Genomic DNA, 57,671 nt, shown 5'->3' with positions numbered 1-57,671 from the left:
CAACGATTCGATCTACTCGCTCATGCGCGACCACAACGTTGCGCTTTGCGTCGCGGAAAGCGACGATCTCGCCGTGCCCGAAGTCTTCACGGCAAACTTCACCTACTATCGCCTGCGCAAGTCGGACTACACCGACGCGGAAATCGACGAAGTGGAGAAGCGTCTTCGCGCAGCCGCACAGGAGCGCGATGTATACGCATTTCTGAAGCACGAAGACACTCCTGAGGGCGCAATTAACGCGAGGAAGTTGCTGCAGAAATTAAAGGCCTGATTCACCACGGAGACACTGAGTCACGGAGAAACACCCTCTGACATCTTTCTTGATCCGCGTGAATCCGTTAAATCTGCGTTCATCCGCGTGAGATTTTGCTCTTGCCGTTTACTCACGCGGCACCTCCACTCCACTATCTTGACGCGCGAACGACAATATTCCTGATGTCCACTCCGCAGGCCCTTACGGCGTTTCTGTCCTACTTGAAAGTTGAGAAGGGACTTTCCCCACTCACAGTCGAGGCCTACCGCGGAGATCTGCTGCAGTTCGCCGAATCCCTGGAGAAAAGGAATCGCACATTGCTGAACGCCACCCGGCCAGATCTGCTTTCCTTTTTGGAACAGCTCACAGCGAACATGGTCGAAGGCCGCAGCCGGGCGCGCAAGCTCTCCGCGCTGCGACACTTCTACAGGTTTCTTTTGCTCGACAAGAAGATCAAGCACGATCCCACGTTGAACATCGAGAGCCCCCGGCAGTGGAAGATTCTGCCCAAGTCATTGGCGGTGGCGGAGATTGATGCGATGCTGGCACAGGAAAAATCGAAGCCGCAGGATCCGGCGCTCGCGATGCGCAATGAGGCGCTGCTCGAATTGCTTTATGCCACCGGAATGCGCGTCTCGGAGATGGTGAACCTGCGCCTTGAAGATTTGAACCTGCAAGCCTCTTCGGCGATCGTTCGCGGCAAGGGAGACAAGGAGCGCATCGTTCCCTTCGGCGTTGCAGCACGCGATGCCCTGCAAGTTTATTTGCGCGACGCGCGCCCGCAACTTTGTCGTGTGCGCCGATCGACGCTCGTATTCGTGGACCGAAGTGGAACTGGGCTTACGCGCGAGCGTGTGTGGCGAATTGTCCGCGAATCAAAGACTGACGGCAAAGCGAGTCCGCACATGTTGCGCCATAGTTGCGCGACGCACATGGTCGGAAACGGAGCCGATCTGCGGACCGTCCAGACCATTTTGGGACATGCGGATATCGCAACGACGCAGGTGTACACGCATGTCGCCATGGACCGGCTTAAGAACGTTTATCGCGCCCATCATCCGCGCTCCAAGCGGCGCATTCTCGCGGAAAAGGAGCGCGCTTGAGGTCGTTAACGTCCCTCAAGGCGGAGTTACCGGCCGTGGAAGACGCACGCTCAAGCCTGCAGAAACGCTCCCGAGTGTTGCAATCGAGGCCGGAAAAGGCGCTTAGCGGTCCCACAATGAGCGCAAAAGTGCCCCAAAAGGCAGCAAAAAGTGCCGCGGAAAGGCGCCTGGAGGAGTTCTTAGCAGCCCTAAGAACGCAACGGAACGCGTCAGAACACACGGTTAACGCATACAAAAAAGACCTTCGGAAGTTCATTATCTATGCTGGTAAGGGCCTTGATTGGCGTCGCGTAGACCACTTAACCATCCGCGGATTCCTCTCCGAAGTGCTTGGAAATGGGCTTAGCAAGGCGTCAACGGCGCGCGCATTGGCGTCATTGCGCTCTTTTTATAGGTGGATGGGGCGCGAAGGACTCGTCGGACAGAATCCAGCGGCCCTGGTTTCGACTCCCAAGCTCCCCAAAAAGCTGCCGCGAGTGCCCACAATGGAAGAAGTAAACGGCTTATTGGACACAAATTTGCCGGAGAATGCAGCGTTTCCGGCGCGCGACCGCGTCATCTTCGAGCTGCTATACGGCTGCGGATTGCGCAATTCTGAGCTCGTAGGGATCCAATTGGACGATATTGGGTGGTCCAACGAAGTGATTCGCGTCCGCGGTAAGGGAAAAAAAGAACGTCTAGTGCCTCTGGGAGACGCTGCGGCGGCGGCAATCCGCGAGTATCTGCCTGAAAGACAGCGCTTGATGGACGCTAAACGGCGTTCAAGCGCCGCACTCTTGATCAATTTGCGCGCCGGATCGCTCACAACACGCAGCGTCGGACGCATCGTAAAGGCTATAGCGGTCGCGCGAGGGCTGTCGCCAGACGTGCATCCGCACACGTTAAGGCACGCTTTTGGCACTCACATGCTCGAAGAAGGCGCCGATCTGCGCGCTATTCAGGAGCTGCTAGGCCACGAAAGACTCTCAACGACGCAGCGCTACACGCAGCTAACGTCAAACCACATCACCCGCGTGTACGACGCGACGCATCCGCGCGCGAAGTAATTGCAACTCACGCTAAATCGAATCGAACTCGCCCGCTGGTCAGGATCCTTCGACAAGCTCAGGATGAAAATGGCTGCTGGGGACCTCCTCCTTTAGTTATTACTGCCCACGCCCTCCGCCAATTAAGTCTAGATCGGCGATCACTTTCGGAGGAATCTGCAGCGTTGCAGCTTTGAGATTCTCGCGAAGATGTTCGACTGAAGATGTGCCCGGAATCAGCAGGATGTTGGGTGAGCGCTGAAGAAGCCAGGCGAGCGCAACCTGCATCGGCGTGGCCTCGAGTGACGCTGCGGCTGCGTTCAGCTTCGACGACTGTAGCGGAGTGAAACCTCCCAGCGGGAAGAACGGTACGTACGCAATGCCTTGCTGCGCGAGGTCGTCGATGAAACTGTCATCGTTGCGGTGAGCCAAGTTGTAAGAATTCTGTATGCAGACGATCTCTGTAATTCTCTGAGCTTCGGCCAACTGCTTACGACTGACATTACTCAGGCCTAGTTGACGAATCAGTCCCTGCCGCTTGAGTTCGGCCAAGACGGTGAGCGGTCCTTCGATGGATCCTTCTATTGGTTCCATGAATCCGCCAACCCGAAGATTGACGACATCGAGCGTCTCGAGTCCAAGATTTTTGAGATTGTCATGAACGGCTGCGATCAGTTCTTGACGCGAAAGAGCGTGAGGCCAGGACTTGTCTTCAGCGCGGCGAGCGCCTACTTTGGTGACGATCACGAGATCATCCGGATAAGGATGAAGCGCCTGCTTAATAATCTGATTGGTCACATGCGGACCGTAGTAGTCACTGGTATCGATGTGGTTCACTCCCGAGGCAACAGCCTCGCGCAACACAGCGATGGCGGCGTCAACATCGCGCGGCGGTCCCCACACCTGCGGACCGGCAAGTTGCATCGCGCCATATCCCATGCGGTTCAAATTCATCGAAGTGCCGGGGAGCTTGAAGCTGCCTACAAGGTCAATTTGGTTCGTCATTCTGTTTCTCCTACTCCGTCGTAAATTGTAGTAAGTTTGTCTACCTGTCATCAGATGAAGGAAGCTTCAGGTTGGGAGTTCGTATTTGCCGCGCCGTTCAGCAGCACTCTTGGAGCCGCGTAAATCGCCAGTCCAGGCCCGTTCGGCCGCAAGCATGGACGCGATTCTCGAGGCCACTATTCAGGTTTTGCTCCAGGTGGGAAAGGAGCGGTTGACCACGACCAAGGTGGCGTTGCGTGCCGGCGTGTCGGTCGGGACCCTATATCAATATTTCCCTAATAAGAGCGCACTGTTACAGGCTACCTTGAAACGTCACCTCGGCGAGGTCACTGAGGCCGTCGAACTTGTCTGCACGGAGCAAAAAGGTGGAACACTCCGGCAAATGGCGACGGCTCTCGTCACCGCATTTCTCAACACCAAGATGAAAGATGGGAAGACGAGTGTGGCCCTCTACTCCGTAAGCTCCGATGTGGACGGAGCGAAGATCCTGAAAGAAATGCAGCTCCGCTGCGACAAGGCGATTGTCAGAATGTTGGCGACCGCTTCCGACACGCTCACAACCGATCGACAACTGGTTGCTACAATGATCCAGGGCGCGATGGCTGGGGTCAGCCGGAGGCTGCTGGAATCGGGCACTCCCGAAAAGCAACTCGAACCCATGCGTCAGGAGTTGATCGTTGCGATGTGCGCTTACCTGGACGCTTGTTCGGCGCGGGCTTCGGGGCGAGCACGCACAGGCAGTCGCTGATGCCGATGAAGAATTAGAGTTTTCTTCGACCTTGGCTTGAAACCGTGGCTAGCCAGGAGAAGTACGAACAAATTGCGGGAACCTAGACACAAACGGGAAACAGATGAGCCTGGCAGTCAAATCAACGAAAAGCCCAGGCGCACCCATGATAATTTGTATGCGCCGTGAGCGCCCCTAGGTTCGTCTGCCTAACCAATATTCCGACTCCTTACCGGCTCTTTCTATTTCGACGAATGAACCAGCGGTTGGAGGAGATGGGATGGAAGTTTGAAGTCTGGTTCATGGCGAGTTCCGAATCGGGGCGGCATTGGAATTTCGGGAGCTCAGAGTTTCAGTTTCCTTACCGATTCCTAAGTGGGAGGCCGTGGCGCATCGGCTCCGATTCCTTGTATTGGAATCGTGAAGTCAGCAACGCCTTGCACGACGCTGATCCGGACATCTTGCTCATCGCCGGAGGTTGGGTCCACCCCACAGTGCTACTGGCGGCGCTTTCGTCGGCACCGGAACGAACCATCTTCTGGTCTGAATCGCATCTCGAATCAATCCGCCGCACTGGGTTCGTCGCGGGCTTGGCTCGACGATGGATGTTGTCCCGCTTCTCGGAATTCGCCGTGCCGGGTGCATTGGCAAGGAAGTACGTCGAACATCACGCACACGCAGCGCGAATTCACTTTCTCCCGAATCTTGTAGATTCCAGCGTGTTCTACAACCAGGTAAGAATGTGTCGAGGCGCAGCTGATAACGATTCTCCCCGGACCCGGTACCAAGATCGCAGAGTGATGTTGATCGTTGCGCGTCTGTCAGAGGAAAAAGGGCTCCTACCCTTTCTCGAAGGAATGAAGAAGCTTGGCCCATCGGGTCAAGATAAATTAACAGTGCTGATCGCCGGCTCCGGGCAGCTCAGAAGACCGATTGAGCAATGGATTAACCACCACAGGTTCGATGTCCAGCTCCTAGGCCACCAAACCGAATCGCAACTCACAAAGCTGTACGCTCAAGCCGATGGATTTTGCCTGCCCTCCCTGTCCGATCCAAATCCCATTTCGGTAATTGAGGCATTATGGGCGGGGTTGCCCTTGCTGCTCTCATCGAGAGTTGGGAATCATCCTGAATGTTTGCAGATCGGAAGGAATGGCTTTCTCTTCGATTCGGGCGATCCCGAATCCGTCGCTCAGGCGATCTCGCAATGGCTGGCTCTTTCCCCAGCAGAATTGACAAGCTTTGGCGAAAACTCCCTGCAAATTGCACGTGCCTCGTTTGATCCCGACACCGTGATACCAAACTTTCTTGAAGAATTACTTGATCGGTCAGCAAGGCAATCGAACCGCCGATTGGAACGCGTGGCGGCCGCCGGATGATTTGCTTTCAGGAGGATGACACAATTGACTCCGGGGAGACTGAAACATGACTGGAGCCATTGTCGTGTATGGCGCTGGTGGACACGGAAAGGTTGTAGCCGAGATTCTTGTTGCCTGCGGACATAGCCTGCACGGCTTCATCGACGACAATGCTTCTCTGCGAGGCTCCAGCGTTCTCGGACTTCCGGTTTTCTCCGCAGATGAGTGGCTACGCTCTCATACCCAAGGCGGGGTCGCCCTGGGCGTCGGAACTAATGTAGCGCGCGAGCAAATCGCGATGCGCGTCAGGCCCAGCCGTTGCACACTTCTGACCGTTGTTCATCCTGGCGCTTTCGTGGCCCGAAGCGCCAGAATCGGCGAGGGAGCAGCAATCATGCCCGGAGCGGTTCTGAACCCCGATTGCCAGATCGGCGAGGGAGCCATCATCAATAGTGGAGCGATCGTCGAACACGACACGCAGATTGGGCGCTATGTTCATCTTTCACCCAACTCCGCCGCTGGCGGGGGTGCCCAGATCGCAGCGTATGCCCATATCGGCATGGGAGCATCCGTGCTTCCCTACAAGAGAGTCGGAATGAATTGCGTCGTAGGCGCCGGAGCCGTCGTGACCTCGGACATTCCCGAGGGGCAACTTGCTTATGGAATTCCAGCCAGGGTTCACTCCAAGGTCTAACCCTCCCCTCTGAAGATTACATTTGCCATACTCGCGCTCCCCCATTAGTATCTGTGCCTTCCTGAAATGGATTTTGCCTGAGCCATGCATATCTGCTACGTCGCCGACGCACGCAGTCCCATCGCTAAGAATTGGATTTCCTACTTTGTTGCTCGCAATCATCAGGTAACGGTCCTAAGCTCTTATCCGTGTGCGCCCGATGAAATACCCGGGGCTCGCCTCATTGAATTCCCTTTCGCCTTCGGTTCCCTCTCTCGCATGACGCGCAGCGACAGTAACCATGGGACCGTTGCTCGTTTTCGAAAGAAACTGCTGTCAGAGCTTCGAAGTAGAACGCTCCTGAGTGCCTTTCACAGCACTCGAACATGGATAGCTCCCTTGGACGTTTTGCGAAGAACGCCAGCAATGTCTGCATTGATCGACGACTTGAAGCCAGACATTGTGCACGCCATGCGCTTGCCATTCGAAGGATTTATTGCCGCTGCGGCTGTGAAGCGTGTGCCCCTCTTGCTTTCCGTCTGGGGAAATGACTTCACCTTGTTTGCGGACCACAGTCGCAAACTCGCCGCATTGACCAACTCGGCATTGCAACGCGCCGACGGCCTGCATTGCGACTGCAATCGTGACCTGAACCTTGCCCTTGCGCGAGGGTTTCGGCGAGGCAAGCCTTGGCGCGTCCTTCCCGGCAACGGAGGCGTTCAGGAGTTCTTCTTCAATTCCCTGCCTGATCGCAAGTTGTTACAGGAATTTTGCATTCCCGAAAACGTACCACTCATCATCAACCCTCGGGGATTTCGAACGTATGTCCACAGCGAGTCATTCTTCAAAGCGATTCGGCTGGTTTTGCAAAGAATTCCGAACGTGTTTTTTGCCGCTACTGGAATGCTTGGAAATCCCGTTGCTGAGCGCTGGGTTCGCCAATTGAACATCGCAGGCTCGGTTCGTTTACTTCCCACAATGAGCCGTGAGGAACTCGCGTCTTTATTCGCTGCGGCGCGAGTGTCGGTTTCGCCAAGTTCCCATGATGGAACTCCCAACACTCTGTTAGAAGCCTTGGCTGGAGGCTGTTTTCCGATAGCAGGTGATATCGAGTCTGTGCGGGAATGGATTGTTGATGGTGAAAACGGATTGTTGTGCCGGCCCGAAGATCCAAGCGCTCTAGCTGCCTGCATTGTTCGTGCTTTGCTTGACTCTGATCTACGCACTCAGGCGACGGCTGCCAATCGGAAATTAGTCAGACAGCGTGCAGAGTATCAAAGAGTCATGGAAAGTGCGGAATACTTCTACGATGAAGTCCTGGTGGGAGCGCACAAAACAAGAATATTCCCAGCAATATCTTGCAGCGACTGCTCCAACTCGGCACCAGCGATTAGGAAGGCTCTGTGAAGCAGCTTCTGCAAAACTTGCGGACCGGCGAGGCTCAGGTGGTGGAGGTTCCTGCGCCGCTACCTGGACCCAATGACATCATCGTGCGCAGCGACTGCACTCATTGGAACGAGCGTCGACCCAAGGGAGGAAATGAGGGTTCAACGGCATCACCGCGTGACGGCTTCGGTCGCTTCAGATGGTCGCCAAGGCTGCGAACAAGGCACGATTGCATCAACTGTCTCCGATACGAATTGCCGGCCTGCCAGGGCTTCGCGAATTGCGTGAACCAGATCAGTAGCCATGCGCGATTTCAGCACGAATCCCGATGCTTCGCTCGAAATCGCAAGTCCTGCGATTTCAGTGTCGGACGATGCGGAGATGAACACGATCTTTACCGCACAATTTATGCGCCGCAAATGACGCGCTGCATGGATACCATCCATCATCGGCATCTCGATGTCGGTAACCAGGACGTCCGGCTGGAACTGAGCAATTGCTCCGATGGCTTCGAGCCCGTTTTTGGCGCATCCAACAAGCTCAAAGTCGGCGTTTAGGATTTTAGTAAGGGTCTTAGTAACTTCTGGATGATCATCCGCGACAACTATCCGCGGCTTCTTCTCGTTTTGGGAATGCATTTACATCCGTTCTGCAGTTATCTAGTGCAGTGAGCGCACGTAACGCTCGCATTGCACCTCCTAATTCTGGCAATAATGAACAGGCTTGTCGCTGCTCTGGAGCAACGATCATCGTCATCCTGCCTTCTCAAGAGGACCGATAATCGCTTGACCGAGTAGCCGCGAGCATCCAGACAGGCAGACATCGCGCGGCGAAAGCCATCCAGTTGCTGACTTTGCTGGGATTGTGCAGATTTTGAGGCACTCGAGACGCGCTTCCCAGGACGTTAAAGCACGACTCGAGACCACTGCGCCCCTGTATGCTTTCGCAATCACAACCGCGCAGGAACTGGAAGCAGGAAGCAGGAATATGAAATACGCACTTTTCGGAGCCACGGGGACGGTGGGGAAAGCCCTGGCGGCCAAGCTGGCAAAGAAGGGCACACCGTTCCGCGTTGTCGGACGTTTCGAGGAACGATTGCGCAGAGACTTCGGTGTCTATGAACCGCTGGTCGAATACTGCGCGGCTGACCTCAGTGATCCAGCCGCTGCCGCACGCGCCGCTGCGGGCGTCGAAACCATTTTCTACACCGTGGGGGTTCCCTACACTCAGTTCGAGCAGCATCCGAAACTGACCCGGATCGCACTGGGTGCCGCGGTGACCGCTGGGGTGCGGCACTTCGTTCACGTAGGCACCGTTTATCCGTATGGAGTGCCTCAGCAGGAGTTTGTCAACGAATCTCATCCGCGCAATCCCACGGCATTCAAAGGCCGCATGCGCAAGGAACAGGAAGATCTCGTCTTCGCCGCCGATAATCCCAAAGGGATGCGAACGACCATCCTGCGCCCGCCGGATTTCTACGGCCCCGACTCGGAATTGAGTTACGCTCGCGCGATCTTTGACGCCGCGCTGAAGGGCGGCACAGCCAACGTCATTGGCCCCATCGACACGCCACACGAGTTCATCTTCATTCCTGACCTGGCCGAAACCCTGATTGCCCTCTCGGAAAAGGAAGAAGCCTATGGCAAGGCGTGGAACGTCGCTGGTCCCGGACAGATCACCACGCGGCAATTCGCCGAGTTGGTATTCGCTGCCGTGGATCAGAAGCCGCGTCTCCGCGTCGCTGGCAAGTTCATGTTGCGCGTCTTGGGACTCTTCAATCCGCTTCTCCGGGAGGTCGTCGAGATGCACTACCTGTGGACCACGCCCGTCAAACTCGACGACACACGTTTGCGCCAACTGCTCCCGAGTTTGCACAAAACTCCTTACCCGGAAGGAATCCGCGCAACCATCAACGCGATGCGGACCAGCGCCGCTCGCGATGGAAATAGTCCGCCCTGATTCAAGCCGGAATCGATTGCTTTTGCTCGCGCAGGATGCGGCCGATCTGCGCTGTGACTGCCGCGAGCGAGGCCTCGGCCTCTGGTAGCGCCTGCTTCTCCGTGTCGATAAATGTCACGCCCCGAATGGCGACAAGATTGAAGATGAGCCGCAGGCGGGGTTCCTGAAAACCCAGGGGTTCGTCCGGTTCAGAAGGCTGAATTGTCGAAAACGAACAGTCACCAAATCCGGCGGAAGTTCACGGCCTTTGTTTCTAAAAACATAGCGCGGCAAGATAATTGCTAAAAGCCTAATAAGGAGAACTCGCCATGATCGAGAACATCCTGAGGTTTCCCCGCGACCTGAAATTCGCGGCGCGTTCCCTGATCCGCGCAAAGGCCCTTTCGGTAGCGGTGATTCTGACGCTGGCGCTGGGAATCGGCGCCAATGCCGCCATGTTCAGCCTGCTGCGCGGCGTACTGCTTCGCCCCCTTGTAAATCGTGACGAAAGCAGGCTCATTTACATCCGGCAGATCGCGAATGGCGACAACACCTGGTTCTCGATTCCGGAAATCGTGGATCTGAGCTCGCGTTTGAAAACACTGAATTCTTTCGGCGATTTCTCCACCATCGGATTCACTCTGGTGGGGTTAGGAGAGCCTCGCACAGTTCGCGCCGGCGTCGTCGGCGGATCGTACTTTCAAACGATGGGATTGCGTCCAGTGCTCGGCCGGCTGCTGGATGAGCACGATGACGGCCCCAACGCAACCGGCGCAATGGTTTTGACTTATCGTTTTTGGTCGGAAGCCTTAAACCGCGATCCTTCCGTAATCGGGAAACACGTCCGGCTTGGTTCCTTTATTGATTCGCGCAGCGCCACCGTGGTGGGCGTTTTGGAGCCATGTGTTCCTTATCCGCAGGATACGGACATCATCTCCAACATCGTGACCAGTTCCCATCATCTGTCGGCAACCATGGTTACGGCGCGGTTACACCGGATGACGGAGTTGTTCGCAAGGCTCCCGGCCGGTGCGGATTTGAAAACAGCGCGCGCGGAGCTTGAGTCCGTATATCAGACCATGAAGCGGGAGCATCCTGAGGCGTATCCGGCACATGCTGATTTCCACGTAAGCGCGGTGCCGCTGCGCGACGAGCTTACCTCGGGAGCGCGGACCATACTGGTGGTGCTGATGGCGGCATCTGTGCTGCTTTTTGTCATCGCCTGTTCCAACGTTGCCAACCTGATTCTGGCGCGCAGCGTGCGCCGGGAAGACGAACTCCGGATCCGTGCAGCCCTGGGCGCCAGCAGCAGGGATCTGCGACGTGCTCTGCTGGCCGAGAGCCTGCTTCTGTGCGTTGCGGGAGCAATCATCGGCTTGTACATCGCCAAGCCAATGACAGCCGTTCTCGCCCGCTACATCTCCAGGTTTTCGATTCGCGCGCTTGATCTCACCATCGATCCGAGCATGACCTGGGTGGGGGCCGGACTGGCTGTGGCCTCGGCAGTGCTGCTGGCATTCGTTCCGCGACTGCCGTCCTCGGGGAGCACGCAGGCGTTCGGGCTGGCCGGCAGCGGTTTGCGGCTGACCGGCACAACCAACCGCAAATTGAAGGTTTTTGCCCTGGTTCAGATTGCCGCCTCCTTCGTGTTGGTGGCTGCCGCCGCGGCCACCGTCAATACGCTCCTTTCACTTGCATCGGCTCGGAGTCGTTTCGATACGCGCCAGATTTTGGCGATCAACGTTCCGGTGATGCGCGAGGGGAGGACGACCGCCCAGGTCGTGGATTACTACCGCGAGGCGATGCGTCAAATCCGCGAATTGCCCGGCGTTGTGAACATTGCGGTCGGCCCGGTTCCGTGGCGCGACGCCGTCGGCGACTTCGCGCTTGAATTCTCGGCCGATGGGCGGGTTCCCGCCGCGGACGAGAAACCACCCCGCGCGCTGTATGAGGTCGTCTCACCTGGTTTTTTTGCCACACTCAGCATGCCTGTCATCGAGGGACGTGATTTTACTGACGCTGACCGCAATGGCGCCGTGCCAGTCGCTCTCGTAAGCGAGAGTCTGGCGCGACAGATGTTCCCGAAAGGGGACGCGCTGAATCATTATGTGGCGTGGACCGACCCGGGATTGCAGTTCGCTCCCGGCGGACGGCCTAAGCCGCGCCGCATCATCGGTATCGTGCCGGATGTCAATAACCAGAACCTTGCGCCCACGCCACAGATGACTGTCTATCATTCTTTCGATCAGGAGCAGACCTTCCTCCCGGGGCGGCTTCTGGTGCAGACGCACTCTGATCCTTATGCTCTGGTTCAACCCATCAGGCGTATCTTGCGTACGCTCTCCGCGGACCAACCGGTAGAACGCGCCAACACGCTTGAAGAGATTCGTGCCGAGGTGCTCTCACCGGAAAAACTTAACGTCATGGTGTCCGGCGTTTTCGCCGGTGTGGCCCTGTTGGTTGCACTAGTGGGCGTTGCCGGCGTGCTCACATTCTCAGTCAGCGCGCGAACGCGGGAGTTCGGAATCCGGCTCGCGCTCGGCTCCAATCCGCGGCATCTGCTGCTGCGTGTGATGTCGGAAGGCGCAGCCATGGCAGTCGGCGGCCTTGCCGTGGGACTTGTCTGCGGTTTTGCGTTGGCTCGAGTCGCCGCCGCGTTTGTGGGAGGGCTAAAGATGCCAGGCCTGCTGCCATTAGTCGGTTCGGCTGTCGTGCTGCTAGTTGCTGCGGTCACCGCAGCGGCCATCCCCGCAGCCCGGGCAGCTCGCGTCGACGTGATCCAGGCGCTGCGATCCGAGTAGGTCGAGGTAGCAATAGTGTCAAACACCAGCCGGGTGCCGCACCCTTTGCGATCTTCAACGTTCGCGATCTGGACTATCAGAGTTCCTCGGTTCCGCACACATTCCCGTTTGCGTACCCTGCCAGCCGTGCAGAGTGCGGCGCCACTTTTTCTTATTGCAAGAAGTGAAGAATGCTGCGCCACCCGTCGCCCCCATCCTGTAGCCAGATTTCTCAAGCAATAAATCGATTATCCACTGAACAAAATCGATTTAGTAAATGGTAAAATTCCATGTACACTGCTGACGATCATTCAAATCGAAACAGCCTTATAAAGGTATTGCAGCCAGAGTTCCTGTTGCCGGACTGCTGGCCCTGACTGGGAGATAAATGCACAACAGCAATCCGGGTTACTACCGTCTTTTCTCGCTCATTCCTGCCATAGTCATCACCGCAGCGAGTTTTGTGGTTGCCCAAGAAGCGGAGCGGCCGTGGATGAATCCCACGCTCAGCCCCGAACAACGTGCTGACCTCGTATTAAAGCAGATGACGCTAGATGAGAAACTGGCGCTTTTGCATGGGAATGGAATGGCGCACGCTGCACAATGGCAGATGCCTCTCACGCATCTCAGCAATGGCGGCGCAGGATACGTCGAGGGTGTCAAGCGCCTGGGCATACCGCCGCTTCTCATTTCTGACGCAGCATACGGTGTGAGAGATAGTGGTGCGAACGGAAGATATTCGACGGCGATGCCCTCGAACCTGGGCGCCGCATCGAGCTGGGATGCGCAATCGGCTTGCGAATACGGCGAGGTGATCGGTCGTGAGCTTAGAGCGCAAGGCTTCAACATGACGCTCGGGGGCGGTGTGAACCTCGCACGTGAGCCGAGGAACGGTCGCACTTTCGAATACGCGGGTGAGGATCCACTTCTTGCCGGCACCCTCGTTGGGAACATGATGAAGTGCGAACAGGCGCAACATGTCATCGGCGACATCAAGCACTACGCGATGAACGATCAGGAGACGGGGCGCAACTTTGTCAATGCTGTCATTTCCAAGCGAGCCATGCAGGAGTCGGATCTGCTGGCGTTTCACATTGCCATCTCCATCGCGAATCCTGGCGCGGTGATGTGTTCCTACAACCGCATCGATGGCGACCATGGGTGCGAAAACTCATACACCTTGCGCGATGTGCTCAAGAAGGATTGGGGCTTCAAGGGGTTCGTAATCTCCGACTGGGGAGGAACCCACAGCACGGAGAAAGCCTCTGCCGCAGGTCTTGACCAGGAACAGCCCATGGCTGACTACTTCGGTCCGAAGCTAAAAGAAGCGGTCCAAAGTGGGAAGGTTCCGATGTCGGAAATTGACGACCATGCGCGGCGAATTCTGTATGCGGCATTTCTGTCGGGAATCGTCGATGATCCACCGCAGAAGGGCGTCGTTGATGTCGAAAAAGGATTGGAAGTTGCGCAGCGGATCGAAGAGAAGAGCATCGTTCTCTTGAAGAACAGCCAGTCGGTGCTCCCGATTGACGTCTCCAAAGTCCACAGCATTGCGATCATCGGGGGGCACGCTGATGTCGGCATGATCTCCGGTGGAGGATCGGCGCAGGTGGACCCGCCAGGCGGCAACGCGATCATGCCCCCAGGCAAGGGTGCAACACACTGGCAAGACCACATCTGGTTTCCAACCTCTCCCCTGAAAGCTCTTCGCGCGAAACTGCCGAACACGAAGATCGATTTCGATTCCGGAACAGATGTGAGCTCCGCCGCGAGTCTCGCCAAGAATTCTGATATCGCAATTGTCTTCGCCCACCAGTGGATGGCTGAAGATCTGGACCTGCCCAGCCTGTCACTTCCCGACAATCAGGATGCTTTAATCGAGCAGGTAGCAGCCGCGAATCCTCGCACGATCGTTGTCCTAGAAACCGGCACCGCTGTCACCATGCCCTGGATCGACAAGGTTGCAGGCATAGTCGAAGCCTGGTACGCAGGCAGTGCAGGACATAAAGCGCTTGCGAACGTACTGGTTGGGGACGTCAATCCAACAGGCAAATTAGCCATCTCATTCCCGAAGAGCGAGAAAGATCTTCCACATCCGGTGATCCCGGCACGGCCGCCCAAGGATCAAGCCTCGAACTATGCAGTCCCCTACGATGAAGGCTCGAAGGTTGGATACAAATGGTATGAGGCGGAGCACAAACAGCCACTGTTTGCATTCGGCTTTGGCTTGTCCTACACGACCTATGCATACTCGGATCTGAGCGTTGATCCAAACGCGAAGTCTGTGCGCTTTACTGTCAAGAACACCGGCACACGCGCAGGAACGGAAATCGCCGAAGTGTACGCAAGACTTCCTAAAGACGCAGGCGAATCCTTCAAACGCCTCGTCGGGTGGAAGCGTGTCACGCTAGCCCCCGGCGAATCGCAAACCATCACAGTTGCGATCGATCCGCGAGTCCTGCAGACATTCGACGAAGCGAATATCCGCTGGAACTTCCCATCGGGCGACTACGAAGTTTTTGTGGGTTCATCCTCGGACAGCACTCCCCTCACTGGAACTCTTTCGTCCGTTCCGAAATAGGACTGGTTTATTGATGGCGGGTTTTGACGATCTGTTGTGTTCTGCTCATTTATCCAGTTTTATGGTTTTTTTGGAGATGTCCCATTACGGGACTATGGGTCAATAAGCGGGAGCGGTTTCACCTAGTCGTAGATGCAGAAGAATTTGTACTCTTCCGGAACTTGCTCCAGACGCAACGGAGGAAGAGCCTGGCTCGCATATTCAGCGAGTTTCGTATTGGGAGCGATCTGGAGCAGCGATTCGAAGTAATGAATCGCCTTCAATCGCGCCTCGTTCGCTCCTGTTTGATACCGTCTTGGGTCGACGTAGTCGGACATTTCTCCGGACGTTTGATTGCTTAGTGCCCACCAGGAGGTATATGCCTGCGCCAAAAGCAGAGTAACCACGGCGCGATTGGAACTCGTGGACCGATCCGTGAGGAAGGATTCTCCCTGGCGAATTACTTCTTGGAATTGATCAGTCCCCTTGGCGCAGACTCCGCTAGTATCCCAGCCAAGATCCAGAAGAAGAATAAACGCGCGCGCTCCTGCATCGCTGGCTGGATAATCACGCCAGACGCGCCAGAGAAGATCGCGGGAATAGTAGAAACCGCCGCCAAGTTCCTGGTGGGCGAAGGTCAGGTTACGCTGAGTGAACTCGCGGCGAACCTGCTCGCATCCTTCTTTATTCTCATCGCCACACCAGATCTTGCTGGCCAACAGATCGGCTGCCAATAGCATTGCCGGTTGATCGCTCTCTGGAACCTTCGCGGCCCCGTCGAGAAGCTGAAAGGTGAACTTGCGAAGTTCGGGATCGGCGCCCTTATCTCCCTCTACACCAAGGTACTTCGAGAGATCCGGGAAATTCGGACTCAATTGGCGAACAAGGTCATTCTTCAGGTTCTCATTAAATTCCTGCATAGGATCAACCGAGACTTGAAAGTGAGGTCTTGCGGGAATCTGGGCTGCCGGCAAGATCGACGCTGGCGTAGCGGTGGGGGAGGTATTAGCGGGCGCGGCAACCGCAATTGCGGTGACTGGCCGAACCGCCGGCGTAGGTTTGGCGGGAGCCTGTGCAGCTTGCTGGTTTCGAGAATTTCGGTAGAACCACGCACCCGCTGATAGCACGGCCATCGCCATCATGAAGCCGAGCAGGATGGGCATCTTCCAGGAATTGTTGCGGGGAGCCATCGAAACAGGGCCTCATCACGGTGAATTACCGATGCTGGTCTGCCGCATTATCGTATTAGTCTGCACGATTCCCGCACCTGGAGCCAGATAGCTAAGTTACGAAAGGGCAATAACTCAATCGCAACTCCGGGTGCCCCGGATTCCCAGTTGATTGGAAGCCTGCACCGCCTCCTGGTATTCCAAACCGGTAAAAGCGATGTTCCAAAAGGCCGGGCCACCCGGCTACTCCCCTCCCGGACTACAATGAATTGACAATTAGGGGGACACAGATGAAGGCGAAGACACTCCTGGCACTTGTATTTCTTCTCACACTTGGAGCCGCCGCTCAGGACGCATCAGGACGTCTCACGCAGGCAGAGTGCAAATTCTCTGATGGGAACAAGATCACGGTGACGTACTCCACCGAGCGCAAGAATTATCTTTTTTCCACCGATGAGAACCTTGTAACAGTCAAAGGCATACGCGTCCCCGCCGGTGGTTACACCATTGTCCGCGCTTGGGATCGTGATGACCAGTACTTTCTGATAATGCGGGCAAAGACCGAAACGGGCCAGACTACGGATTTGCCGCGAATGCCCCTGTCTGCTAGCAGATCGGCTTCGCCGCTTGGGAATTTTCCGGTTTCATTCGACCATACCGGCGGAAGCTGCACGATGCATTTGGCCTCGGAGAAATCCAACACTCTCCTCTCGTTGGAGTTTACCGAGAAGAACACAGACTTGCCGGCTTTGCCATAGGCTCCCCCAAAACAGAAAAGAAAGAAACTAAATGAGCAAAGGGTGCGCCATCTGTCCATCCAGAGGCTTCTTTCCAGCACACTCTCCCACAGCTGGCTGGTGAAACTCCGTAGAGCAACGGATTGCTCAAATATTTTTTCCTTGGCTTGTAAGTTGTTGATGTGTCTGCGCGAAGAAATTTGGCGAGCACCGGACGAAGCTTGTCTGGAGCGCGCTGCGCATGCCATCATGGGAATGCCATGAATTGCAGGGCTGTACCATTGTGGGATTCTCGAAACGGAACATGCGAACTGTCGCGCCCGCCAGCCGAGGAGTCCCGTGGCTTTTTGTGGGCGGCGGAGCATGCCGCGAACGTTCTCGGCAGGAGTTCAGAAGTGAGATCCCCGGGGAATTGAGGGGATATCCCCTCCCATCCCCGGGGGATTCAGAAGGGGATCTCCCCGGGGATCTGCCGGGGACATGGATGCTAAGTCCTTTAGATTTGGAGACCAGCAAAAAACAGGCGTGAGCTCTACGCAGGCAGCATTCAGCTAAACCGAATTGCCGAAACCAACCCGGCTACCTCGAAGACGTGCTCGCGATGGTTCGCGTATTATCTCGTGCCATGACGAAGACGAAATGGATTGCAGTAATCTTCCTTATCACGGCTGCGGCGGTCGCGCAGCAAACCCACAATCAATATGAGCCGGCGAACGCGCCGGGTGCTGGCCAGAAGTTGCTCGCGCAAATGGCCGGGGATTGGGATGTGGTGAAGACGTTCTTCCCGGCAAACGGGAAGCCGATCGTAACGAAAGCAACGTGCAAGCAGTACATGATCCAGGACGGCAAGTTTTTGCAGTCCGATTTTACCTTCGTCAATGCTGACGGGACGACGAGCACGGGCACGGGAATCTCCGGCTTCGATCCGAAAGCCAATCGCTTCACAACCGTGTGGTATGACTCGCGGCAGACGACGATGTCGATCCGCCAGAGCGACGGCACATTCGACGGCAAAAACATCGTGCTGTGGGCCACGGCCCTCGACACCGAGCGTCCTGGACGCAAGACCGTCGCGCGAGCGCACCTGGAGGAAGACGGCCGCCTTCTTCTGCATCGTCATTTCCTGATCGACGACAAAGCAAGCGAGCGGATGATGATCGAGTTGCGGATGACGCGGAAGTAGGTGTCTGCAGGCTGACTCCGGGTGGAAGCCTCGCATTTATGCGGGGGCTCGGCTTTTGAGCCGAGTGATGCGCACAGTACATCCATTCGTCGGCTTTAGCCGCGGGATCTTAGATCGCGTGTACCCTGAATCTTGGCTCGGGAGGGTATACGACAGTGTCAACAGTGTGCCGGGGCTAAAGCCCAAGAACCATGACGTGATGTTCGTTTCTACAACGCTGAAGCGTTGTCCCCGCATAAATGCGGGGGCTCCCACCCTGCTGCACCCCACCCTGCTGCACCCACATTGCTGCTACCCACGCTGGAGGTTCCAGAATCCGTGCTAGTGTTTGAGTCCGTGCCCTCCCATCTCTTCACAGATCACTCGCTGGCTTGCAGGCTGGAGCGGGCTGAGGCGGTTGCCAACGCGCGTTTTGTTGAGGCTCGGGCGCGGGTGTTTCCCGATTCGGGAGCGGCATGGATCGAGGTCGCGGGAGCTTACGCTATGTATGACGGTGCGCGCTCCCCTTGCACGCAGACTTTCGGTCTTGGTCTCTTCCAGATGCCGACCTCGGGTGACATGGATCGGATCGAATCATTCTTCAAGGAACGGCGTGCGCCTGTCTTTCATGAAGTGAGTCCGCTTAGCGACAAGGCATTGCTTCCGCTGCTCAACGAACGAGGTTACAAGCCGGTTGAGTTGAGTAATGTGATGTTCATGGCGCTGCGGGAGCGCGATCCCGGTGTGGCCCAAAATGAATCTCTACGTGTGCGGATCGCTCGGGCGGAAGAGCGCGACTTGTGGGCGCGTACGGCGGCCGAGGGTTGGCGTGAGTTTGGTGAGATCGCCGATCTGATGCTGGAGCTAATGCGCGTGAGCGTGGAGAGAGAAGACAGCGCGTCATTCCTGGTGGAATGCGGCGGACAAGTGATTGCCACCGGCAGTCTGGCAATCCATGATGGAGTGGCGTTGTTTGCAGGGGCCAGCACCGTCCTGGAATGGCGTCGGCGAGGTGCGCAGCGGCTTCTGTTCGAGAGTCGCTGCCGATTCGCGCTGGACGCCGGCTGCGACCTGGCGATGGTCTGCACAGAGCCGGGCAGCTCTTCCCAACGGAATGCTGAGCGACAGGGGTTCCGCGTTGCTTACACCCGGACCAAGTGGCAGCTAGCTGAATCCGAGAAATCCTTGTGAATCCGCGCGAGAGTTAGTTGAGCGACTCACCGGAAAAAGTGATTCCGGGACGCTAATTCTTTGCTTTCCTGGCAGTCTACTATTTCAGGAATATTCGAATGATCGTCGGCGATACTGGCCGATATCCCGTTAGCGAACGTTTAATATATGGGAACTTCCAAGCCTCCATGCACCGATTAAACATCATGAAGATTTCGCCAGCGAGTTTCTGTCTTTTAATTCTGTGCGTGGCCGCGCTCGCCTTCAGTCCGGAAACAAGTGCGGCTCAGCCGAGCGGGAATCCCGAACCGGACTCTGTGGCGGCGGCTAAATCCGCCAGCCTCTCTTTGCCGTCTGTCCCAGGATTGCTGAGTCAGGACCAGATTAGGGAGCTCATCCAGAAGGTGGCGGCTAACGACATCGAAAACGACAAGAAACAGCGTGAGTACACCTACATCGAGCGCGACGTTGAGCACAATCTGGATGGCAAAGGGCAGACCAAGTCTACCGAGACGAAGACCTACGAGGTCTTGAACATTTATCGCGAGCAGGTGCAACGGCTGATCGAAAAAGACGACAAGCCGATTTCAGAGAAGGAAGCAGCCAAAGAAGAAGAGAAGATCCAGAAGATTATCGACAAGCGCAGGAACGAGTCGGAGAAAGACCGCAGGAAGCGGGCAGAAAAGGAAGAGAAAGAACGCGAGGAAGGACGCCAGTTTGAACGCGAGGTCGTCGACGCTTACAACTTCACCCTGCTGGGCACAGAGCGGGTGGGAGGACGCGAAGCGTGGGCGATCTCCGCCGAGCCGCGTCCCGGATTTGTTCCGCATATGAAGTATGCGAACTATCTCTCCAAGTTTCACGGCCGCATATGGATCGACAAGACCGACCTGCAGATGGCAAAAATGGATGTGGAGTGCCTGGACACCGTCTCCTGGGGATTATTCCTGGCTCGCTTCCATAAGGGCTCGCATTTCATGATCGAGCAGGCCCGGGTCAACGATGAGGTATGGCTGCCCAGCCAGCTCGCGTTCAAGATCGGCGTCCGGCTTGCACTGCTCAAAAGCTTCAAATTGGACGCGGAACAGACATTCCGCGATTACAAGAAATTTCGCACCGATGCGAAGATCGTCGGCGTAGGCGAATTGCAGCCGGAGAAGTAAGTGTTGCTCCTAACCTCCGAACCCCCGTGCTCCGTTTAGCGCAAAGGCGGGGAGAAGTCAGTCAGGGCGAGAAAGGTGGAGTCAATTTTTTCAGTCAGTTTGCCGTTCACTTCGGATTTTTCCTTGACACTCTTCCACTCCGCGTCGTCTTGGAAGGATTTCCAGTTGGCGGCTGCCTCTTCGCGGCTGGGATGTTGGAGCATGTAGACCAGGGTGTTGCTCTTCTGTGGTTCATCGACAGGTGTCCAGTAAGCAACACTTTTGATTCCATGCCGGTCAAAAAGTTTTATGGTGTGATCGCGGAAGCGCGCCAGCAATTCTCCCAACTTTCCGGGGGCAGCGTGATAGACGCGGAGTTCGTAGACCACGGTCGAGGCTTGCTTCGGATTAACGTTATCTTGCTCAGACGTGGCCCAAAGTGATGCCGGAAGGAGTGTCGCCGCAGGGAGCGCTTGGAGCAATGTTCGACGTTTCACGGCAGGCATTCTAGCAGACGGCGCGGTGGGCGCGGCGGAATTGCGAGTGCAATGATTCCACAACAATGTCGGCTCCCTGCTCACAAAATCTGAACGGTGCGCATTATTCAGTTGGGAGCGAGAATCGGTCTCTGGAAATCTGGATTCCACGTCCCATGGTCGCCAGGTTCTACAGTGAAAGCGAAATCACTCGGAAGGTCGCTTGTTTCGGAACAAGCCTTTTCTCAGGCGCAGCGTATCGATGCACGGATGAACTTCGAATTGATGTTGCACCGTGCCCAGATCATCCGCAGTCACTTCACTGAACACCTGACCACATTTTGAGCAGTGACCTCTCAAGATTTTCTCGTCGAGAGTCGAGTCAGCGATTAGGAAGCGCTCGGGCATTTTCGAATCATTGTAATGATACACAGCGGTTCATTCCGGATGGGAGCCTGCAATCTGTCAGTAACGGGAGTGATAGCAAAAATGCTCGGACCTCTATTAGTATGTCTCGGACATTTTGCTGTTGTTATGGGCGCGTCTGCGCAAACTCGCAAATTTGGAGGATCGATATGCTGCACCTGCTCTGGGAAGCGATCATCGGCCTCATCGTCGGTGCGATCGCCAAGTTCTTGATGCCCGGCAAAGACCCCGGTGGTATCTGGATTACCATGGCGATCGGCGTTGCCGGCTCATTGCTAGCTGGTTTTCTGGGTCGCGCCGTTGGGTGGTATCGGCCTGGAGAATCTGCAGGCTTCATTATGTCGGTAATTGGAGCGCTTATCTTGCTGGGGATTTACCGACTGATTAAGGGAAAATCGGCGGGAACAACAGCCTGATCCCTCCTTATATATATATAAGGTAGCTCCGTCGCTTCCCTGATGATCTCTGGGACCAGCCGAGCCCGCAGCTGGCTGGAATGGCGAAACTGTCACTGCTGACAGTTGGCGTTCGCCTTTAATAACGCGATTCTGGTGGGCGCTGACTCAGTGCCATGTATGAGCGCTGCCCCACAAACCTTCATTCTCGCCCGGGCGAAAATACGCCGTGTGCTTGCAGTGGACGATCCTGCGCTGCGCGAGTTCATGTCGCATGCCGAGTTCTCGCCAGAATTCGACTTGATAAAGACCCCGCAGGATCAGTTCCTGAACGTGGCGTTTCGCGAGCGATTTGACCTCATCATCACTAGTCCGCGCACCACGGTGGATCAGGACCTCGAGCTGCTGGAATGCCTGCAGAAATGGAGAGGAGAAGGCGTCAAGGTCATCATTCTTGCTCCCAAGACTACAGCCGAGGATGTAATTGCAGCGTTGCGCGCGCATGCCTTCGCAGTGTTCAGCATCCCGCTCGACTATGGCAGCTTTTCCACGATGGTCGAGACTGCAATAAGCGTCCCGATCTGGAGCGATGGTATTGAAGTCATTTCCGCTAAGCCCGACTGGATTTCGTTGCGCCTGCGCTGCAGCATGGTCGCGGCAGAGCGGCTACTCCAGTATGGCCATCAACTAAAGATCGACATTCCGACGGAAGTAAGGGAAACCGTGCTGCTTTCGTTTCGCGAACTGCTGCTTAATGCGATGGAACATGGCGGCCGTTTCAATCCCACGCTGAAGGTCGATGTCGGCTACCTGCGCACCGACAACATGATCCTGTACTTCGTCAGGGATCCAGGAGCCGGCTTCGATTCTACAAAAGCACTTGCGGACGCCAAAAGCAGCATGGAAGATCCGCTGGCCAGCGTTGCGGCTCGCATTAAAAATGGACTCCGTGCGGGAGGATTCGGAATCCATCTTGCCAATCAGATGCTCGATTCCCTCGTCTACAACGAGTACGGTAACGAAGTCGTGTTGATCAAGAACCTGCGATGATTTTTTCCTGCGTGGCTGCTCCCAACAGCGACAGCGCGAGGAATGTGAGCATTAGAGATCTCATGCGAAACCCGGTTCCACCGCTGGTTCATCAGAACGCGTAATACGGTCCTGTGCCAACGGGTGTGCTTTGTCCCTCGATCGCCGTGTACACGCTTCTTCCGAAAAAGAACGGCAAGCCAAAGTCAAAGCTGCCCGAGTTTTCTCCACCGAGATCGTTGAAGGCAGTCCCATTCGTGTTGAAAAAGAGACTTTGCGCGCTGGCCACATTGAAATTGATCGTGCGAGCCGCTCCAATAGGTGTGCCACCGGTAGTGCTGCCTATGAGCGATGCCGAAAGGGGAATCGCCGGGCTCGGACAATAAAAGCCTTGCAACGAGCTGCTGCTGGGACAATCAGGCATAGGAATGTTGAATGGCGAATTGGTGAGGGTAGCCGAATCCAAAAAGAAGTATCCATTCGAACCGCTGTCGATGAAATTGACGTCAGTGAAATTCGTCCCTTGGAAGTCCACGGTGAAGTCCGCGAACGTCGAATCTACTGGAAGCACGATCGCGCTGCCGAGTCCGTTGTCCGATTGAGTCCCAATCCCAAATATCAGAGAGCCAGATGCGGTCGTCTGACCCGAATCAGGAACTGCCGGGAGCTGCAGGATGGTGCCATTGTTGTCGCTGGCGAACATCCACACAGGATTCTGCACCTGGGCAGTCACACTCTGCGTCGTATTGCCGCATCCCGCCGAGTTACATGCGTAGTAGGTTCCAGGTATGGCCGAGACGGCACATGCACTTCCGCAATCCTGACGGAAGGAGCCGATGCCAATGATCGCATTCGCTCCTAAGTCGAAAACGGTGCTGTCCTGGGTTAGCGGCTGATTGCCATTTTGGCCGGAGCTGCAGTCCGCAGGCGCTGCAGGAGTTGCAGTGGAAGGATTGATGATCTGAACTGGAACCGACTTAGCGTTCTCGCCGGCGATCTGGATGTCGGCAGTGGCGATTGGTCCCCACAGGAATGTGAGATCTGCAAACTGCGTGCACTCGAACGCTGTGTTTGCGCCGGAAGTCTGCTGCGGAAGAGGAAGTGCCAGAACGGACGAGAGAATACGCAAACCTTCGGAACCGGTATCCACCTGGACGTGATCGATCGTCTGGCAGTTGCTCGTGCCGGGCACACATACGGTGAGCGTGGTAAAGGCAAGGTCAACTGTACCGATCCCACCGGGACCGGCGTCAACAACCAGCTGGGCAACGTTGTTGGCGGTACTGGCTCCGCCTGTACTTCCACTACTCCCCGAACCGGAACCAGTACCTCCACAAGAAGAAGCAAGCACAACCAGAATAGCTGCCAGGATGACTTTTAAGAGGTTGAGACTGACTCTCACTTGATTTCATCCACCTTCACACTGCTTGGTACCATTTCAGGAACGTAAGCGCGACCTGTCAAGGCACGCATGTGACCGCCAGATTGGACAACCAGCCCAGGCATCTGGATTGTGACCGGTCCATGCTTCCGCTGCCGTGGAGCGTTCTGTATGAATTGGTCGTAGTACGAACCAAGCACCTGCTGAAAGTTCGGTAGGCTCTGGCCCTGCCAGGCAACGCCGAAGACTCTGCCTTCGGGAGAAACGAACTCGCGAACCGTCGTTCCCGCTTGAGATTGCATTTCATGGATGGAATAGGCTGTCATCTGCGTGACCCGGCGCTGCGCTTTCATTTGCGCCTGATCAGACAGAACCGAGTTGACATCGCCGCCCAGCGCAGCGAACGAAGATATAGAGAGCAGGGTCGCGAACGCCGCCGTGGCACTCGCCGCTTGCAGATACTTCATAGTCTCTCGCCTCGAGACACTTTCAGAGTGTCACACCAGAGCCAAAAAGCTTGAACACTAACTTAGACGGTGAGTTGCGATCGGCAGTTTACATTCGGTTAGCAGACAAACCCACCGGCGGACATGAACTTTCGATACACCCACTGTGAACAGGCGCTCATCCTGCTCGGAATTTACTGACGGTTAAACGGAAAATCCGCGACAACAGCCTGGTCGCTCCTTACATACAAGGTAGCTCCAGAATATCCGGTTGATTTGCTGGGACCAGCCGAGAGCCTATCTGGTTGGAATGCTTAACGTGTAGCTGCTGACAGTTGGCGTTAGCCTGCGATTATCGATGTGGTTGGCGATCGGCGAGAAGGAAATCTTACGCTAGCAGGATTGTTCGGCGATCTACAAGGGACTAGTCTCAGTTGTAGCGCTCAAGAAGATCGCGAGTCCAACTCTTCCGGCAAAACGCTTCGGTCTTCAGTGGCTGACACTGGGTGCGAATGCTGCCGCTCGATGACCGTGCGAACGTAGTGAACCAGCCTCTTCAGATCGTTCGGAAGAAGAATGGCGACCGGAGTCCTCGCGTGAGTCTTTGTCCCGAGGTTCGTGGAATTTTGCAACATCCGCATCATGATTGTCTCCAATCGCGTTTGCGCGGAACAACAATCCCAACAAACGCAATGTACGAAGGGAGCGCCCGACCTGTTGGGAAAAGTAGTCTGAAGCAACGGAGGGAACAACTGTTAAAAAGCGCAGGAGGACTTGCCGACTGTCAGCGGCTCGCAACCGTTGTGGCGGGACGAAAGCCAAATCAACAAATTCACTGATCAAGGGATAACAGTGAAATATCAGCGAATTTAACAGCGAATTTCTGAAGAGCGATCTGCGAGCAGCGGATAATTTCCGCAACCCTCTTCCCGACAATCCATTAGAGGGATCGCAGGATTTCGTGTCTCGCCGGAACAGTGAATAACAGTGAATTAGCAGTGAATTCAGGAATTCGTTATCCGTTGCTCGCCTCACATGAGTGTTCCCAGAATGGGCCGACGTCAGTCTCGTTCTTTCGCAAATTCATTGACTTGGGTTCCCACATTGGGTATCATAGCGAGGCTTACTCTTCCCACTAATCCCCTTATACCTGTCCGTGGTGCTGGAGCTTTTCTTGTAGAGCTTCGCGCACTGAATCCTGCAGGGACAGCGGCAGCATGCCCAATTTGAGCTTAAGTAGAAGACCTCGAGCAGGTAGCGATTCGTTCGGCGACCGGGTACATAGTCGGGCCCTCCCGTTTTGGTAACACTACGAAATCGAGCTGTCGAGAGGGCCGTGGCAATCTGCGCTTCCGACCGGAAGACTTCCGATGAATTCTCCTAACACCCTGCTGATTTTTCGACCATTCCGGATTCGAAGGCGATCGAATTAAGGACGGACAGCGCGACTTCTGTTCCGGCCGCGGCGCGGCTCCAAATTCTGAGTCTGGCGCCAACTCTTTTCGCCCGTTGGCGCACACCCGCGAGCCCCCGATGTCCGTCGCGTCCCGCATGCAGCACTTGAGGATCGATCCCGCAACCGTCGTCGCGGACGACCATCCTGAAACGCTTGGGGGCATACTCAAGCTCGACTTCGATGCAGCTGGCTCGGGAGTGGCGAAATGCATTCACCAATAGTTCCCTACCGATTTGATAGACCTCGTCGCGAATAAGCGGGTGTAGTTTTCGGGCCGAACCTAACACAATGACCCGAAACTTAATTGGCCCCTCGATGCCCAAATCTTGCAGGATTCGGGAAAATGCCTGCCCTAGATCGTCGGAGTCTGAATTATCGGAGTCTGCACTATCGGAGTCTGCACTATCGGAGTCGGCACCGTCGGAGTCTGAATTATCGGAGTCTGCATTATCGGAGTCTGCATTAGATGAGCGGAGTCCCCGAACCGCGTTGCGGCCCTCTTCCATGAGGTGTCTCATCAATTCGAGAACACGGCTTAATCGCAGCTTGGCGGGCGAATTCGCCGGTAGCCAGTCCACCGCAACATGTAGCTGCATAGCTGCGCTGACAATGCCTTGCCGCACTGTATCGTGTAGGTCTTGGGCCATTCGCGTACGCTCTGCTAGGCGTTCCTCGAAGCGGGCACGCATCTCCCCGAACGTCGGCCGCAAACGAAAGAGATAGGGGCTTCTATACGCAAGAAAAAACCCATCGAGCCGCATGACAGATCCTCCCTTTGCAAGTTAAGACTTTCTTCCTGTCTTCTTGCGCTCACCAGCCCGAATCCAGGCGGCGTGACTCATTGGACATCGGCAGCTCCCGTGTTCGAGCTTTGTACTCGTGAGCACGGGTAGATACTGTCAGGAACGTGCCACACCGGTCTTGAACGATTTCGCTGCGGTCGGGACGTTCTTGCTCAATTGTGAGGAAACCGCTCGGGTGCTTTGTGCTTGTTTTCTTGTGAGGGTCCACTCCTGTAACTCTTGACAGTAGATCGCCCCACAATCGAATCCTCTAATAACGCATCCGCGCGGCTTCCGATGTTTGCGAGGCGTTATTGAGTCCACACATCGAAGGGTTCGTTCGGCCCTGACACTTGGAGTAGACAATGGCCACGAGACCGAATGTTATTTACTTTCATGTAGACAACCTGGGCTACGGAGAGTTGGGCTGCTACGGCGGCGGGATCTTGCGGGGCGCAGACACGCGTCGAATCGATCAGTTTGCCATGGAGGGATTCCGGCTGCTCAACTTTGCGCCCGAGGCGCAATGCACGCCATCGCGCACGGCGCTGCTAACCGGCCGTCATGCCATTCGCACTGGCAATCACACCGTCGCGATGTCAGGAGCTGAGTCTGGCATTGTCAAGTGGGAGCGCACTCTAGGGGATGTGTTTTCTGACGCTGGCTACGCGACGATGTGCATGGGCAAATGGCACATTGGCGACTGTGATGGGCGCTGGGCCACAGATCATGGTTTCGATGAATGGTATGGTCCGCCTCATTCCTACGACGAGGCACTCTGGGAAACCGATCCCTGGTACGACCCTGCACGCGATCCTGTCGCGCACATGCTGGATGGGCGCAAAGGCGAAAAAGTCAAGAAAGCGGAGAAACTTACTTATGATCTGAAACGCAATATCGACATCGAGTACAAGCGGCGAGCGTTCCGCTTCATGGAGCAAAAAGCGGAATCAAAGCGCCCGTTTTTTCTCTACTACAATCACTCGCTTATGCACATTCCCGTTGTGCCACGGGACGAGTACAAGGGCAAGAGCAGCAACGGCGATTGGGGCGACTGTCTGCTCCAACTCGACGGCGACTTCGGCGAGTTCCTGGATAAGATCGACGCGTTAGGGCTCCGCGACAACACGATCGTGGTCTTCGCCGGAGACAACGGCAATGAGGAGATGCTTTTGCATCGCGGAACTGCCGGATATTTTGAAGGGTCGTACTTCACCGGCATGGAAGCTTCGTTGCGCACCCCCTGCATCGCCCGCTGGCCAGGGAAGATCGCTGCAGGGCGAACAAGTAACGAGATCGTTCACATCACCGACTGGTTCACGACGCTCCTTGTCATGACAGGCCTACCTGTTCCGAATGATCGCGTGATTGACGGCAAGGACCAGTCGTCATTCCTCGCAGGAGAGCAGGTGAAGTCGATGCGGGACGGATTCATCTATTGGAACGGCGAGAAAATGTATGGCGTAAAGTGGCAGAACTTCAAGCTGGTGTTAGTCGAGCAAAGATATCTGACCGATCCCGCCCTGCCCCTGAACAATCCGCATATCGTCAATCTGATCACAGACCCCAAAGAACGTGAGCCGTTCAACCCCGTGTACTTTCATTCGTGGACCATGGCCCATTTCGGGCGGCTGCTCAAGGAGTTCCAGATGAGCCTGGTGCGCGAGCCGCTCATTCCCGCAGGCGCACCACTCGACTACGTGCCGAACGCCGGGGCGCCGCCGATCAAAAAGATCGCCTAACCACACGGGAAGCGAACGAATGCATCATTCGGACCAAAACAGGAGCAAGACGGAAGAAGCAAGTCAATAAGCAGGAAGCCGACTGCTGTCATTGTTTACAGTACCGGATAGGACCTCGTTCACTAGACTTTTCAAGCAGCCCAAGGAGGCCGTGTGATTACGACAGTCCAGACCGGATCGCAAAGGATCGAGTCGCGCATCGGCACGCTCGAGTTTACCCACGACTTCGCCAACGGGTATCCCAATGCCAAAACCGTCGAGATGCTCTATGACGAGCGTGACTTTCAACGCGCTTGCCAGGTCTATCTCTGGTCGCTTCCTGCGGTCGCGTTCACGTCGTTTCAGCACGGACTCACGAAGGGGCTTGGCGCTAGGGACGGACAAATCGTCGCTCTTCTCTCTTACGAGGCAAAACGCAGCGTCCTGACCGCCAATGCCACGACGCCGTACTACCTCGGCTTCGCCGATCTCTCCTCGGGGCCGCTGGTATTGGAGATGCCCGCGCGGGGCGTTCAAGGCGCGATGAACGACTCCTGGCAGCACGCCATTCCGGGAACCGGAGCGCCCGGCAAATATCTGGTTCTGGCGCCGGGGCAGAAGGTGCCAGACAATGTTGAGGGCTTCATCGTGTGTCAATCGCCGACCGTCAATATTTTCCTCGGCGTGCGACTGACCGATCCCGACCCGGGGACTGCGAAGGCGGCACTGGCGCAGTTGCGAATTTATCCTTACGCGCAACGCGACAACCCCCCAAAGGTGGACGTCCTGGACGCGGGCACCAAACCATGGAGCGGCCTGCCGCCGCGCGGCATGGAATTTTGGGAGCGGCTCAACGACGTGATCCAAAGTGAGCCAATCGAGCCGCGCGACACCTTCTTCTACGCAATGCTGCGGCCGCTCGGCCTGGAGAAGGGCAAGCTCTTTAAGCCGGACGCGCGGCAGACCAAGATCCTGACCGACGCCGCGATGGTCGGCGAGGCGATGGCAAAGGCCAACACAGCGGAGCGTCGCTTCGCGGGTGTGCAATACCGGCCCGATGACCACTGGGACTTCGCTTTACAGCTGGATGCCGACGATCCTAATGGTTTCTGGAATTTGCTCGACGAGCGCGCCTCTTGGTTCTACGAGGCCATTGGCGCCGGGCCGGATATGGCGCCCAAACACCCTGGCCCTTCATCGGCATACCTCAGCGCGTACAAGGACAAGGCCGGCGAGTGGCTGGACGGCGGCACGTCATATCGGCTGCGGGTACCGCCTAATCCACCTATCAAGCTGTTCTGGTCGGTCACCCTCTACGACGTTGACACACGCGCATTAATTCTGAACGATCAGAAAATTGCCGATCGCTCGTCGCGCATGGACCTGCGCAAGAACGCGGACGGCTCGGTAGACATCTACTGCGGGCCGAAGGCGCCGGCCGGTTTCGAGAAGAACTGGATCCCAACCTTCTCCGGCAAGAATTGGTTCGCATATTTCCGGTTCTACGAGCCCACCGAAGCCTACTTCGATCGGTCCTGGCCGTTGCCGGACTTCGAGCAAGTGTAGAACCAACTCGAGGGAACGTTCGACTCAACCAACGCTACGTTATGGACGTGGGATTGCCAGATTCAACATCTGCGCCGAGGAGCGGTTCAGCCTCGCGATGGCGCGGCAGTAAGCGCAGGCCGTGAGTTGAGCGCGAGGTAAGACGTTGAGTGAAAGCAGACGGTCATCCCAAAATGGGAACACTGCCACCAGGAGTAATAGTTATGCCATCGCCGACATTCACATCCGCCGAACTAGCTGAACGCACGTTGCACCGTCGTGCCGTCGAAGCGGTGATCTGGGGCATGCCGGCGGTCAACTACGACCTTATGTATCAGGCGATGGTCCGCGCTAAAGGAACCTTCAACCAGATCGTCTATTGGTCGCGCCTTCCGGACTGGAAGATCCAGACCCTGACCCCAAACCCCGATGCGATCTACCTCACGCCGTTCATCAACACGAAGGACGTGGGGCCGGTAGTGCTTGAGATTCCAGCCGCCGATGAGGGTTCAATTACCGGCACCGTTATGGATGTCTGGCAGTCGGCCCTGGAGGACGTCGGACCGCCCGGCGTGGACAAGGGCCAGGGCGGTAAGTACCTCATCCTGCCACCGGATTACACGGACAAGGTGCCTGCAGGCTACATCCCCCTACCATCGGACACGTACGAGGGCTACGCCCTGCTGCGCTCCATCCCGAAGAGTGGCAGCGAGCACGACGTTGCCAAGGCGGTCGCCTACGGCAAGCGGGTCAAGCTCTGTCCGCTCTCACAAGCCGCCAAACCGCCGGCGACGACCTTCGTCGACGTGGTCGACATCGTGTATGACAGCAACATCACCTACGATTTGCGGTTCTTCAAGTCGCTCAACCGCATCGTGCAGGCGGAGCCATGGCTGGTGCGGGACAAGGCGATGATCGATCAGCTCAAGTCGATCGGCATAGAGAAGGGCAAACCTTTCAATCCCGATTCGAGGACCCAGGACGTACTCAACGAGGCCGCCTGCGAAGCACACGCCTGGCTCGTGGCTCAATACGAGGCGTCCTTTTCATCGCCCTACTATGAAGGTAGCCACTGGGCGTTGCCGGGATCGCGCGAACTGCTCGAAGGGCAGGCGACGTTTTTCGCCAAGCCCGATGTCTACCCCGTCGACGTCCGCGGCGTTACGTTCTCCTACGCCTATTTCACCCCCAAGCATCGGAACGCCGGTTCGTCCTATCTGCTGACCATCGCGGACAAGGATGGCCGACTCCTCGACGGTGGCACGACCTATCGCCTCACTGTGCCGGCAAACGCACCGGTCAAACAGTACTGGTCAGCGACAGTTTACGACCGCGACACCCACACGCCCATACGGAATGCCCGATGGCCGAGCCGCTCTTCCCAAACGCCGGGACTGCAAAAGAACGCTGATGGGTCCGCGGATATCTACTTCGGACCCAAGGCACTAGCCGGCAAGGAGTCGAACTGGGTTCCCACGAGCACCGACGGAGGGTTCGAAGTTCTCTTCCGCTTCTACGGCCCTGAAAAAGCGCTGTTCGAAAAGACGTGGAAGCTCCCGGACATCGAGCAAACCGCAGCTGCAAGCGCGGAGCACGCGGCATAACAAGTAAGGAGCAAATTTCATGGCTGCAAGACCATTACCGCTCAGCCGAGTCAAGACCGTCGACTCGCACGGCTGGATCGGCACCGAGATCGTAAAGAGCCGTTTCGGCGACTTCGAGTTCAAAAACGGTCGAGAAGACGTGAGCATTGTCGGATTGTCAGCGTCTGCCGAACTGTCAGCGTCTGCCGAACAAATCCACTCTGGGTTTGCCCTCGTTGTATTTCCCTTTCTGGTACCAGATTTCGACATTCCTGATCTCGCGTGCGCCGCCGCGAAGCGGAATGGCTCGAGTGCGACTGCCGGAGCGAACAACTTCACCGACAGGTAGAACTTCGTCTCCACCATTGCGGAAATGGATAACGATTCGCTCGAAGCCGATCGAGCCATTCGTAACTCCCAGTTCAAGGGCGGAAAACGTTCCTCCCCCGACTTCGATTTTGTCGTGATCCGCTCGGCCGTCTACATGAGCGTTGCCCAGATGCTGCCATCCGCCCACCGCGCCCCTACCCGCACGATATTGAGCAGCCACGAAAGACGTAAGGCTGAACAGAGTCAACAGAAGCATGCCCTTAGTCGCAAACTGGTTTATTGAAATCGTCTTCATATATCCTTCCTTCCGTCGATTCATGCCGATTTCTTCGGAGATGCGTCGTGGCCTACGACTAACGACTCTTGAGTCTTCGCCTCGCATTCAACCAGCACCGTTCTCGGTGTAAGCGTGCGAAGCAGTTTCATCCCGATGAGGAGAACTGCCAGATCGTCCAACTGTCCAATTACAGGAATGAAGGTGGGTATTACCTGGATCGGACTGAGGAGGTAGCCGAGCGTGCAAGCGGCAATCACTTTGGCGTGCCAAGGCACATCCGGATGTCGCAGCAGCAAGGTGATTACGCGGGTTTCCCGAAGCAGGAACTTAAAATCTTTATTCCACTTTGCCGATCGCTCGCAGGCGAAATGGTCGTCGCTTGCTAAATCAGGAACCGGAATTGCAATCTCATTGTTCATGAGGCTTAAGAAAAGAGCCGCTGCGCCGCCAGATCTCTCTTGCGGCGCAGCGATGGACTGTCTTCATGCGCCTTCAACCGTTGCCTAGGCCGCCGCTGCGCCGCCTGCCGCCCCGGCCATGGACTTCTTGGTCTGCCGCGCCTTCTCCAGGGCTTGATCAATACTGAAGCTAGCCGGTTTTTGTCGTGGCGGGAACTCCTCAAAGGTCTTGAGAAATTCGCCAACGATCGCCTGCGCCGGTACCAGCACAAACGAGCGGTCTGCCATCCATTTGTCATAGAACATCGAGGCATCCTCGGTAGCTCTCTCGAATGGATCGCTCCTTAGGTTGTAGAGATCGGGGGCACGCAGCGATTCGAAGGGCTGCTTCCATACGCCGAGACCATGGGCGTTCTGCACCATGAAATGGACCTTCCAGTTGTCCACCCGCAGTGCCATCAGGTCGCCGTCGTCGCTCCAATACAGGAATCCCTTTCTGGGATTCTCTTTGACCTCCCCCTTGAAGAATGGGATGAGGTTGAAGCCGTCGATGTGGACCTGGAACGTCTTGTTGCCGGCTTTGTGGCCCTTCTTGAGTTTTTCGACAATGTTCGGTTCACCTGCGGCTGCCGCCAATGTTGGGAGCATGTCGGTGTGGGAGAACACTTCATTGGACACACTTCCGGGTTTGAGCACGCCCGGCCAGCGGATCGCGCATGGAACGCGCCAGCCGCCCTCATAGTTAGTGTCCTTCTCACCGCGAAAGGGTGTAGCCCCACCATCGGGCCAGCTCATCACCTCGGCGCCGTTGTCGGTTGAATACATGACTATGGTGTTGTCGGCAATGCCCAGCTGATCGAGCTTGTTGAGAAGCTGTCCAACGTGGCCGTCGTGCTCCACCATGCCGTCGGGATACAGACCCAAACCGGTCACACCTTCCGACTCCTTCTTGAGGTGCGTGAAGATGTGCATGCGGGTCGAGTTCCACCAAACAAAGAATGGCTTGTCGTCCTTTGCCGCCTTCTCGATGAAGGTCAAGCTCGCCTTCAGGAACTCCTCATCCACAGTCTCCATGCGTTTTGTGTTCAGCGGGCCCGTGTTTTCGATTTTTTGTGTGCCATCCGGGTTTGCCCAGCTGTGGAGCACACCACGCGGCCCGAACTTCTTCTTGAACTCAGGATCCTTTGGATAGTCGGGGTTCTCTGGTTCCTGCTCGGCGTTTAAGTGGTAGAGGTTGCCGAAGAACTCGTCAAAGCCATGAGCGGTGGGTAGGAACTCGTCGCGGTCACCGAGGTGGTTCTTGCCAAACTGGCCGGTAGTATAGCCGAGCGGCTTCAGGATTTCGGCAATAGTTGGGTCTTCGGGTTGAAGTCCCAGATTGGCTCCGGGAAGTCCAACTTTCGTAAGACCGGTACGGATTGGCGATTGCCCGGTGATAAATGCGGCACGGCCGGCGGTACAACTCTGCTGGCCATACCAGTCAGTGAACAGACAACCTTCTTTGGCAACGCGGTCAATATTGGGTGTGCGATATCCCATGACGCCGTGGTTGTAGGCGCTGACGTTGAACCATCCGATGTCGTCGCCCCAGATGATTAGGATGTTGGGCTTCTTGGTGAGTTCCTTTGCTTTTTCCGGCATATATTCTTGATCTCCTTAAGAGCGGTGAAAGCGGTTGACGGTTAGTGCAGACGCTTCATTTCTTCTGTTCTGAGTTGTGACATGCGCACTTCTCCGCTGCCGGCTTTCTTACAATCAATCGCAATCCGACGTGGCACGTGGATGTGTCTATTGGCTGTGCCATGCGCGCAGCCGGACGGTAGCGGCGGCAATAGTTCGGCGCGCACAAATAGGACCCGCCTTTAATAACCTTGCGTGGGATTCTGATGCCCGGCATTTGCGGATCGTAGCTTTGCTCGATGGATCCCACTTTGGGACCTATGTTTCCGCAACACGGTTTGGTCACGGCATGGCGTGCGGCATACCAATCCGTAGTCCACTCCCAAACGTTGCCGATCATGTCGAAAACGCCGTAGCCGTTGGCGGGAAACTGGCCAACTGGAGAAGTTCGTTCGTATCCGTCGCTCCGCAGGTTCTGCCACGGGAATTCGCCCTGCCAAACGTTGGCCATGTGTTTGCCGCCGGGTGTGAGCTCCTCCCCCCAGGCGTAGGCCGCACTGGCAAGCCCACCCCGCGCGGCAAACTCCCACTCAGCTTCTGTGGGTAATTCCTTCCCTGCCCATTTGGCATATGCTTCAGCGTCTTCGTAAGCAAGATGAACTACAGGATGTTGGCCACGGTCTTTGATCGAACTCTGCGGCCCTTCGGGATGCCGCCAGTTCGCGCCCTGAATGTAGGTCCACCAGTTGTAGTGATTGCTTAGGTCAACGCGGCCCGTTGGTTTCTGAAAGACGACCGATGCAGGCTGCAGCATCTCCGGCAAGGCTCCTGGATAGTCTTCGGCCCGAGGCGGACGTTCAGCCGTGGTGATGTACTTCGTCTCCTCGATAAAGCGGGCAAACTGTTCGTTCGTTACCTCATATTTGTCGACCCAGAATCCCTCGACGGTGACTGAGTGCGCGGGGGCTTCCTCCGGGTAGTGATGATCGGATCCCATCTGGAAGGTTCCGCCGGGAACCCAGACCATGTCATTTTCGAGTGGCGATTGGCTGCTATTAGTTTCGGGAAGCGACTGACTCTCAATGGTTTGCATAAGGACAGTTCGACCCAGATTGGGATACGACTTGCGGAGGAATTCCTCGGCCGAGGTGAGCGGTCGTTAGCTGCTCACGACCTCCGACGCCTGGAAATCTTCTGCCTTGCCAAGTCGTTGGCAATTAGAGTTGCCGGGGGCAGCCCATTGAACTGTCAGAAATGCTAGAGATTGGCACGAGTGTTGGCTGGTAGATTTGTGAGCCAATCTGACCTCTTTGCTCAGGTCTCGTTCGCCAGCACGGCGACTCTGCTTGTTTTCTTGAAGATTACTGAGTGGTACCCTGTCATTTATGGCAGGTAGGCGGACCAATTCAGGACAACCATTGGCTTGTAGACACTATTCTCGGAATTCCCGAAGTGGCATACTTACAGGTTTGGCCACCTATTATTGCTAGTAGTAATCAATTAGACGTTACTTTTTAACTTGACAACGCCAACTTGCCCCGTAGAATGCGAACGCAAAGTAAAGTGACAGAGGAGTTCTGTTTGACTTCGACCTGGCTGCTGTAACCACTCTCGCAGTCCACCAGTCCTTCTGCTGTCACAGCAAGTGAGCGACGCTTATGTTCTCCCACTTCGAGTCGCACGTTTCAAACGAACTGAGTTCCGTTCCTGTGCAGGCGAAAGCAGGCTCCACCGCTGAAGAACTAGGTCTAAGCGGCCGGTTAATCGCCCTGGCGGAAGAAGAACGCAAGCATCTTGCGCGAGAGTTACACGACGACATCGGCCAGCGTCTCTCGTTGCTCGCAGTCGAGCTGGACCTTCTAACAGTTGAGCAGGACTGTGCAGGTTCAGTCCGTGACAAATTGAATCAGGCCCTGGCCGAAATAAAAGAGTTAGCCACGGATGTTCACAACTTGTCGCATCGGTTGCACTCTTCAAAGCTCCAGCATCTTGGCCTTCCAATTGCCTTGAAGGAAGTCTGCAGGCAGATGGCAGGCCAACACCGCATAGCGATCGATCTTCAAGCTGACAACATCACCCCGATTTTGCCCGAGGATGTTTCCCTGTGCTTGTACCGCGTGGCACAAGAGGCCCTTAGCAACGCCGTGAAGCACAGCCAATCGAAACGCGTTGAAGTGCGCCTCAAAGCCAGCAATGGAAGAGTCTTGCTACAAATCAAGGACTTCGGCATCGGATTCGATCCTGCAATGCAAATCGGTGGACTGGGGCTAGCCACGATGCAGGAGCGCCTGCGCATGATCGGCGGAACACTGTCCATACAGTCCATTCCGGGAATCGGAACGGAACTTATTGCAGAGGCAAGGACGGAATTTGTGCGAGACGCAATCAGCGCTGCGTAGTAATTTACCGACATTCGACAACGTTACAGTTAGCGACGCTGAATGGATTATCAGCGTCCAGTTGAAGCGCAGCAAGTTTCTCCGCTGGGCGCTCGACGGTCCGCCTTGTGCAGTTCGTGGCCTGCCCTACACGCTTCGTTCACCCTTCTGCAGGGATAGGAGTCTTCTCTGCTTGAGCATTTGACGCGGATCGAATCGCTTCCAGATCACGCTTCACTCGTCGCAAGCCACGTTTGATCGAGGCCAGCACCTTTCGGGACTCTGCGGTGTCTAAGGGAGATTTGCTAGAAAGGGTTCGCTTTGAGGGCACGATAGATTTCCTTTCCTGGCGTGAGACGCCTGAGGGGGCTCCAAGCAAAATTCGGATGGGATAAGCGGAAGCCAGTCCGCAGCCTACCTACTTCGTTGAGACTATGCCGTTTGCGGAGTCGGGTCAAACGACAAGTTGCACACGTCACTTTGTTTGCAACTGCACGGGCGCTCTTGGCATCTCATGGGTGTCCTGAAAGCTGCAATGGCGCCCCTAATCGGACGTTGACTCATCGAAGATAAATGCTCTCTATTCAACTTGTTTTGTGCTTATATCCCCAACCCGCTGGTGTGATCTGATGAAGAATTCAAGCCAACATTCTCAAGAAACTATTGAGCGGATGAAGGCCAATTCTGAAGCCGCCAAGAAACGTCTCGCTCGTCTAAATGACGAATATCGTGTTCGTCAGCAAGCGCAGAAGCTTTCCCGGCCGAAGGTGGCCGCAAAGGCAGAAACCTTCGGCGAAGCAGTCGCCAGAATTGCCAGAGAAGCGCAAATCGCTCTTTGACACAACAGTATTCCGCTCTTTTCTGGTCGGCACCGACTGCAGGCTCCTTACTTTTTTACGACTATCCTTTAAGATTTGTGCGCAATCACTGAAGCTCATAAACCGATTACGACTCCCATAGTTCCTGGGCGGCGGCGAGCCTAGCCTTGGCGCTTGCGACACCCTTTTGCGCCTTTTCCAGTGCTTCTCGTGTTTTGGCGTATTTAGTCCGGGCGTCCTTTAGTTTCTTCTCCGCCGACTTCATATCTGAAAGCGCCTTTTTGTGACGTGCAAGCATGAAATACCTCAGGCCTGAATGCAATTGCATGTTCGCCTAACCCGGCGTTAGTTTGCCCGTTACGGGAAGTGGCTCAAGCACTTTTGCTCCAACCGCCCGATAGGAATTGCATAGGCAGATCTTGCAAGAGCCGTAATTGCTGGATTTCACAATGGTGTGATCGCGTTTTTGGTGCCCGCAGTTACAGCTTTGGGATGCCATGGAACAACTCGATTCCGTCCATGCGCGCGCATGACGTATTTGGGAATTTCATTTCAGCTTCTGGCCTGGCTGCGCCGCAGCGTTCGGTAAAGGATAGTTTCCGCAGTACAAACACTTGCTCACTGAGGTTATAGGATCGCACCTGGTGTCGTAGGTGCACGTTTCACATCTTGGCTTTTCTTCTCTCACGTTTGTCTCCTTTTATCTACGAGCTACTTCGTGCGGGGTAATCGCTCCAACAGATCCAACGAGCGACGAGAAAGTGCCAGCGTTTTTTTGTGTTGCTGCCGGGCTGGGTTCACGTCTGCTCCTGCGCCGAAACCTCCGGCATCTGGATGCGCAAATGAACCAGCCCTCAATAGGCGGGAGAGATGCGTATAAAGATGTAATTCAATTGTACGCCGGGCAGCAGAGCCTCTCAGCCGCAGCCAGCTCTAGAGCCGTTTAGTTAGGCTGCGGAGACGTATTCTCCGCGTCAGCTACGTTCGATGGCTTATCGGAGAACGACTTCTCCGGTGAGAACGCCACCTTTTGGTATTTATCGCCAACTCTTCGGATCGCGTCGTGCCAGCCATCGTCCCAGCTGATGCGCGCCTCCCCATCGACGACGGTCCAAGTGCCGTGAGCAGCGCCCATAGACTTCATGGCTTCGCCAGTCGGCTCCAGCGTGACAAAGAAGTGCCCGCCTGCGCCATCACCGACTCTCCACTTGCCAAGGAATCGGCCTCTTCCAACCGAGGACTGGCTCGCCGGACTTCTGAACTCAATTCGCGCTATGTCAGACATGGAGAAGGTTTGTTGGCGGCCATCTTTGAATACGATTACCAGCGAATGCGATTCATCACCTGCGAATGGCATGGCTGCAGTGGCAACAGTCAGAGTGGCGAGAGTAAGAAGAACCGAGACGGCAGATCTCATTTGAGGACGCTCCTCCTTCGTGGGGCCCAGTGCTGCTCAAGGAAGGATACGCAAATCGCCAGGAAATTGTTCTCTGGTCGCAGATGCATTGGAAAATGCCAGAGTTATTGATGCTCGCGTACGTCCGGACTTTGGACGTCATTGCCACAATAAACGCAGCTTCACGCTTTCAAAAATGGGGAAATTGGAATTCGCAGAGTCAGTACGGGCAACACTCGCCAGCGCAAGGAGGGATTCCTAGATAATCCCGATCTTCCTGAGTCATTTCTCTGCCATGCGTGCGGCGAAAAACCAGCTGCATTCTCTCTACTGCTGCCGGTGACGGTTTCGTAGGAGGGTGGCTGTTTCCGCATGTTTCAGCAGAAGTTGTTCGTTCGGTGCTCACAGGGGATACCTCACGTACTACTCAGTTGTTGGTCGGACTTGAAAATTTGGATGATGGTGGAGAGCCCGTAGGTTGGATTGGGAGAGCTGCTGGCTACTCGCAACTCGCTTCTGTCTTCTTGAACCTGCTCCCAACTTGGGGCACGAACTCGATGCGCTAACGATGGCTGAGCCGCAACGATTCCCAACTTCCGTCGGCAGTCCACCCACCGTCCACCGTAAGGCAATGCCCATTGATAAACCCGCTCTCCTTGTCGTCGGCAAGAAACGCGATCGCAGATGCGATATCGTCCGGTGTCGCGAAGCGCCCCATCGGGACACGGTTGGTGATGTCCGCGTCTGTATAGGTGCCACGGGCCTGATCTGCCGCATCCATTTCGGTTTTTACCCAACCTGGACAAACGGCGTTGACGCGTACACCTCTTCCGCCCCATTCGGCCGCAAGCGTCCGCGTAAGGCCGATCAGCCCATGCTTTGACGCGTTATAGGCAGCCCTGTCGGCAATACCTACGAGTCCAGCTACGGAGGCCACGTTGATAATGCAACCGCGTTTGGCTGTGAGCATCTTTGTGCCGAATGCCTTGGCCAGCAGAAAGGGCGCCACAAGATTCACTTCCAACACGCGACGATAGTCCGCTGCCGAAGTGCTCTCGCTGGGCGCGATTAAGCTAATGCCCGCGTTGTTAACCAGGACGTCCGATCGGCCCCAGGCGTCGTACACGCTGCGGACAAACTCCTCGACAGTCGATTCCTCGGCGACGTTCCCAGAGTGGCCTATCGCTTCGCCTCCTCGAGACTGAATCGACCGAATCGTCTGGTCTGGCATACGCAGATCGTTGAGCGCGAGTCGGTACCCTCTATCAGCTAACACCTCCGCCACCCTGCGGCCGATTCCTTGTGCCGCACCTGTAATTGCCGCTACCGGCTTCTCCTGAATCAAAGCGCCTCCGATCAGCCGAGCCGTTTCCCGCTTTCGATCTGTGCGACTCGGGCCTTCGCCATCTTCAATTTTATAAGCCCTGTGATCCTCTTTCCTTGGCCAGGTGTCGAGCCAGTGCGCAGATTGACGCTGGGATAGCTGGAGCGTCTTGACTTGTCGATTTCATTTCGGGACGTGGATTGGGCTGGAATACCATGCGCTGCTCCTTCGGTGCTCGGACGCGGCGACATTGAGGCGAGCTTTTGATTGCCCAATTCGCGAGCAGGTTGATCGAATCCGTTACGTTAAGTCGTAAGCTATTGAGCGACGTACTGTCACAAATGACAGAGGCGACATCGCATCAACCCTTGCTTCAATACTCGGCGGAAGTTGACGCTTGCTGCGGGCGTCCAATTGCGGGAACTTTTCTATCTGGCCCGAGCGGTAGCTTTCTCTCCAGTTTCGACAACAAAGCTCCGACTCCGGGGTTTGGATCCATGAGGGGGGTGCTTGGAAACATCAACCATTCGGGTTTTGGTGGTGGATGATTACGAACCTTGGCGCCTTCTTGTCCGTTCGATTCTTGGGAAAGAATCGGAATTGCGAGTCATCGGCGAAGCTTCCGATGGATTAGAAGCAATTCAGAAGGCTGAAGAGCTGCAACCAGATTTGATCCTGCTGGATATTGGCCTTCCAAAACTCAATGGAATCGCGGCCGCTCGGAGTATTCGTTTGCTCGCCCCGTTCTCCAGGATCATCTTCGTAAGTCAAACCCGCTCTTCGGACATTGTGCACGAAGCTTTAGGGACTGGTGGAAACGCCTACGTAGTAAAGGCGAATGGTGCGACCGAGCTATTACCCGCAGTAGCAGCCGTTCTTCAGGAAAAGCAATTTGTCAGCGCAAATTTGGTCGCCACGCCTGCTGGGTTTGCAGGTGGCTCTCAACCTTGACGGTATGTTCCGCCTATTAGCCCACTGCTCGTTCACAGACCTGCACTGGTGTTAAGGGAACGCGAACATGAATTCTGGTGCCGCCCGCTAACTTCGATTCGACGGCAATTGTTCCATTCACCAGTCGAACGCGTTCGCGCATGCTAATGAGGCCCAAGCCTCCTTTATTCAGCGCCGCTTCAGCGTCGAAGCCGGTTCCATGATCTGTGACGGTGAGATGAAGCTGATTGTCGGAGTGACTCAGGTTCACTTTGAAATGCCGCGCTCTGCTATGCTTGGCAGCATTATTCAACCCTTCCTGCAGAATTCGGAAAAGACATAGGGAAACGTCGGACGATCCGACTTGTTGAATCTCATCATGGGTAAACTCAACCTCTACATCGTGCTGTGCGCCAAACTCTTTGCAGAAGCTCTTCATGGCAGCAACCAGGCCCAAATACTCGAGTTGTGGCGAGTGAAGCTGACGTGATATCGATGATACTTCGTTCGCAGTCGCAGTAATCTGTTGCCGAATCTCGCTCAGCCGGAGATCCATTTCGGCAACGGAACTGGGACCGATCTTTAACCTATCGATTTCGACTGCCAGCACTGCCAGACGTTGGCCGATATCATCGTGCAGCTCTCTCCCGATCCGGGCACGCTCTTGCTCCTGCGATTCGATGAGCTTTCGACTCATACCTGAGATCGCCTCTTCCATCTCTTTGCGGTGAGTAATGTCCTCGGCGAAGATCAGAATCCCTCCGACCTCCCCGCCAGGTGTCCTCCACGGACGAATCTCCCAGCGAACCCAGGTAGTAGTGCCCCCTTCACGATCCCAGGGGTCTTCCTCGACTCGCAAGGTTTCTCCGTCAAGACCACGGCGATGCATTTCCTTCCAGCGCTCGGGAACATCAGGGAGAAGTTCGTAATGCGAACGTCCAATTACCTGCGAACTGTCAACTGAGTAATCCGCACACCAGCGGTCGCTCACTTGCAGGTAGCGCATGTCACGGTCGAACATGGCCACTCCGGCTGGTACGTTCTTGACGAAGATTTTCAGCAGTTCCTCCCGAGATTGCAGTAATGCGGCCTGCGCTTCTAAGGTGCGGTTCAGTTCCAAAACCGCTTCTTCCGCCCGCTTGCTCTGCGTGACATCTATGTTGACGCCGATCATCTTTGAAGGCTCGCCAGACGCATCCATGAAAACTTGCCAGCGCCCTGCGATCCAATGAACGCTCCCGTCAGCCCAGACCACCCGCCATTCACCCTTAGTTGGTTGTCCGCTTTTCATCGCGCCGTCAACCAACTTGATGACTCCGGCGCGGTCGTCTGGGTGAACAAGATTCTCGAATGCAGTCTGTGTCCCGCCAAAACCGCCCGGCGGCAAACCGTACATTGCCTCCAGTTCCGGCGTCCAAGTATTCACTCCAGTCCGATTATTCCAGTCAAAAGTTCCTATGCGAGCGGCTTGCTGCGCCAATCGCAGCCGTTCCTCGCTGGCGCGTAGTGCCTCTTCTGCCGCCTTTTTATCGGTAATCTCCTCCACCATCGCAATTACCAGTGGAGATGGCCGACTTTTTAGTAAAGAGATACTCAAGTGGCCCCACACCAACGAGCCGTCCCGTCGAAAATAACGCTTCTCCAGTTGGTAGTGATCTATCGAGCCTGCTCGCAATTGCTGGAAAAGAGCCCAGTCCTTTTCGGCATCTTCAGGAGGAGAAAATTGAACACAGTGTTTGCTCTGCAACTCCTGTTCGCTGAAACCTAGCAGTGAGCAAAATGCTGGATTGACGAAGAGCGGTTGCCCGTCTAAGTTCTCCACGGCAATCCCGATTGGACTCGCGTTGAAAACGTCACGAAAGAGCTGAGCGTCAGGCGTCAGGCTTTGTGATACCTCTCCCATAGCACCGGTATATAGCACTGTTTGAATGTAACAGCAACGATGTTGGGGCAACAAGGTAACAGAAACTTAAAGCTCGGTTTGGTTTGCGTCGTACTGTGAAGAACCGTAAAGGAGCGCCAATTTTGCACAAGAGTGAGAGTGTGTGCACCTTCGTATTTAGTTTTCATTTGTAGAATGCTGACTCGGGCCCAGAGTGTACACAGGATGACCACGAGCTGCTAGCCGCCGCCGGATTCAATACTCCCGGAATCGACGATCGGCATGACATGGCCATTCCGCTCATAGTTCAGGGCGCTGTTACTTTTGTCTAAATTGACCACCCTGCCGGGAGTCACTTGAGCAAGCCTCACTTCCTTCATAAGCTTTGGACAGAAGTGAGGCAGGTGGCAGGCATGCCAATGGTCATAATTAAAACCGGAATCACTGGCGCGGATGGCTACGAAGAGCAGCTCGGCGAATATCTGTGCGATTCCCCCAATTGCCCCAATTTCGCGGTGCATGTAGCGGGGTTCGTAAAGGAGCTAAATCTTGTGGCCGTATTTTGCGAGGAACACGCAAGAAAGCTCGGAGTGAAGATTTGAAATCTGGTTCTTGTGTGCACCAAGATCTTCTACCGACCTTCTCCGGACGCAGTGACGACATTACGCCACCAGTTTGACGATCGCCTGACGCAAATCCCTTTTTAGCACTGCCATCCCTCGCGCGTTTGTTGCGCGGGGAATCTGCTTTTCTGTGCGCATCGAGAAACAGCAGATCCCCCACTCCGCGTTGAAATCATTGGCACAACAAAGGCTTGGCTGCGGAGTGGGGGATGACAGTGCTTGGAGTGAAAGGGGACATTAGCTCGCCCTCACCAGAGTCGCACTTGCCTAAAACACGATCTCTAACCGTCCGCCAGGAACAACCGCGGTCTGCGCTACGGGCCGCGTGGGGCGAATGATCTGCAGATCGGCGGTTAGCCTGAACCACGGAGTGATGTGCAGGTTGTAGAACGTTTCCATCTGGTGCTCGGGCTGCGGTCGATTGATTCTGAGCAGGCTGAGGTTGTCCTTTAGAACGCTGCTGAGGTCAGTGAATGCGTAGGAGATTCCGAACTCGTCGCGTTGGCGGCTTTTGAAAATGCCGTTGCCGCCGAGGCCAATATCGAAAAACGTAGTGATCGGGCTGGTGCCATTGTCGGCGAACGATAGCTGAGTGAAAACGCCCCAGCCGTTTTTGGGAGCTCTCTCGACAATGTATTGTCGAGCTGTGTAGCTCGCCGACCACGAGCCTCTTTGCGGCGTGATCGGGCGGATCGGAGGTCCGGGTATGACGATCTCCTTGATCGCGTCAAATGGCGTGTATGCCTTGGTGGTTACGGCCACGCCAAAAGAATGCTCGCCCGTCTTCCCGAAGAACTTAGAGGGTAGGTTGATGCTCGGATAGAAAGTCACACCGTCGGCAAACAAGTCAGAGAGGCCGGCAGTCGTTGAGTGATCGTTAGGATCAAGCACGGCTAAGCTGATGAACGGCTTTCCTCCGCGAACGTAAGCAACTGACGCGCCGTTCGTGATAAGCGCGACTTGCCGTAGAACCGTCAAAGGTCCGATTTGCGCGATATTGAAGAAGCGCTCTATGCCACCGCCGGCGAAGAAGTCCTCCTCTAACAGGTCGAGCAGGTTATAGCGCCCCACCGATACGGCTAAGAGGTTGCCTTTCTTCAGGTCAATCGGGAATAGCTTCGTGACACTTAGTGTAGTGATCGAGAACACTGTTCTGGAAGCGGCGGGAATGATAGCCGCCGTGTTAACCAGGTTGATCGTTCCAACTCCTCCCAATGCAGGCCCGCCATAACGTGTCTCGGTCTTGAAGTCGGCCGACCAGAACTGCCAACCCGCGAGTTTCCCGAAATCGAACTTGAAATCGGTCTGGAAGCTGCCGTTGTACGCGCCGCTTCTGGTGATACCCCCGGCCGCTACACCTTGGGCGAACTGCGAAAGCGTAATCTCCGTGGTGACGCCTTTTTCCTTCATCCGCGATCGAGCACCGCCCCAATCGCCCGTCATCTCCTCCTGCTCCCAGAAATCTGGCGCCGGCACTGATGCGGGTGCGCGGCTCACGGCGTCAGGCGTCGGGGCCGCGGGTGCGGCGATCTTTTGTTTTTCCGGAGGCGATTGCGCTGTCGTCGTTTCCTGGCCATAAGTGGCAGGATGTAGAACCAGCAGCGCTGATAGAAATACCGTTGTTGTGATAGCCCCTCTGGTCGCAATTAACATTTCATTCACTCCACACAACAGAACGGGTCGCAACTGACCGCGCTCTACTGTGACCGACAGTGGTTTTTCTATTGCCGCGCCACGGCGATCATGAATCGCTCTTCGGCCTCGATCATGTGATCGGCATCCTTGGCGGCGGCATCGATATCGATCTGCACCCAGTTAATCTTTCCGCTGAACTCATTGCCGCCCGGTCCGTAGTCAGCCGAAACGGGCTCGCCCACGTCGCAGCCAACTTCCAGCGTCTCGTCCAGAGAGAAGAGGAAGCGGTGCGTGCGCTCGACGCGGCCTTCGCCGACTTTCTTTCCATCTACATACAAGCCGATGGTCGCGCCCTTACCGAGGCCACCTCCGTCGTAGACAAACTCCATCCGTACCTGGTGCTTGCCAGCCGGCAATGGTGAGGTCGCGGTAACGTCGTAGCGCAGGATGCCGACGCAGTTGTAGCAATACTTCAGCTTGCCCTGGTACGCGTAGAGGCTCCAGCCCCCCATGTTGCCCCCCTGGGCGACAATGACGCCGCCGGCGCCAGACGATGGCACCTCGATCTCCGCACTAACCGAATGCGACTTGTTCTTCGTGTTGATAACTGAGTTTTCCTGCAGGCGACGCATGCCGGGAAACAGGAGCTGCGTTGTGCCGTGCACGACTGACGGGCGTCCTGCGAGGTCCGAATTGGCACGTTCGACCTTGCGGTCATCGAGTGGGAAGACGTTGTACTTCGTCGCCTCGAGCTCGAAGAGTCGCTTAAGTTCACCGACCTTCTCGGGCATCTGCCTGGCGAGATCGTAGGCCTGTGACCAATCTTTGTTTGTGTCGTACAGCTCCCAGACGTCGGCATCGAGCGGAGGCTGCGCCTCTGCCATTACCCAGGGCGCGACGCCGTGCCTCGTCACGGCGGTCCAGCCTTTGTGGTAGATGCCGCGATTGCAGAGCATCTCAAAGTACTGTGTCTCATGCCGCTCCGGCGCCTTTGCGTCATCGAACGAGTACGCCATGCTGACGCCGTGCAGCGGCTCTTGAAGGACGCCATTCACGATCGTCGGCGCCGGCAGCCCCGCCACCTCGAGCACTGTGGGCGCGACATCGATCACATGATGGAACTGTGAGCGGATCTCACCTTTGGCCTTGATCCCCTTCGGCCAGTGGACGATCGTTCCGTTGCGGGTGCCGCCCCAGTGCGACGCAACTTGCTTGGTCCATTGATACGGAGTGTCCATTGCATGCGCCCAGCCCACTGCATAGTGGTTAAACGACCGCGACGTGCCGAGGTCGTCAATGCGCTCGATCATGAGCTCCGGCGTTATCAGATCGGGCGCGTCGCCCATCGCGACTTCGTTAATGGTCCCAATCAGCGAGCCCTCCGCCGAAGCTCCGTTGTCGCCGATGACGTAATAGATGAGAGTGTCGTCCAGGATTCCCAAATCGGTCAGCGAGTCAATGATCCGACCGACGTGATGATCGGCGTACTCGAGAAAAGCCGCGTAGATTTCCATCTCGCGCGTCAGCACCGGACGAAGTCTCGCTTCGGTCTTGTCCCACGCCGGAATCTCCTCCGGCCGCTTGGTTAACTCGCATTGGGCGGGGATAACTCCCAGTTTCTTCTGGCGTATGAAAGTTTCTTCGCGAACCTTGTCCCAACCCTGATCGAACTTGCCTTTGTATTTCGCAATCCAGTCTTTGGGGACGTGGTGCGGCGCATGGGTCGCGCCCGGGGCGAAATAAATGAAGAATGGCTTGTCGGGCGCGATCGCCTTCTGCTGGCGAATGTATGCGATCGCCTTGTCGGCCAAGTCTTCCATCAGGTGGTAGCCCTGCCCAGGCGATCGATCCGGCTCGACCGGCGTGGTTCCGTCGTACAACCCCGGATAGTACTGGTCGGTTTCGCCCCCGATGAACCCGAAGAAATGCTCGAAACCGGAGCCCGTTGGCCAGTGGCCGTATGGCCCTATCGGAGTGGCCTCGAAGACCGGGACTTCGTGGCACTTCCCGAATTGGGCCGTCGAGTAGCCGTTCAGCTTGAGGATCTCAGCCAGCGGCGCGCAAGTATTCGGCCGCAATGAGTTGTAGCCGGGAGCCGCAGTAGCAACCTCAGTAATGGCGCCCATGCCAACCGCGTGATGGTTGCGTCCCGTGAGGAACGCCGCCCGCGTCGGCGAGCAGAGAGCGGTGGTATGGAATCGGTTGTATCGCAGGCCACCTGCCGCCAGCCTCTCTGCGGTGGGCGTCTTGCACGGACCGCCGAAGACGCTCGACGCTCCAAAGCCCACATCGTCAAGAAGGATCCAGAGCACGTTCGGCGCGCCCGCCGGAGGACGCAGCGGCGTGATCGGCGGAAACTTTGTGTCCGGATCCTTGGCGTCGTAAGTAGTCAGGCCGACCGGTTTGCGGTCCGGAATGGGTAATACTTGGCGTTGAATCGAATCGTTAGAAGGCATCTCTAGATTCCTCTCATTCAGCCGCCAAGCCTAGCCGCGCGATAGCGCCCTCGTGGACTGGCAATGTTGCCAGTCTTGGCGCTGGACTTTTTGCGTACTTCCCGGCTATGTGCGTTGGAGCGCTGGCCGGGCAGTTGTTCTCCGCAGGATCAGTCCCGGAATCTGTCAATCTTGACAGCCGCTAACTGATGTCGTCGTAGACGCTTTGTCTCTCCTGTGCCCTCCTGGTGCGTCGTGGTTCATCGCGACGCACCGTTTTTCGTTTGAGGAATGAAAGTTCAACACGTGGAGTAGTTGCGGCTGTCAATGCTGACAGTTTTTTGCGACGCAGACTCCTCATAGGTTTGTTATCTGAATTCTCGGCGCGCTGATCACGCGCACTTCACGGAGGCAGCGACATGGGCCAGGCGGTGACTTTGCAAGCCGTTCCGAATTCCACTGATTTGGCCTTTCAGCGTACGCGCATGGCCGCGGAGCGCACGCTGATCGCTTGGATACGAACGGCGTTGTCGATGATCAGCTTCGGCTTCACGATCTACAAGTTTCTGCAGGCGATGCAAGAATCTCAGAAGTTGCCGATCCGGGAAAACGGCCCGCGGAATCTCGGTCTGACTTTGATCGCGTTAGGAACCGCCGGACTCATTATCGCCTGTGTTCAGCACCGTAGCCTGCTTAAGCAGTTGCATTATTCAAGTTCGATCGGCACTCGTTGGTCGCTCGCAATGATGGTGGCGGTCGCGATTTCGTTATTGGGAACCCTAGCGTTCGCAAGCATCGCACTGCGCATGGGACCCTACTGACCGGACACTCCATGCACGAGCTGAGCCCGGAATTTGTAATTGCTGCGCTCCTGTCTTCGATGTGAGAACGACTAAGTATTTGGAGATTTTATGGCGACCGTATTGTGGCCCACAGACAAGATTCTGCTGTTGATCTACATCGTTCTCGCAATGATGTCGATTACCTTGGAAGCGACGTTGCGCCAAATAGCAGCGGCGCTGCGCAATAGGGCTTTGGTCACACGAGCCCTGCTGATTAATTTTGTGCTGGTGCCGCTTCTGGCTATCGTGTTGGTGCAACTCATACCGATGGCGCAGGACGTGAAGGATGGAATCCTTCTGCTTGCGGTAGTTCCCGGAGACTTTCTGGCCTTTAATTTCACGCGAAAGCTCGGCGCCCGAATCGAGTTCGCAGCGGCAGTGCTGTTCCTCCTGACCTTTGTGGGGGTGCTCCTGGCTCCGGTCTTGGCCCACTGGATAATTCAATCGCAGCTCCCCGTGAGCGTGCCCTATGCAAAGGTGATCAAGGCAATCCTTGTTTACGTCGCCCTGCCTTTGATCGCGGGCCTTGCGCTCAATAGGTGGTTTCCGAAGCTTGCTACGGCATTACAAAAGCCATTCACGGTCCTTTCGACTTTAGCCTTCGTAGGATTCACGATTTCTACCGGATCGACTAAAACCGCAGCTGCGAAGGCTATTGCAGGTGGGGGAGCGCTGCTAGGCCTTGTGCTGTTCATCCTTGGTGGAATGATCCTCGGTTGGTTCCTGGGCGGTTCCGACCGCGAAACGCGGGGAGTTATGGCGCTCAGCAGTGCGTTGAGAAGCTTTGCAATCTGCCTGGCCATCGCGGCGGAGACGTTCCCAGACAGCAACGTAGATCTCACGATAATTGCTTCCGCCGCGATAGGAATTCCGATGGCGTTGCTATTTACCGTGTATCAGGCACGAAAAAGGAAGAAGAAGATAGCCGCACACTCACTGGCGGGCGCAGCCTAATACAATTTGATATCCGCGGCATCATAAGCTTGGTCTCTTCAGTGTCGATCCAACCTTATACACTGCCAGCTAACACCGACCGTCTTGAAAGCGGTGCCGGCTCTCGCAGTAACGCCTGAACTGTAAGCGACCTTTATCGATTGCACTTTGCCGATGGGCAGAGACAGAGTTCCGCCTACTCGCGTGTTGCTCTGGCGTGACTTTCCCGGACCGTTGTTCAGATGGACGGCGCCGCCGCCATACCAGGTCGAGTCGAACGCAACCCACAGTCCGCGTCGCACGGTATAGCTTAAGTGCGCCTGAATCGACGCTAGGAGATCCTGGCTGCGCGTTGAATCTCCGGGAAAATACGCTTCGTTGGTGGTGAACAAGCTGGCGGCGGTGTACAAGTCGAAGTTAAGCTTTTTTATAGGCTTCGAAAAACCAATCTCAGGTCGAAAGGCCCATCGGTTTGTAGCCAGGTTGATGAGCTTTGCCGAGTTGTACTGACCAGTTGGAGTATCTACCGACAAGCTCGCGGCGAGGATGAATTTGTCATGTTTGGCTGCGGCGAACTCTCTTGGCTTGAGCGCCGGTGAGCCGAGGATGTTGAATGCAAAACGGAAATGAGCGGCTGCGAGTCCCGATCTTGAGATCGAACCGCTCTGTTCACCCACAGTCCCGGAAACGTCTCCCCAGACATACGGCAAAGCCGCGTTGATTAATGACTGCCGTCCGAATAGTCCAAACGTTCGCCCAATGCCGACAAACGAGGAATATAGCGTGGCCTGAACGTCTGTGACCGGAACCGTTGGATCGAAAATCGCGCCACCACTAGAACGCGTAAAGCCAACTGCAAGGAAACTGGTACCCACAGGAGAAGGTGAATAAGCACGGGGTTCGAGCTGCTGCGGGAACATAGAAGAGGTTGAAAAACAAACGAAGAAGCCAATGAGAAGCCGAACGACGAAGTCGGGCAAGGCAGGCTGACAAGCCCGGACGGCGAGAACCGCAGTCATATGCAAGTATTGCCAGCGCGGCTTGGGACTGTGCCCTTTCCCGAAACTCACTTCCGAGCCGTAGTGGCTAAGTGAGGCATCACTGGCATTTTGTTCGCAAGAACAGGCTAAGGTCGCGACCGGTAAGGCAGAACTGTCAACTCTTACAGGGGGCTGGTCTTTCCAGCACATCTGCAGGAGGGGGTTGGGAGACTCATCGAGTCAGGAAGGGGTAAATTCCCCAGCTCACAAAAATCAGAACAATTAGCCCGATAATTACTGCCAGTTCCTGATCGGTGAGCCATGAAGTGAATGTCGTCTCAAGTCTCTTTAGCACCTTGCTCATCCTCCGTGAAGTTCCACGCTGTGCTTTTCCGAGCGTAACGAACAATGATGATGCCAATCGTCCCGAGGTCCCGATACTGTCAGAGTTGCCCGTTCTGGACTGTCAGTCTTACGAGTCCACACGATGTATCACTCTCTCAAGACTCCAGGGTGCTCTCGAACCGCCCGAACTGAGATACCCGCATCCTTGCCGTTCCGGGAATCTGCTCTATAGCGGCGCACGTACTTCTACATGGTTGCCGTTGCTCCAGCGCAACGACAGATTCCCGTTCTAGCAATAAGGTTTTACTCGTGGACTAGTTGTCCTCAAATCTTTTTTGGAATTGTGAGTGATGAGAGTAGAGAGTTCTTATAAGCCCCACCTGTGTTCCCGTTGTGGCGTTTGGTTCTTTTCGATGAAGGCATTGAGCGCAAAGATTGCCTGGGTTTGCAGCGATTGCGCGATGGCAAAGTGGTTTGCCATCTCTCAATCTGCCTCCGTTCCTCGGTAGTCCTCCGCTGGCACTTCTGCCAGTTGCGATTTCCGCTTAGAGAAATACGATTCGAGATACGAAGCGACTCCTGATGGGGACTCCGTATTGCGAGGGCAGGTGCGGCCCTCGCCATTGCGGCGTCCCCACAGGTTTGCGGCAACGATGACGGATGCGATATCTACTCTTTCTCGTTGACGCTTTACTCCGTCACGCTTCCCATCTTCTGCGCAACGAGTACATATCCCAGGCCGCAAATTTGCGGTAAGCCGTGTGCTTCGTCATGATCGACACCGATGTCTACTTGTGGCTCGGGTCGAAGATTCTTTAACCCTTTGAAGATTGGCACGTCTGTCCTTTCCTGTCCTGCGCTTCTCCTACTTCTGACAATTCTTGCCGCATTTGTCCGACTGAACTGGCGAGTGGCTGCCTTCTGAAAACCTCAGTCAGGGGGTAACGATCATTCTAAGAACGAACTCTCTTGGTCCGAAAAAACACTATTCGTCACAAAAATGCAATGTAAACGCCACCAGGACGTCACGCCTGGGCTCCTTCTGCACCCTATTCTGGCTACGTTATGCGTGGAGCTTTCGTAGTTCGTTTGGCACCTGAAACGGAACCAACTCAAGGTCGGGTTGAAGGCTGGGTTGAAGAAGTCGATTCGGGCGTGGAGGTGAAGTTCAGATCTGGCGAAGAATTGCTCACTTTCTTAAGCCAGCGCTTCGAGGCAATTTTCCCCACGCGAGTATGTACTGCGCAAAGCAACACTCCCGACCACGATCAAGACTAGGAAAGTCGCGCGATAGCTAGGTGCGGGATTACGGGCCCATCGCAAGAGACATATAAGGAGTCGCCGATGTGCGCTAATCAGATGCAATCGAACCAGGGATCGCTTTCCGAAAGCGGACTGGTTCATGCGGCGAAACAGGGGAATGTAGCCGCTTTCGAAGAGCTGGTACGGCGCCACACCTCGCGAGTTTTTCGCATCGCCCATCACATCAGCCATAGTCTCGACGACGCGCAGGAGATAGTCCAGGAAGTGTTTCTGCGGGTATTCCAGCATCTCGAGAACTTCGAAGAGAAAGCCTAGTTCTCCACATGGCTCACGAGAATCGCCGTGAACGCTGCTCTCGCAAGGCGTGGCCGTCCGCAGCCGGCCATGGTGTCACTCGATGAAGACTGGCAGGACGAAGAGGGTTTTAGGGCGGAGCATCTCCCGGATTGGCGACCGAACCCAGAGCAGCTCTACGGCCGATCCGAACTTAGGGACATATTGCGCCAGGCTCTTGAACAGTTGCCGGATGGTTACAGCCCGGTCTTCGTGTTGCGAGACATCGAAGGACTCTCCATTAATGAGACCGCCTCAGCTTTGGGCTTGAGTGTGCCGACCGTCAAGACGCGCCTTCTTCGTGCGCGACTGCAGCTTCGAGAAGCGCTGAGCAAGCGCTTCGGGCAGAGGAGCTCTCCTGCAGGTCTGTGGCCGGAAACATGACGGCGATCCCGATCCCAAATGTCCAGCCTTTAGGCGAAGTCGCCAAAGTAACTCCGCAGATCAGTGAAGCAGATCCCAGATGAAAAGATCAGTGAAATACATTCTTGGTCATCTCCTCTTAGCCGTCGCATGCTTTGCGCAGGATGGTCTGACGGTTCAAAGCGGAAGGCAGAAGTGGCCGGCAGTAGAAGCTCAGAAAGTTTATGCAGCGGCATGCTTAGTAGTTGCTCAGGAGTACCGCGTGAAGGGGAACCTGAAGCCGCAAGTAACACTAATCTTGGGCGCCGATAAAGAAGACGTGTGGCTCCAAGGACACGAGATAAGGCTTACAAAGTGGAACCGCTATATGTTCGCTCAGGGAGTGGTGATGCTCGCCCTGGCAGATGCGGTGTCGTTCGACAAACGACTTGAAATGACGAAGAGGGCTGTTAATTGGGCGGACGCGACCGTTGAAGTTGGAGACGTTGGCAGAAGTGTGTCGAGCGACAATGGTCGGCCGTAGCAAACGATCTTTCGTCCCGTCATGACATCGTCTCTAAAGGTCGAGCTCGCTTACTAACACGCTGCCAGCGTTTTTGCGAGCTCAGTCCCATCCAAAATGCGCTGGATTGGAGAAGCCTTGAGGAAGCCGTCTTTTAGTGATTCGTCGCAATCGAGCGACTTGGCCATTGCGAGGATTAACGATTCGGCTCGACTCCGGTGCTGTTCGGCTTTGTCGGCTTCTCTTACTTGTCTGTAAAACTCCCAGGCTGTGGCGTGGACTCGCCAGGCCGCCAGCGGCACCTCAAATCTATCTACAATTGCGAAGGCCTTCAGGAGAGCATCTTCGGTTGCGATCCATTCTTTCTGAGCCATTGCTACTCGTGCTTTCGTCATCCAGGCGAGCGCCTGCAGGTTCGGATCTGAAGTCGACAACGCCGATTTCAGGAATCGCTCCGCCTCACGCTGAGCATTCGCAATATCTCCTGCTTCTAGAAAGACATTGCTTAGCCCAAGCTCCGCTTGCATACGCCAGTACCAATGCAGGAAAAATTTTTGCGTCGACTTCCGATCGCGTACTTCGGTGAAAGATTTCGCCGCCTCCTCATAACGTCCGTCATAAAGTGCGGAATGTCCTCTGGCGATGAGCGACATGGCATTCGGATGGCGTGCGAGATAACCTGGATTAGTATCGACTAGCCTCGCACACAGCTGCTGCGCTCCCTCGAAGTCGAAGATCACAGTATGCAGCCAGGCTTCACGAAGGATAAACATCCACGCATTGTTGCCGTTTTTCTCTGCCCTTGCTCTGGCTGCCCGCATAGCTTCCAGCGCCCGCCCGAACTGACCCAGATGTAGAAGTGCAATTGTCTTCGCGCTCAGCGCAAGGACATAGGCGACAAGGCTCGTGCTTTCATCCACTTTGGAAATTCCCGTCTCCGCAGTCCTGAGCGCGTCGCGATACTCGCCTTGAAGTGTCTGTCGATCTGTATCCCACACCTCGTAATATCTGGAGATTCCGGCTTCGCAGGTTCTAAGTGCTGCCTGGCTTTCCCCCTGCAACGACTGAAGATTCGTATGCCAGATTTCCTGGTAGGACGGATGCTCAGGATCAGTCAGACGGCTAATGGTCTGTCTCGCTAATGCGCAGGTCTCAGCATCTTCTTGTCGCCACTCGTCGTAACCGAGACGCAGCGTGGCCGCAAGCATTTGTGTGCGGGCAACGATCAGGGGATTATCAAGGCCCTCGCATGCTTGCAGCGCTCGCTCACAAACTGCAAGGCCCTGGTCTCCATCAATCAAGACTGTGGTGCGCGCCAGACAGCTCAACGCATTCACCTGCGCTGCTCTTAAGCCCGCCTGCGCCGCGCGATTAGCTTCCTTTTCAAACGCTCGGGCCGATTCCAACATATCCCCCAAGGTGTACTGAGCGTCTCCCATGCGTCCAAGAATCCGAATTTCCAGCTCGATGGCGGCACGCGACGGAACTCTAGATGCAAGGCGGAGGGCGTGCTCGAGTATGTGGACCGAATCCCGATAGGCAAATTTCCTGGTTGCGTTCTCCGCAGTTATCAAAAGATATTTGGCCGCGCGTAAATACTCGCGCCCGAGTTCAAAGTGCAGCGCAATCTCTGAAGCCATCTCAGGCTGGTCGGAGGCACAATCGGCCGCGAGACGCTCTCCCAAAGTCTTATGAAGCCGCACGCGGTTGCTCTCAGAGATTCGCCGGTAAAGAACTTGGCGGTGGAGCGAATGGATGAATTCGTATTGCGCAGCAGTATCTCCATCCGGAAATTCCCGGATGCCTGCATAGCGAATGAATTGCTGTTTTTCTGCTAGTGATTCGCAAGCCTCTTCAACCTGATCTGACTCAGTGTCCAGCATGGAGCTCAGAGTGCACACAGAGAAGCGGTCTCCGATGACACTGGCGTGTTTCAGGACACGTTGCTCGAGTGCGGCCAGCTGATCGAATTGGACTTCCAGCAGCTGCTGTAAGGACTCGGGAACACCGGGGGCGAAGTTCTCAAGTGGCACCGTGACGGACCACGTTTCGCCGTGCGCTGCGATCAATCCTTTCTTAACCATGTCCTGGACGATCGCCACCATGAATAATGAGTTTCCGCCGGAATGCCGGTAAATCAGTTTTGCGAGAGTGGGAGGCAAGTTACTGCCCGGAAACTCTGCAGCCAAATAATCCGCAATGTCTGTCTCTTCGAGCCGCTCCAATGGGAGTTCGTGGCACAGATTGTGAATCAGCAGGTCCCGCTTCAAACGCTTTAGCGGGTTTTGAGACAACACTACGTCTGCTGGCCGATAGGTGCCGAGCAGGACGAGTTTTGCTAGACCTCGTTGCCGAGCAAGCGCTGAGATCAGATCGAGTGTGGATGGGTCGGACCAGTGGAGGTCTTCTACCACGAGAACCAGCGGATTCTCCGTGGTGATCGCTTCCAGCGCTTCGCAGATTTCACGCACCATGCGTTCGCGCGTGGCTCCCAGGATCTCCCGCTGAAGGGCTTCTCTCTGCTCGCTTTTTACCAGGGAAGGAAACTGCACCAGCCATGTAGGCGCACGCTTCGCGAACGTCTCTACGACGGCATTTCCCTCCGGACCTCGCATAAATCGACCGAGAGCCTCGAGAAGCGGATAGTAAGCTTCTTTTCCCCCGAAGCCCTCGACGCACTGTCCGCGAGCGACCCGAAGATTCGGAATACGTTTTGTCCGAGAATGGAACGCGTCCACCAGTGTGGTTTTGCCAATACCGGCTTCCCCCGTGACAAAAATTACTTGACGCTGGCTGACCAGTGCCTTATCGAGGAGTCCATCGAGTGCGGATAGCTCGGGCTCCCGTCCGACGATACTTCTCAAATTCTCAGTACTTGGAACCCCTTGTGGTGTGTCGATGATTTCGTCGGTAACCGGAGCTACGAATTGATATCCCCTTTTGGGAAACGTTTCGATGTACTGCGGATTGTCCGCGTCGTCACCGAGCACCTCGCGGATTTCTCGAATGTACTTCCGCACCACCTCGGGATTTACGTACGTCTCCGACCAAAGCGCCTCGAGAACTTCGTCGACCGTCACCAGGCGGCCTGGGTTCTCCACTAAATAGCGCAAGACATCAAAGCCCTTCGGCGTGAGCGGAACCCGGTCCTTTGCTCGCCAAAGACACTGGTTCCCAGTGTCGAGCCGAAACGACTGAAAGGTCTTCATGGTGATGTCCTGCTGATGCTACCCAGGTGGAACGCGCTCAAAAAAAGACGGCACGCGAGAGTTTTTACGTGGGACGAATCGGATTGCTGGTGTTCGGTAAGGCGGGCTAGAGCTGCGAGCTCGGTCACTTCCACCTAGCTGTATGCGCGGTCCCCTCGTCACGGAAATTGTAAGAGAACGGCACTGATACGTCACACGATAATTTCGCTACTTGCCTAGTCTGACGTTGCTGCAACCAGCGAACGGCAGGAGGGACTCCCCGAGCCTGCTGCATGAAAGGACCAATGGCAATGGAGATTGTCTGGCGTAATCCCCTTCCACCGTCGCTAAACGAAAACCGAATCATAGGAATTGCTGATGATGACTCTCGTGCCGTCTACATGGTCCGCATTGCAGGCGCGGTGGAGGAGTTCGAACTGATTCTGGGCGGAGCTGCATAAGAAGGGCTCCGCTCTTTGTGTTTGGGCCCGAACATAATTCAATTCAAGAAAAGGAAGAACGTACAGAAATGAAATCGTTACGCAACCATGCCAAGACAACGGTAGTAGGTCTCTTCACAATTTTGCTGCTTGCCGTAGCTTCTTTCGCGCAAGACCACGACGATAATGGCGTTCGCTGGAAGACAATCGTCGGCAATATCACCGTTTCCAATAACGATGCGGTCGCGGGAATCAACCCCGGGACCACTCCTTGGAGCACGACCGGCGGAAGGGCTAGCGTCAGTCTTTCGACCGGACATGTTTCCTTCGATGTCGAAGGGCTCGTATTGAATGGTGGGAATGCCACCGGCACTCCGGACGGCGTGGATCAAGTTGAGGGCTCGTTGATTTGCAATGCGGGCCAGCAGAATCCAACCATTTTCACCACGCTTCCAGTGCCGCTGGACGCGCGTGGCAATGCGGAATTTTCGGGGACATTCAATGCCCCTCCGGCCACCTGCAACAACCCTCTCTTTCTAATCCGAATTGGCCCGGATCTTCCGGGCGCCAACCAGCGCTGGATCGCTACGGGAGCCGTGCGCTCCTTTGGCGGCAGCGATGGTCACAACTAAGTGGTATTAAGCCTAACGCCGTAGCGGGCGAGGTCAAGTGGCCTCGCCATTTTTCATTAGGGCGAAGACCTTCCTTGCGCACGAATCAGATGCGAGATCTGATGAGATCTGCCGGGCGATTGAATTCGAAGATACGTTCGTGAAACTTCGCCCCAGCGACGGCGCCCAGGTTTTCTTTTTCCGAGGCGGGCTGGCGATCCCTACGACAAAACCAGCCCGCCGATGACCGTTCCCCCGCGTTGGATGATCATGTGGCCCTTCGATCCTAAGGCCACCGGACTGCCGGTGACCCATCGCGATACCGGAGCGTACATCATGTGGGCAGGTTCGCCCTACGCACACCTGCACGTCATGGGGAGGCCTTGAACGAAGTACC

Annotated in this window: 49 protein-coding genes and 1 pseudogene (1 of these 50 running past the window's edge); 29 read left to right on the top strand and 21 right to left on the bottom strand. The window is 55.8% G+C overall.

Annotated elements, in window-relative coordinates:
- The 3 genes from VNX88_22275 to VNX88_22265 all read left to right on the top strand — a co-directional run.
- Window positions 1-271, top strand: the final stretch of a protein-coding gene (locus VNX88_22275; protein ID HWY71410.1) for a DUF72 domain-containing protein. The gene continues 437 nt to the left of window position 1, outside the view; 271 of the gene's 708 nt are visible here — the last part of the coding sequence; its start codon lies beyond the left edge, outside the window; the stop codon is at window positions 269-271.
- Between the two features lie 164 nt (window positions 272-435).
- Window positions 436-1,356, top strand: a complete 921-nt coding sequence (xerD, locus tag VNX88_22270) for a site-specific tyrosine recombinase XerD (protein ID HWY71409.1) — start codon at window positions 436-438, stop codon at window positions 1,354-1,356.
- Complete coding sequence (locus tag VNX88_22265) at window positions 1,353-2,402, top strand: tyrosine recombinase XerC (protein HWY71408.1); 1,050 nt, start codon at window positions 1,353-1,355, stop codon at window positions 2,400-2,402. The genes xerD and VNX88_22265 overlap by 4 nt, the downstream gene beginning before the upstream one ends.
- Before the next feature lie 99 nt (window positions 2,403-2,501).
- On the opposite strand, the gene VNX88_22260 is transcribed toward VNX88_22265, so the two are convergent.
- The gene (locus VNX88_22260) at window positions 2,502-3,386 is read right to left on the bottom strand and encodes an aldo/keto reductase family oxidoreductase (GenBank protein ID HWY71407.1); all 885 of its coding nucleotides are present in this window, start codon (window positions 3,384-3,386) and stop codon (window positions 2,502-2,504) included.
- A gap of 154 nt (window positions 3,387-3,540) precedes the next feature.
- Here VNX88_22260 and VNX88_22255 point away from each other — a divergent pair, with 154 nt between their 5' ends.
- From VNX88_22255 to VNX88_22240, 4 genes are all read left to right on the top strand, one after another.
- Complete coding sequence (locus tag VNX88_22255; GenBank protein HWY71406.1) at window positions 3,541-4,134, top strand: TetR/AcrR family transcriptional regulator; 594 nt, start codon at window positions 3,541-3,543, stop codon at window positions 4,132-4,134.
- Between the two features lie 164 nt (window positions 4,135-4,298).
- Window positions 4,299-5,492 (top strand): glycosyltransferase family 4 protein, encoded by a 1,194-nt coding sequence (locus VNX88_22250; protein ID HWY71405.1) that lies wholly within the window; start codon window positions 4,299-4,301, stop codon window positions 5,490-5,492.
- A 46-nt stretch (window positions 5,493-5,538) separates the two neighbouring features.
- Window positions 5,539-6,165, top strand: coding sequence for an acetyltransferase (locus VNX88_22245; protein HWY71404.1), 627 nt, complete (start codon window positions 5,539-5,541; stop codon window positions 6,163-6,165).
- Window positions 6,166-6,249: 84 nt separating this feature from the next.
- Window positions 6,250-7,551: a glycosyltransferase family 4 protein gene (locus VNX88_22240; protein ID HWY71403.1), complete on the top strand. Its 1,302-nt coding sequence runs from the start codon at window positions 6,250-6,252 to the stop codon at window positions 7,549-7,551.
- Between the two features lie 149 nt (window positions 7,552-7,700).
- Here the strand turns inward: VNX88_22240 and VNX88_22235 are convergent, their stop codons facing one another.
- Window positions 7,701-8,168 carry a response regulator transcription factor gene (locus VNX88_22235; GenBank protein HWY71402.1) on the bottom strand — a complete coding sequence of 156 codons (468 nt, stop codon included), beginning with the start codon at window positions 8,166-8,168 and terminating at the stop codon, window positions 7,701-7,703.
- A gap of 349 nt (window positions 8,169-8,517) precedes the next feature.
- On the opposite strand from VNX88_22235, the gene VNX88_22230 reads away from it, so the two are divergent.
- The 3 genes from VNX88_22230 (at window position 8,518) to VNX88_22220 (ending at window position 14,829) form a co-directional block, all read left to right on the top strand.
- Window positions 8,518-9,489 (top strand): NAD-dependent epimerase/dehydratase family protein, encoded by a 972-nt coding sequence (locus VNX88_22230; protein ID HWY71401.1) that lies wholly within the window; start codon window positions 8,518-8,520, stop codon window positions 9,487-9,489.
- Window positions 9,490-9,797: 308 nt separating this feature from the next.
- Window positions 9,798-12,269: an ADOP family duplicated permease gene (locus VNX88_22225; protein ID HWY71400.1), complete on the top strand. Its 2,472-nt coding sequence runs from the start codon at window positions 9,798-9,800 to the stop codon at window positions 12,267-12,269.
- A 367-nt stretch (window positions 12,270-12,636) separates the two neighbouring features.
- Window positions 12,637-14,829 (top strand): glycoside hydrolase family 3 C-terminal domain-containing protein, encoded by a 2,193-nt coding sequence (locus VNX88_22220; GenBank protein HWY71399.1) that lies wholly within the window; start codon window positions 12,637-12,639, stop codon window positions 14,827-14,829.
- A gap of 122 nt (window positions 14,830-14,951) precedes the next feature.
- Here the strand turns inward: VNX88_22220 and VNX88_22215 are convergent, their stop codons facing one another.
- On the bottom strand, window positions 14,952-15,998 hold the full coding sequence (locus tag VNX88_22215) for a hypothetical protein (protein HWY71398.1): 1,047 nt from the start codon (window positions 15,996-15,998) through the stop codon (window positions 14,952-14,954).
- Window positions 15,999-16,267: 269 nt separating this feature from the next.
- Here VNX88_22215 and VNX88_22210 point away from each other — a divergent pair, with 269 nt between their 5' ends.
- The 4 genes from VNX88_22210 to VNX88_22195 all read left to right on the top strand — a co-directional run bounded on the left by VNX88_22210 (window position 16,268) and on the right by VNX88_22195 (window position 20,209).
- Window positions 16,268-16,735 (top strand): hypothetical protein, encoded by a 468-nt coding sequence (locus VNX88_22210; protein HWY71397.1) that lies wholly within the window; start codon window positions 16,268-16,270, stop codon window positions 16,733-16,735.
- Window positions 16,736-17,315: 580 nt separating this feature from the next.
- Window positions 17,316-17,897 carry a DUF1579 family protein gene (locus VNX88_22205; GenBank protein HWY71396.1) on the top strand — a complete coding sequence of 194 codons (582 nt, stop codon included), beginning with the start codon at window positions 17,316-17,318 and terminating at the stop codon, window positions 17,895-17,897.
- Between the two features lie 318 nt (window positions 17,898-18,215).
- Complete coding sequence (locus VNX88_22200; GenBank protein HWY71395.1) at window positions 18,216-19,067, top strand: hypothetical protein; 852 nt, start codon at window positions 18,216-18,218, stop codon at window positions 19,065-19,067.
- A gap of 185 nt (window positions 19,068-19,252) precedes the next feature.
- Entirely contained in the window at window positions 19,253-20,209 is a 957-nt protein-coding gene (locus tag VNX88_22195) for a hypothetical protein (protein ID HWY71394.1), read from the top strand.
- 35 nt (window positions 20,210-20,244) lie between these two features.
- Here the strand turns inward: VNX88_22195 and VNX88_22190 are convergent, their stop codons facing one another.
- Entirely contained in the window at window positions 20,245-20,685 is a 441-nt protein-coding gene (locus VNX88_22190; protein HWY71393.1) for an NIPSNAP family protein, read from the bottom strand.
- 554 nt (window positions 20,686-21,239) lie between these two features.
- Here VNX88_22190 and VNX88_22185 point away from each other — a divergent pair.
- Both VNX88_22185 and VNX88_22180 read left to right on the top strand, forming a co-directional pair.
- Complete coding sequence (locus tag VNX88_22185; GenBank protein HWY71392.1) at window positions 21,240-21,506, top strand: GlsB/YeaQ/YmgE family stress response membrane protein; 267 nt, start codon at window positions 21,240-21,242, stop codon at window positions 21,504-21,506.
- Between the two features lie 159 nt (window positions 21,507-21,665).
- A complete protein-coding gene (locus VNX88_22180; protein ID HWY71391.1) occupies window positions 21,666-22,535 on the top strand; it encodes an ATP-binding protein in 870 nt (289 codons plus the stop codon).
- Between the two features lie 91 nt (window positions 22,536-22,626).
- Here VNX88_22180 and VNX88_22175 read toward each other — a convergent pair whose 3' ends face one another.
- The 3 genes from VNX88_22175 to VNX88_22165 all read right to left on the bottom strand — a co-directional run bounded on the left by VNX88_22175 (window position 22,627) and on the right by VNX88_22165 (window position 26,558).
- On the bottom strand, window positions 22,627-23,916 hold the full coding sequence (locus VNX88_22175; protein HWY71390.1) for a DUF3443 domain-containing protein: 1,290 nt from the start codon (window positions 23,914-23,916) through the stop codon (window positions 22,627-22,629).
- Window positions 23,913-24,362: a DUF2844 domain-containing protein gene (locus VNX88_22170; GenBank protein HWY71389.1), complete on the bottom strand. Its 450-nt coding sequence runs from the start codon at window positions 24,360-24,362 to the stop codon at window positions 23,913-23,915. Before VNX88_22170 ends, VNX88_22175 begins: the two co-directional genes overlap by 4 nt.
- Before the next feature lie 1,359 nt (window positions 24,363-25,721).
- Window positions 25,722-26,558, bottom strand: a complete 837-nt coding sequence (locus VNX88_22165; protein HWY71388.1) for a histidine kinase — start codon at window positions 26,556-26,558, stop codon at window positions 25,722-25,724.
- Between the two features lie 386 nt (window positions 26,559-26,944).
- Here VNX88_22165 and VNX88_22160 point away from each other — a divergent pair, with 386 nt between their 5' ends.
- The 3 genes from VNX88_22160 (at window position 26,945) to VNX88_22150 (ending at window position 31,449) form a co-directional block, all read left to right on the top strand.
- Entirely contained in the window at window positions 26,945-28,321 is a 1,377-nt protein-coding gene (locus VNX88_22160; GenBank protein ID HWY71387.1) for a sulfatase-like hydrolase/transferase, read from the top strand.
- Window positions 28,322-28,474: 153 nt separating this feature from the next.
- Window positions 28,475-29,866, top strand: coding sequence for a DUF1254 domain-containing protein (locus VNX88_22155; GenBank protein HWY71386.1), 1,392 nt, complete (start codon window positions 28,475-28,477; stop codon window positions 29,864-29,866).
- Window positions 29,867-30,015: 149 nt separating this feature from the next.
- Window positions 30,016-31,449 carry a DUF1254 domain-containing protein gene (locus VNX88_22150; protein HWY71385.1) on the top strand — a complete coding sequence of 478 codons (1,434 nt, stop codon included), beginning with the start codon at window positions 30,016-30,018 and terminating at the stop codon, window positions 31,447-31,449.
- 175 nt (window positions 31,450-31,624) lie between these two features.
- Here the strand turns inward: VNX88_22150 and VNX88_22145 are convergent, their stop codons facing one another.
- From VNX88_22145 to VNX88_22130, 4 genes are all read right to left on the bottom strand, one after another.
- Window positions 31,625-32,077: a hypothetical protein gene (locus VNX88_22145; GenBank protein HWY71384.1), complete on the bottom strand. Its 453-nt coding sequence runs from the start codon at window positions 32,075-32,077 to the stop codon at window positions 31,625-31,627.
- Window positions 32,074-32,454, bottom strand: a complete 381-nt coding sequence (locus VNX88_22140) for a YkvA family protein (GenBank protein ID HWY71383.1) — start codon at window positions 32,452-32,454, stop codon at window positions 32,074-32,076. The genes VNX88_22145 and VNX88_22140 overlap by 4 nt, the downstream gene beginning before the upstream one ends.
- 84 nt (window positions 32,455-32,538) lie before the next feature.
- On the bottom strand, window positions 32,539-34,074 hold the full coding sequence (locus tag VNX88_22135; protein ID HWY71382.1) for an arylsulfatase: 1,536 nt from the start codon (window positions 34,072-34,074) through the stop codon (window positions 32,539-32,541).
- Window positions 34,075-34,129: 55 nt separating this feature from the next.
- Entirely contained in the window at window positions 34,130-35,146 is a 1,017-nt protein-coding gene (locus VNX88_22130) for a formylglycine-generating enzyme family protein (GenBank protein ID HWY71381.1), read from the bottom strand.
- Between the two features lie 565 nt (window positions 35,147-35,711).
- Between VNX88_22130 and VNX88_22125 the strand changes: the two genes are divergently transcribed.
- On the top strand, window positions 35,712-36,452 hold the full coding sequence (locus tag VNX88_22125; protein HWY71380.1) for a sensor histidine kinase: 741 nt from the start codon (window positions 35,712-35,714) through the stop codon (window positions 36,450-36,452).
- A 650-nt stretch (window positions 36,453-37,102) separates the two neighbouring features.
- The gene (locus VNX88_22120) at window positions 37,103-37,270 is read left to right on the top strand and encodes a hypothetical protein (protein HWY71379.1); all 168 of its coding nucleotides are present in this window, start codon (window positions 37,103-37,105) and stop codon (window positions 37,268-37,270) included.
- A gap of 106 nt (window positions 37,271-37,376) precedes the next feature.
- On the opposite strand, the gene VNX88_22115 is transcribed toward VNX88_22120, so the two are convergent.
- The 3 genes from VNX88_22115 to VNX88_22105 form a co-directional block, all read right to left on the bottom strand.
- Window positions 37,377-37,547, bottom strand: a complete 171-nt coding sequence (locus VNX88_22115; protein ID HWY71378.1) for a hypothetical protein — start codon at window positions 37,545-37,547, stop codon at window positions 37,377-37,379.
- A gap of 645 nt (window positions 37,548-38,192) precedes the next feature.
- Window positions 38,193-38,666: a hypothetical protein gene (locus tag VNX88_22110; GenBank protein ID HWY71377.1), complete on the bottom strand. Its 474-nt coding sequence runs from the start codon at window positions 38,664-38,666 to the stop codon at window positions 38,193-38,195.
- 541 nt (window positions 38,667-39,207) lie between these two features.
- On the bottom strand, window positions 39,208-39,990 hold the full coding sequence (locus VNX88_22105; protein HWY71376.1) for an SDR family oxidoreductase: 783 nt from the start codon (window positions 39,988-39,990) through the stop codon (window positions 39,208-39,210).
- Between the two features lie 489 nt (window positions 39,991-40,479).
- Between VNX88_22105 and VNX88_22100 the strand changes: the two genes are divergently transcribed.
- Window positions 40,480-40,920, top strand: a complete 441-nt coding sequence (locus VNX88_22100) for a response regulator transcription factor (GenBank protein HWY71375.1) — start codon at window positions 40,480-40,482, stop codon at window positions 40,918-40,920.
- A 16-nt stretch (window positions 40,921-40,936) separates the two neighbouring features.
- Here the strand turns inward: VNX88_22100 and VNX88_22095 are convergent, their stop codons facing one another.
- The 4 genes from VNX88_22095 to VNX88_22080 form a co-directional block, all read right to left on the bottom strand.
- Complete coding sequence (locus VNX88_22095) at window positions 40,937-42,802, bottom strand: PAS domain S-box protein (protein ID HWY71374.1); 1,866 nt, start codon at window positions 42,800-42,802, stop codon at window positions 40,937-40,939.
- A 218-nt stretch (window positions 42,803-43,020) separates the two neighbouring features.
- Complete coding sequence (locus VNX88_22090) at window positions 43,021-43,302, bottom strand: hypothetical protein (GenBank protein HWY71373.1); 282 nt, start codon at window positions 43,300-43,302, stop codon at window positions 43,021-43,023.
- 369 nt (window positions 43,303-43,671) lie between these two features.
- Window positions 43,672-45,057 carry a carbohydrate porin gene (locus tag VNX88_22085; protein HWY71372.1) on the bottom strand — a complete coding sequence of 462 codons (1,386 nt, stop codon included), beginning with the start codon at window positions 45,055-45,057 and terminating at the stop codon, window positions 43,672-43,674.
- Window positions 45,058-45,125: 68 nt separating this feature from the next.
- Entirely contained in the window at window positions 45,126-47,495 is a 2,370-nt protein-coding gene (locus VNX88_22080; GenBank protein HWY71371.1) for an arylsulfatase, read from the bottom strand.
- A gap of 398 nt (window positions 47,496-47,893) precedes the next feature.
- Here VNX88_22080 and VNX88_22075 point away from each other — a divergent pair, with 398 nt between their 5' ends.
- Both VNX88_22075 and VNX88_22070 read left to right on the top strand, forming a co-directional pair.
- Window positions 47,894-48,295 (top strand): DUF202 domain-containing protein, encoded by a 402-nt coding sequence (locus VNX88_22075; protein HWY71370.1) that lies wholly within the window; start codon window positions 47,894-47,896, stop codon window positions 48,293-48,295.
- A gap of 90 nt (window positions 48,296-48,385) precedes the next feature.
- Window positions 48,386-49,270 carry a bile acid:sodium symporter gene (locus tag VNX88_22070; GenBank protein HWY71369.1) on the top strand — a complete coding sequence of 295 codons (885 nt, stop codon included), beginning with the start codon at window positions 48,386-48,388 and terminating at the stop codon, window positions 49,268-49,270.
- A gap of 38 nt (window positions 49,271-49,308) precedes the next feature.
- On the opposite strand, the gene VNX88_22065 is transcribed toward VNX88_22070, so the two are convergent.
- Together VNX88_22065 and VNX88_22060 are read right to left on the bottom strand one after the other, a co-directional pair.
- Window positions 49,309-50,268 carry a transporter gene (locus VNX88_22065; protein ID HWY71368.1) on the bottom strand — a complete coding sequence of 320 codons (960 nt, stop codon included), beginning with the start codon at window positions 50,266-50,268 and terminating at the stop codon, window positions 49,309-49,311.
- Between the two features lie 996 nt (window positions 50,269-51,264).
- Window positions 51,265-51,411 carry a hypothetical protein gene (locus VNX88_22060; GenBank protein HWY71367.1) on the bottom strand — a complete coding sequence of 49 codons (147 nt, stop codon included), beginning with the start codon at window positions 51,409-51,411 and terminating at the stop codon, window positions 51,265-51,267.
- A 507-nt stretch (window positions 51,412-51,918) separates the two neighbouring features.
- Here VNX88_22060 and VNX88_22055 point away from each other — a divergent pair.
- From VNX88_22055 to VNX88_22045, 3 genes and pseudogenes are all read left to right on the top strand, one after another.
- Window positions 51,919-52,152 (top strand): sigma factor, encoded by a 234-nt coding sequence (locus VNX88_22055; GenBank protein HWY71366.1) that lies wholly within the window; start codon window positions 51,919-51,921, stop codon window positions 52,150-52,152.
- 12 nt (window positions 52,153-52,164) lie between these two features.
- Window positions 52,165-52,554, top strand: a pseudogene (locus tag VNX88_22050) (sigma-70 family RNA polymerase sigma factor).
- A gap of 79 nt (window positions 52,555-52,633) precedes the next feature.
- The gene (locus tag VNX88_22045; protein HWY71365.1) at window positions 52,634-53,056 is read left to right on the top strand and encodes a hypothetical protein; all 423 of its coding nucleotides are present in this window, start codon (window positions 52,634-52,636) and stop codon (window positions 53,054-53,056) included.
- 53 nt (window positions 53,057-53,109) lie between these two features.
- Here VNX88_22045 and VNX88_22040 read toward each other — a convergent pair whose 3' ends face one another.
- Window positions 53,110-56,244, bottom strand: coding sequence for an AAA family ATPase (locus VNX88_22040; GenBank protein HWY71364.1), 3,135 nt, complete (start codon window positions 56,242-56,244; stop codon window positions 53,110-53,112).
- 272 nt (window positions 56,245-56,516) lie between these two features.
- Here VNX88_22040 and VNX88_22035 point away from each other — a divergent pair, with 272 nt between their 5' ends.
- The gene (locus VNX88_22035) at window positions 56,517-56,684 is read left to right on the top strand and encodes a hypothetical protein (GenBank protein ID HWY71363.1); all 168 of its coding nucleotides are present in this window, start codon (window positions 56,517-56,519) and stop codon (window positions 56,682-56,684) included.
- Between the two features lie 68 nt (window positions 56,685-56,752).
- Window positions 56,753-57,295, top strand: coding sequence for a hypothetical protein (locus VNX88_22030; GenBank protein HWY71362.1), 543 nt, complete (start codon window positions 56,753-56,755; stop codon window positions 57,293-57,295).
- Window positions 57,296-57,671: the final 376 nt, after the last annotated feature.

It is taken from the genome of Terriglobales bacterium (genome assembly GCA_035567895.1).
Taxonomy (GTDB): domain Bacteria; phylum Acidobacteriota; class Terriglobia; order Terriglobales; family Acidobacteriaceae; genus Gp1-AA112.
This window is presented reverse-complemented; position numbering and strand designations above follow the sequence as displayed.

Excerpts from the sequence above, each read along its gene's own strand:
- xerD (HWY71409.1), top strand. The coding sequence starts at position 436 with ATGTCCACTCCGCAGGCCCTTACGGCGTTTCTGTCCTACTTGAAAGTT.
- VNX88_22260 (HWY71407.1), bottom strand. The coding sequence starts at position 3,386 with ATGACGAACCAAATTGACCTTGTAGGCAGCTTCAAGCTCCCCGGCACT.
- VNX88_22255 (HWY71406.1), top strand. The coding sequence starts at position 3,541 with ATGGACGCGATTCTCGAGGCCACTATTCAGGTTTTGCTCCAGGTGGGA.
- VNX88_22245 (HWY71404.1), top strand. The coding sequence starts at position 5,539 with ATGACTGGAGCCATTGTCGTGTATGGCGCTGGTGGACACGGAAAGGTT.
- VNX88_22240 (HWY71403.1), top strand. The coding sequence starts at position 6,250 with ATGCATATCTGCTACGTCGCCGACGCACGCAGTCCCATCGCTAAGAAT.
- VNX88_22235 (HWY71402.1), bottom strand. The coding sequence starts at position 8,168 with ATGCATTCCCAAAACGAGAAGAAGCCGCGGATAGTTGTCGCGGATGAT.
- VNX88_22230 (HWY71401.1), top strand. The coding sequence starts at position 8,518 with ATGAAATACGCACTTTTCGGAGCCACGGGGACGGTGGGGAAAGCCCTG.
- VNX88_22225 (HWY71400.1), top strand. The coding sequence starts at position 9,798 with ATGATCGAGAACATCCTGAGGTTTCCCCGCGACCTGAAATTCGCGGCG.
- VNX88_22220 (HWY71399.1), top strand. The coding sequence starts at position 12,637 with ATGCACAACAGCAATCCGGGTTACTACCGTCTTTTCTCGCTCATTCCT.
- VNX88_22215 (HWY71398.1), bottom strand. The coding sequence starts at position 15,998 with ATGGCTCCCCGCAACAATTCCTGGAAGATGCCCATCCTGCTCGGCTTC.
- VNX88_22210 (HWY71397.1), top strand. The coding sequence starts at position 16,268 with ATGAAGGCGAAGACACTCCTGGCACTTGTATTTCTTCTCACACTTGGA.
- VNX88_22205 (HWY71396.1), top strand. The coding sequence starts at position 17,316 with ATGGTTCGCGTATTATCTCGTGCCATGACGAAGACGAAATGGATTGCA.
- VNX88_22195 (HWY71394.1), top strand. The coding sequence starts at position 19,253 with ATGAAGATTTCGCCAGCGAGTTTCTGTCTTTTAATTCTGTGCGTGGCC.
- VNX88_22185 (HWY71392.1), top strand. The coding sequence starts at position 21,240 with ATGCTGCACCTGCTCTGGGAAGCGATCATCGGCCTCATCGTCGGTGCG.
- VNX88_22180 (HWY71391.1), top strand. The coding sequence starts at position 21,666 with ATGAGCGCTGCCCCACAAACCTTCATTCTCGCCCGGGCGAAAATACGC.
- VNX88_22170 (HWY71389.1), bottom strand. The coding sequence starts at position 24,362 with ATGAAGTATCTGCAAGCGGCGAGTGCCACGGCGGCGTTCGCGACCCTG.
- VNX88_22165 (HWY71388.1), bottom strand. The coding sequence starts at position 26,558 with ATGCGGCTCGATGGGTTTTTTCTTGCGTATAGAAGCCCCTATCTCTTT.
- VNX88_22160 (HWY71387.1), top strand. The coding sequence starts at position 26,945 with ATGGCCACGAGACCGAATGTTATTTACTTTCATGTAGACAACCTGGGC.
- VNX88_22145 (HWY71384.1), bottom strand. The coding sequence starts at position 32,077 with ATGAATCGACGGAAGGAAGGATATATGAAGACGATTTCAATAAACCAG.
- VNX88_22140 (HWY71383.1), bottom strand. The coding sequence starts at position 32,454 with ATGAACAATGAGATTGCAATTCCGGTTCCTGATTTAGCAAGCGACGAC.
- VNX88_22135 (HWY71382.1), bottom strand. The coding sequence starts at position 34,074 with ATGCCGGAAAAAGCAAAGGAACTCACCAAGAAGCCCAACATCCTAATC.
- VNX88_22130 (HWY71381.1), bottom strand. The coding sequence starts at position 35,146 with ATGCAAACCATTGAGAGTCAGTCGCTTCCCGAAACTAATAGCAGCCAA.
- VNX88_22125 (HWY71380.1), top strand. The coding sequence starts at position 35,712 with ATGTTCTCCCACTTCGAGTCGCACGTTTCAAACGAACTGAGTTCCGTT.
- VNX88_22120 (HWY71379.1), top strand. The coding sequence starts at position 37,103 with ATGAAGGCCAATTCTGAAGCCGCCAAGAAACGTCTCGCTCGTCTAAAT.
- VNX88_22115 (HWY71378.1), bottom strand. The coding sequence starts at position 37,547 with ATGCTTGCACGTCACAAAAAGGCGCTTTCAGATATGAAGTCGGCGGAG.
- VNX88_22110 (HWY71377.1), bottom strand. The coding sequence starts at position 38,666 with ATGAGATCTGCCGTCTCGGTTCTTCTTACTCTCGCCACTCTGACTGTT.
- VNX88_22095 (HWY71374.1), bottom strand. The coding sequence starts at position 42,802 with ATGGGAGAGGTATCACAAAGCCTGACGCCTGACGCTCAGCTCTTTCGT.
- VNX88_22090 (HWY71373.1), bottom strand. The coding sequence starts at position 43,302 with ATGCACCGCGAAATTGGGGCAATTGGGGGAATCGCACAGATATTCGCC.
- VNX88_22085 (HWY71372.1), bottom strand. The coding sequence starts at position 45,057 with ATGTTAATTGCGACCAGAGGGGCTATCACAACAACGGTATTTCTATCA.
- VNX88_22080 (HWY71371.1), bottom strand. The coding sequence starts at position 47,495 with ATGCCTTCTAACGATTCGATTCAACGCCAAGTATTACCCATTCCGGAC.
- VNX88_22075 (HWY71370.1), top strand. The coding sequence starts at position 47,894 with ATGGGCCAGGCGGTGACTTTGCAAGCCGTTCCGAATTCCACTGATTTG.
- VNX88_22070 (HWY71369.1), top strand. The coding sequence starts at position 48,386 with ATGGCGACCGTATTGTGGCCCACAGACAAGATTCTGCTGTTGATCTAC.
- VNX88_22065 (HWY71368.1), bottom strand. The coding sequence starts at position 50,268 with ATGACTGCGGTTCTCGCCGTCCGGGCTTGTCAGCCTGCCTTGCCCGAC.
- VNX88_22055 (HWY71366.1), top strand. The coding sequence starts at position 51,919 with ATGTGCGCTAATCAGATGCAATCGAACCAGGGATCGCTTTCCGAAAGC.
- VNX88_22045 (HWY71365.1), top strand. The coding sequence starts at position 52,634 with ATGAAAAGATCAGTGAAATACATTCTTGGTCATCTCCTCTTAGCCGTC.
- VNX88_22040 (HWY71364.1), bottom strand. The coding sequence starts at position 56,244 with ATGAAGACCTTTCAGTCGTTTCGGCTCGACACTGGGAACCAGTGTCTT.
- VNX88_22035 (HWY71363.1), top strand. The coding sequence starts at position 56,517 with ATGAAAGGACCAATGGCAATGGAGATTGTCTGGCGTAATCCCCTTCCA.
- VNX88_22030 (HWY71362.1), top strand. The coding sequence starts at position 56,753 with ATGAAATCGTTACGCAACCATGCCAAGACAACGGTAGTAGGTCTCTTC.